This window comes from Janthinobacterium sp. GW822-FHT07H11 (assembly GCF_058798615.1).
Map to the genome: position 1 here is coordinate 4,668,495 of NZ_CM179507.1, position 55,839 is coordinate 4,724,333.

52 protein-coding genes and 1 riboswitch (1 of these 53 cut by a window edge) are annotated in these 55,839 nt (G+C 64.7%); of the genes, 22 read left to right on the forward strand and 30 right to left on the reverse strand.

Features of this window, described 5'->3' with window-relative positions:
* Positions 1–91: 91 nt before the first annotated feature.
* The 3 genes from AC3RCJ_RS20545 to AC3RCJ_RS20555 all read left to right on the forward strand — a co-directional run bounded on the left by AC3RCJ_RS20545 (position 92) and on the right by AC3RCJ_RS20555 (position 3,655).
* Complete coding sequence (locus tag AC3RCJ_RS20545) at positions 92–1,297, forward strand: nucleotide disphospho-sugar-binding domain-containing protein (protein ID WP_492960504.1); 1,206 nt, start codon at positions 92–94, stop codon at positions 1,295–1,297.
* Between the two features lie 186 nt (positions 1,298–1,483).
* Positions 1,484–2,461 (forward strand): EDSAP-1 family PEP-CTERM protein, encoded by a 978-nt coding sequence (locus AC3RCJ_RS20550; RefSeq protein WP_492960506.1) that lies wholly within the window; start codon positions 1,484–1,486, stop codon positions 2,459–2,461.
* A gap of 135 nt (positions 2,462–2,596) precedes the next feature.
* On the forward strand, positions 2,597–3,655 hold the full coding sequence (locus AC3RCJ_RS20555; RefSeq protein WP_492960508.1) for an EDSAP-1 family PEP-CTERM protein: 1,059 nt from the start codon (positions 2,597–2,599) through the stop codon (positions 3,653–3,655).
* Here AC3RCJ_RS20555 and AC3RCJ_RS20560 read toward each other — a convergent pair.
* The 5 genes from AC3RCJ_RS20560 to AC3RCJ_RS20580 all read right to left on the reverse strand — a co-directional run bounded on the left by AC3RCJ_RS20560 (position 3,612) and on the right by AC3RCJ_RS20580 (position 10,566).
* Positions 3,612–4,730 (reverse strand): nitroreductase family protein, encoded by a 1,119-nt coding sequence (locus tag AC3RCJ_RS20560; RefSeq protein WP_492960510.1) that lies wholly within the window; start codon positions 4,728–4,730, stop codon positions 3,612–3,614. The genes AC3RCJ_RS20555 and AC3RCJ_RS20560 overlap by 44 nt on opposite strands.
* Positions 4,731–5,600 carry a ThiF family adenylyltransferase gene (locus tag AC3RCJ_RS20565; protein ID WP_492960512.1) on the reverse strand — a complete coding sequence of 290 codons (870 nt, stop codon included), beginning with the start codon at positions 5,598–5,600 and terminating at the stop codon, positions 4,731–4,733.
* A 115-nt stretch (positions 5,601–5,715) separates the two neighbouring features.
* The gene (locus AC3RCJ_RS20570) at positions 5,716–7,275 is read right to left on the reverse strand and encodes a methyl-accepting chemotaxis protein (protein WP_492960514.1); all 1,560 of its coding nucleotides are present in this window, start codon (positions 7,273–7,275) and stop codon (positions 5,716–5,718) included.
* Positions 7,276–7,418: 143 nt separating this feature from the next.
* Positions 7,419–7,616 (reverse strand): hypothetical protein, encoded by a 198-nt coding sequence (locus AC3RCJ_RS20575; RefSeq protein ID WP_492960516.1) that lies wholly within the window; start codon positions 7,614–7,616, stop codon positions 7,419–7,421.
* Positions 7,617–7,722: 106 nt separating this feature from the next.
* On the reverse strand, positions 7,723–10,566 hold the full coding sequence (locus tag AC3RCJ_RS20580) for a M16 family metallopeptidase (RefSeq protein WP_492960518.1): 2,844 nt from the start codon (positions 10,564–10,566) through the stop codon (positions 7,723–7,725).
* Between the two features lie 182 nt (positions 10,567–10,748).
* Positions 10,749–10,899, forward strand: a riboswitch (FMN riboswitch).
* Between the two features lie 95 nt (positions 10,900–10,994).
* Here AC3RCJ_RS20580 and ribB point away from each other — a divergent pair.
* Entirely contained in the window at positions 10,995–11,642 is a 648-nt protein-coding gene (gene ribB / locus AC3RCJ_RS20585; protein ID WP_492960520.1) for a 3,4-dihydroxy-2-butanone-4-phosphate synthase, read from the forward strand.
* 15 nt (positions 11,643–11,657) lie between these two features.
* Here ribB and AC3RCJ_RS20590 read toward each other — a convergent pair whose 3' ends face one another.
* Complete coding sequence (locus tag AC3RCJ_RS20590) at positions 11,658–13,031, reverse strand: MFS transporter (RefSeq protein ID WP_492960522.1); 1,374 nt, start codon at positions 13,029–13,031, stop codon at positions 11,658–11,660.
* Between the two features lie 119 nt (positions 13,032–13,150).
* Between AC3RCJ_RS20590 and AC3RCJ_RS20595 the strand changes: the two genes are divergently transcribed.
* The 5 genes from AC3RCJ_RS20595 to AC3RCJ_RS20615 all read left to right on the forward strand — a co-directional run bounded on the left by AC3RCJ_RS20595 (position 13,151) and on the right by AC3RCJ_RS20615 (position 18,055).
* Positions 13,151–14,017: a LysR family transcriptional regulator gene (locus AC3RCJ_RS20595; protein WP_492960524.1), complete on the forward strand. Its 867-nt coding sequence runs from the start codon at positions 13,151–13,153 to the stop codon at positions 14,015–14,017.
* A gap of 61 nt (positions 14,018–14,078) precedes the next feature.
* Entirely contained in the window at positions 14,079–14,894 is an 816-nt protein-coding gene (locus AC3RCJ_RS20600) for an MlaE family ABC transporter permease (protein ID WP_492960729.1), read from the forward strand.
* Positions 14,895–14,950: 56 nt separating this feature from the next.
* Entirely contained in the window at positions 14,951–15,967 is a 1,017-nt protein-coding gene (locus tag AC3RCJ_RS20605) for an MlaD family protein (RefSeq protein ID WP_492960526.1), read from the forward strand.
* The gene (locus tag AC3RCJ_RS20610) at positions 15,964–16,635 is read left to right on the forward strand and encodes a hypothetical protein (protein WP_492960528.1); all 672 of its coding nucleotides are present in this window, start codon (positions 15,964–15,966) and stop codon (positions 16,633–16,635) included. The genes AC3RCJ_RS20605 and AC3RCJ_RS20610 overlap by 4 nt, the downstream gene beginning before the upstream one ends.
* A gap of 97 nt (positions 16,636–16,732) precedes the next feature.
* Entirely contained in the window at positions 16,733–18,055 is a 1,323-nt protein-coding gene (locus AC3RCJ_RS20615; RefSeq protein WP_492960731.1) for an ATP-binding protein, read from the forward strand.
* On the opposite strand, the gene nosR is transcribed toward AC3RCJ_RS20615, so the two are convergent.
* From nosR to AC3RCJ_RS20655, 8 genes are all read right to left on the reverse strand, one after another.
* On the reverse strand, positions 18,052–19,377 hold the full coding sequence (gene nosR, locus AC3RCJ_RS20620; RefSeq protein ID WP_492960530.1) for a response regulator c-di-GMP phosphodiesterase, NosR family: 1,326 nt from the start codon (positions 19,375–19,377) through the stop codon (positions 18,052–18,054). The genes AC3RCJ_RS20615 and nosR overlap by 4 nt on opposite strands.
* 20 nt (positions 19,378–19,397) lie before the next feature.
* Positions 19,398–20,861 (reverse strand): ATP-binding protein, encoded by a 1,464-nt coding sequence (locus AC3RCJ_RS20625; protein WP_492960532.1) that lies wholly within the window; start codon positions 20,859–20,861, stop codon positions 19,398–19,400.
* A gap of 14 nt (positions 20,862–20,875) precedes the next feature.
* Entirely contained in the window at positions 20,876–21,715 is an 840-nt protein-coding gene (locus AC3RCJ_RS20630; protein WP_492960534.1) for an HDOD domain-containing protein, read from the reverse strand.
* On the reverse strand, positions 21,712–22,053 hold the full coding sequence (locus AC3RCJ_RS20635) for a hypothetical protein (RefSeq protein ID WP_492960536.1): 342 nt from the start codon (positions 22,051–22,053) through the stop codon (positions 21,712–21,714). Before AC3RCJ_RS20635 ends, AC3RCJ_RS20630 begins: the two co-directional genes overlap by 4 nt.
* A complete protein-coding gene (locus AC3RCJ_RS20640) occupies positions 22,050–22,934 on the reverse strand; it encodes a response regulator (RefSeq protein ID WP_492960538.1) in 885 nt (294 codons plus the stop codon). Before AC3RCJ_RS20640 ends, AC3RCJ_RS20635 begins: the two co-directional genes overlap by 4 nt.
* A gap of 143 nt (positions 22,935–23,077) precedes the next feature.
* A complete protein-coding gene (locus AC3RCJ_RS20645; RefSeq protein ID WP_492960540.1) occupies positions 23,078–23,524 on the reverse strand; it encodes a hypothetical protein in 447 nt (148 codons plus the stop codon).
* Positions 23,525–23,610: 86 nt separating this feature from the next.
* Complete coding sequence (locus tag AC3RCJ_RS20650; RefSeq protein WP_492960542.1) at positions 23,611–24,873, reverse strand: DEAD/DEAH box helicase; 1,263 nt, start codon at positions 24,871–24,873, stop codon at positions 23,611–23,613.
* 81 nt (positions 24,874–24,954) lie between these two features.
* Positions 24,955–26,013 (reverse strand): Lnb N-terminal periplasmic domain-containing protein, encoded by a 1,059-nt coding sequence (locus AC3RCJ_RS20655; RefSeq protein ID WP_492960544.1) that lies wholly within the window; start codon positions 26,011–26,013, stop codon positions 24,955–24,957.
* Between the two features lie 117 nt (positions 26,014–26,130).
* Between AC3RCJ_RS20655 and AC3RCJ_RS20660 the strand changes: the two genes are divergently transcribed.
* Both AC3RCJ_RS20660 and motA read left to right on the forward strand, forming a co-directional pair.
* Positions 26,131–26,487, forward strand: a complete 357-nt coding sequence (locus tag AC3RCJ_RS20660) for a glyoxalase superfamily protein (protein WP_492960546.1) — start codon at positions 26,131–26,133, stop codon at positions 26,485–26,487.
* Positions 26,488–26,641: 154 nt separating this feature from the next.
* The gene (motA, locus tag AC3RCJ_RS20665) at positions 26,642–27,505 is read left to right on the forward strand and encodes a flagellar motor stator protein MotA (protein ID WP_492960548.1); all 864 of its coding nucleotides are present in this window, start codon (positions 26,642–26,644) and stop codon (positions 27,503–27,505) included.
* A 30-nt stretch (positions 27,506–27,535) separates the two neighbouring features.
* Here the strand turns inward: motA and AC3RCJ_RS20670 are convergent, their stop codons facing one another.
* From AC3RCJ_RS20670 to AC3RCJ_RS20685, 4 genes are all read right to left on the reverse strand, one after another.
* Entirely contained in the window at positions 27,536–29,002 is a 1,467-nt protein-coding gene (locus AC3RCJ_RS20670; RefSeq protein ID WP_492960550.1) for an aminotransferase-like domain-containing protein, read from the reverse strand.
* Between the two features lie 9 nt (positions 29,003–29,011).
* Positions 29,012–29,596 (reverse strand): LysE family translocator, encoded by a 585-nt coding sequence (locus tag AC3RCJ_RS20675; RefSeq protein WP_492960552.1) that lies wholly within the window; start codon positions 29,594–29,596, stop codon positions 29,012–29,014.
* 1,369 nt (positions 29,597–30,965) lie between these two features.
* Positions 30,966–32,783, reverse strand: coding sequence for a DUF4153 domain-containing protein (locus AC3RCJ_RS20680; protein ID WP_492960554.1), 1,818 nt, complete (start codon positions 32,781–32,783; stop codon positions 30,966–30,968).
* Between the two features lie 101 nt (positions 32,784–32,884).
* Entirely contained in the window at positions 32,885–33,322 is a 438-nt protein-coding gene (locus AC3RCJ_RS20685) for a hypothetical protein (RefSeq protein ID WP_492960556.1), read from the reverse strand.
* A gap of 82 nt (positions 33,323–33,404) precedes the next feature.
* Here AC3RCJ_RS20685 and AC3RCJ_RS20690 point away from each other — a divergent pair, with 82 nt between their 5' ends.
* The gene (locus AC3RCJ_RS20690; protein WP_492960558.1) at positions 33,405–33,788 is read left to right on the forward strand and encodes a MerR family transcriptional regulator; all 384 of its coding nucleotides are present in this window, start codon (positions 33,405–33,407) and stop codon (positions 33,786–33,788) included.
* Positions 33,775–34,194, forward strand: a complete 420-nt coding sequence (locus AC3RCJ_RS20695) for a DUF4952 domain-containing protein (protein WP_492960560.1) — start codon at positions 33,775–33,777, stop codon at positions 34,192–34,194. The genes AC3RCJ_RS20690 and AC3RCJ_RS20695 overlap by 14 nt, the downstream gene beginning before the upstream one ends.
* A 60-nt stretch (positions 34,195–34,254) precedes the next feature.
* Here AC3RCJ_RS20695 and AC3RCJ_RS20700 read toward each other — a convergent pair whose 3' ends face one another.
* The 4 genes from AC3RCJ_RS20700 to AC3RCJ_RS20715 all read right to left on the reverse strand — a co-directional run bounded on the left by AC3RCJ_RS20700 (position 34,255) and on the right by AC3RCJ_RS20715 (position 38,581).
* The gene (locus AC3RCJ_RS20700; RefSeq protein WP_492960562.1) at positions 34,255–34,899 is read right to left on the reverse strand and encodes a choice-of-anchor C family protein; all 645 of its coding nucleotides are present in this window, start codon (positions 34,897–34,899) and stop codon (positions 34,255–34,257) included.
* Between the two features lie 241 nt (positions 34,900–35,140).
* The gene (gene aceA / locus AC3RCJ_RS20705; RefSeq protein ID WP_492960564.1) at positions 35,141–36,439 is read right to left on the reverse strand and encodes an isocitrate lyase; all 1,299 of its coding nucleotides are present in this window, start codon (positions 36,437–36,439) and stop codon (positions 35,141–35,143) included.
* A gap of 373 nt (positions 36,440–36,812) precedes the next feature.
* On the reverse strand, positions 36,813–37,307 hold the full coding sequence (gene rraA, locus AC3RCJ_RS20710; RefSeq protein ID WP_492960566.1) for a ribonuclease E activity regulator RraA: 495 nt from the start codon (positions 37,305–37,307) through the stop codon (positions 36,813–36,815).
* A 38-nt stretch (positions 37,308–37,345) separates the two neighbouring features.
* Positions 37,346–38,581 (reverse strand): MFS transporter, encoded by a 1,236-nt coding sequence (locus tag AC3RCJ_RS20715; protein ID WP_492960568.1) that lies wholly within the window; start codon positions 38,579–38,581, stop codon positions 37,346–37,348.
* 100 nt (positions 38,582–38,681) lie between these two features.
* On the opposite strand from AC3RCJ_RS20715, the gene AC3RCJ_RS20720 reads away from it, so the two are divergent.
* Positions 38,682–39,482 (forward strand): AraC family transcriptional regulator, encoded by an 801-nt coding sequence (locus tag AC3RCJ_RS20720; RefSeq protein WP_492960570.1) that lies wholly within the window; start codon positions 38,682–38,684, stop codon positions 39,480–39,482.
* A gap of 34 nt (positions 39,483–39,516) precedes the next feature.
* Here the strand turns inward: AC3RCJ_RS20720 and fliD are convergent, their stop codons facing one another.
* From fliD to alr, 4 genes are all read right to left on the reverse strand, one after another.
* Complete coding sequence (gene fliD, locus AC3RCJ_RS20725; protein WP_492960572.1) at positions 39,517–40,896, reverse strand: flagellar filament capping protein FliD; 1,380 nt, start codon at positions 40,894–40,896, stop codon at positions 39,517–39,519.
* A gap of 195 nt (positions 40,897–41,091) precedes the next feature.
* Positions 41,092–41,433, reverse strand: a complete 342-nt coding sequence (locus AC3RCJ_RS20730; protein ID WP_492960574.1) for a PilZ domain-containing protein — start codon at positions 41,431–41,433, stop codon at positions 41,092–41,094.
* A 109-nt stretch (positions 41,434–41,542) separates the two neighbouring features.
* Entirely contained in the window at positions 41,543–42,919 is a 1,377-nt protein-coding gene (radA, locus tag AC3RCJ_RS20735) for a DNA repair protein RadA (RefSeq protein WP_128142536.1), read from the reverse strand.
* A 75-nt stretch (positions 42,920–42,994) separates the two neighbouring features.
* Complete coding sequence (alr, locus tag AC3RCJ_RS20740; protein WP_492960577.1) at positions 42,995–44,101, reverse strand: alanine racemase; 1,107 nt, start codon at positions 44,099–44,101, stop codon at positions 42,995–42,997.
* Between the two features lie 245 nt (positions 44,102–44,346).
* On the opposite strand from alr, the gene lplT reads away from it, so the two are divergent.
* A complete protein-coding gene (gene lplT / locus AC3RCJ_RS20745; protein WP_492960579.1) occupies positions 44,347–45,609 on the forward strand; it encodes a lysophospholipid transporter LplT in 1,263 nt (420 codons plus the stop codon).
* Positions 45,610–45,684: 75 nt separating this feature from the next.
* Here the strand turns inward: lplT and AC3RCJ_RS20750 are convergent, their stop codons facing one another.
* The 4 genes from AC3RCJ_RS20750 to tsaB are packed head-to-tail and all read right to left on the reverse strand — an operon-like array spanning position 45,685 to position 48,716.
* Positions 45,685–46,623 carry a DUF1853 family protein gene (locus AC3RCJ_RS20750; RefSeq protein WP_492960581.1) on the reverse strand — a complete coding sequence of 313 codons (939 nt, stop codon included), beginning with the start codon at positions 46,621–46,623 and terminating at the stop codon, positions 45,685–45,687.
* Positions 46,616–47,506, reverse strand: coding sequence for a uracil-DNA glycosylase (locus AC3RCJ_RS20755; RefSeq protein WP_492960583.1), 891 nt, complete (start codon positions 47,504–47,506; stop codon positions 46,616–46,618). Before AC3RCJ_RS20755 ends, AC3RCJ_RS20750 begins: the two co-directional genes overlap by 8 nt.
* A complete protein-coding gene (gene rimI, locus AC3RCJ_RS20760; RefSeq protein ID WP_492960585.1) occupies positions 47,503–47,994 on the reverse strand; it encodes a ribosomal protein S18-alanine N-acetyltransferase in 492 nt (163 codons plus the stop codon). The genes AC3RCJ_RS20755 and rimI overlap by 4 nt, the downstream gene beginning before the upstream one ends.
* Positions 47,991–48,716: a tRNA (adenosine(37)-N6)-threonylcarbamoyltransferase complex dimerization subunit type 1 TsaB gene (gene tsaB / locus AC3RCJ_RS20765; protein ID WP_492960587.1), complete on the reverse strand. Its 726-nt coding sequence runs from the start codon at positions 48,714–48,716 to the stop codon at positions 47,991–47,993. Before tsaB ends, rimI begins: the two co-directional genes overlap by 4 nt.
* Before the next feature lie 261 nt (positions 48,717–48,977).
* Between tsaB and dapC the strand changes: the two genes are divergently transcribed.
* The 7 genes from dapC to prmB all read left to right on the forward strand — a co-directional run.
* A complete protein-coding gene (dapC, locus tag AC3RCJ_RS20770) occupies positions 48,978–50,207 on the forward strand; it encodes a succinyldiaminopimelate transaminase (protein ID WP_492960589.1) in 1,230 nt (409 codons plus the stop codon).
* Positions 50,208–50,224: 17 nt separating this feature from the next.
* Positions 50,225–51,052, forward strand: coding sequence for a 2,3,4,5-tetrahydropyridine-2,6-dicarboxylate N-succinyltransferase (gene dapD / locus AC3RCJ_RS20775; protein WP_070223998.1), 828 nt, complete (start codon positions 50,225–50,227; stop codon positions 51,050–51,052).
* 121 nt (positions 51,053–51,173) lie between these two features.
* A complete protein-coding gene (locus tag AC3RCJ_RS20780; RefSeq protein ID WP_492960591.1) occupies positions 51,174–52,721 on the forward strand; it encodes an FAD-dependent oxidoreductase in 1,548 nt (515 codons plus the stop codon).
* Between the two features lie 115 nt (positions 52,722–52,836).
* Positions 52,837–53,553 carry a hypothetical protein gene (locus AC3RCJ_RS20785; RefSeq protein WP_492960593.1) on the forward strand — a complete coding sequence of 239 codons (717 nt, stop codon included), beginning with the start codon at positions 52,837–52,839 and terminating at the stop codon, positions 53,551–53,553.
* Positions 53,554–53,815: 262 nt separating this feature from the next.
* Complete coding sequence (locus AC3RCJ_RS20790; protein WP_492960595.1) at positions 53,816–54,172, forward strand: ArsC family reductase; 357 nt, start codon at positions 53,816–53,818, stop codon at positions 54,170–54,172.
* A gap of 69 nt (positions 54,173–54,241) precedes the next feature.
* Positions 54,242–55,378: a succinyl-diaminopimelate desuccinylase gene (gene dapE / locus AC3RCJ_RS20795; protein ID WP_492960597.1), complete on the forward strand. Its 1,137-nt coding sequence runs from the start codon at positions 54,242–54,244 to the stop codon at positions 55,376–55,378.
* 56 nt (positions 55,379–55,434) lie between these two features.
* Positions 55,435–55,839, forward strand: partial view of a 50S ribosomal protein L3 N(5)-glutamine methyltransferase gene (prmB, locus tag AC3RCJ_RS20800; protein ID WP_492960599.1) — the 5' portion only. The gene runs 486 nt beyond the window's last position; only the first 405 of its 891 coding nucleotides appear in the window; it begins with the start codon at positions 55,435–55,437; its stop codon lies off the right edge, out of view.

A 55,839-nucleotide genomic window follows, 5' to 3' on the forward strand; every position in this document is an offset into this window, starting at 1 on the left:
CCTGACTGGCGCATGCGCCACCACCTTCACCACCACCTTGCCACCACCTTTATCTCCAGCTCCCGCAATGGCACGCCAGAAAATCCTTTTTATGGCCGAAGCTGTCACCCTGGCCCATGTCGGTCGGCCGCTGAGCCTGGCACAAGCGCTGCCGGAGGATAAATACGAGGTTCACTTTGCCTGCGCCGACGGCTACGACTTCTGCTTCCAGCAGACGGCGTTCCGGCGCTGGCGCATCGACAGCATCGGATCGCGGCAATTCCTGCAGGCACTGGCGAACGGCAAGCCCGTCTACACGGAGCGCACCCTGCTCAACTATGTGCAAGACGACCTGCAGCTGTTGCAGGCCGTCCAGCCGGACCTCGTGATCGGCGACTTCCGGCTTTCGCTCTCGGTCAGCGCGCGCCTGCAGCGCATTCCCTACATTACCATCAGCAACGCCTACTGGAGCCCCTACGTGCGCCAGCACTACACGGTGCCCAGCCTGCCGCTGACGCGCGCGCTGCCCATCTGGCTGGCCAACCCCCTGTTCCGCCTGATACGCCCGCTGGCCTTCGCCTCGCACGCCGTGCCCCTGAACCGCGTGCGCCGCCGCCATGGCCTGCCGTCCCTGGGCAGCGACCTGCGCCGCACCTACACGGATGCCGACCGCACCCTGTATGCGGATATCCCGCCACTGTTCCCGCCGCACGCCATGCCGGACAGCCACGCCTACCTGGGCGCCGTCATCTGGGCGCCGCCGCTGGAACTGCCGCCCTGGTGGCAACGGCCCGAGCTCAGCAGCGGACGGCCCATCATCTATGTCACCCTGGGCAGTTCCGGCCAGGGCGAGTTGCTGCCGCGCGTGCTGCGCGCGCTGGCGCCGCTGCCCGTCACCGTGCTGGCGGCCACGGCCGGCACCATCCGCGTCGACGCCGTGCCGCCGAACGCCTTTGTCGCCCCCTTCCTGCCCGGCGACGCCGCCGCCCGGCGCGCCAGCCTGGTGATCTGCAACGGCGGCAGCCCCACCAGCCAGCAGGCGCTGACGGCGGGCGTGCCCGTGATCGGCATCGCAGGCAACCTCGACCAGTTCCTCAACATGCACGGCATCGCCGCCAGCGGCGCCGGCGTCCTGCTGCGCGCCGACCGCTTCCAGGAAACGACCGTGCGCCATGCCGCCACGCGCTTGCTGGACGATGGCCAGGCCCGGCTGGCGGCGCGGCAGCTGGCCTCGGCCTTCCACGCCCATGTCCCGGCCGAACGCCTGCTGGCCAGCATGCAGGCACTGCTGGCGCCGCCACGCAACAGCCAGCCCTGAACGGCGTCGGCTTTTCTTACAGCGCCGCTGAAAACACCGGCGACAAGTCAACAAATCCACTGCAAGTCCTTGATTTGCAAGGCAGCGATTGCCTTGGCATGGAAGTCGCTTATGACAGGCCATGAGCACCTGCCGACAGGGCTCAGGCAAGACTTCCATCCAACCACATGACGCGAGGTAAGCAAAATGAAACTGTCTCAACTGAAATTGATTCCGGCTGCGGCGGCACTGGCCATGCTGTGCGCCGCCGGTAGCGCACAGGCGGGCGCCTATGGCTATTCCTACAACAATATCTTTGGCCTGCAGATCGCCGCCACCACCGGTTCCATCACGGCCTTGAACAGCACCACCATCTCGCGCGCCACGGCCACGCTCAATGGCGTGAGCGTCATCAACGGCGGTCCCGGCCTGCTCGATTCGCCGCGCGCCGCCGTCGGTGCCGTGACCAAGGGGGAAAACGACTTTACGCAACAAGGCCCTTCCGGCAACTATTCGCGCGGCGACGCGCAGATCGTCAGCACGCAGTTCCCTTCGTTCCCGCCCGGCTCCACTTCCACGCAAGCGGTCAACGTGGCCGAAGCCCACCTGGACGGCCCCGCCGGCACGGCCGATGCATCCGGCCGCAACGGCTCGACCACGGGCTTCTCGGTGAACTTCGTGGTCGGCTCGCCAACGGCCACCCTGAGCTTCGACTTCCTGTCATCGCCCTTCATGCAGGTCTTCCTGCAAAGCAACGTGGGCCAGTTGTCCACCGCGACGGCCAACCTGGTGGTCACCTTCACCATCACGGACTCGACGGGCGCCACCGTCTTCAACTGGACCCCCGACGGCGTGATCGGCTCCGGCATCTTCGGCGGCACGGAGTCGGCCGATGCGGCCAACCTGAACACCGGCCTGGCGACCAACTTCCTGACGCGCGGCAACCTGTTTACGTATGACCCGACCGGTTGCGGCACGCCCACGGGCACGGGCACGGGTACGGCTTGCGGCGGCAACTTCAGCGCCGTGACGGGTGCGCTGGCAACCGGCAACTACACGCTGACCCTGAACATGGTGGAAAGCGTGGACCTGGTCAAGCAGGCACCGGAACCGGGCACCCTGGCACTGCTGGGCCTGGGCCTGGCCGGCCTGGGCTACGCCAGCCGCCGGAAGGTCGCAGCCTGAACCATGCAACAGGGGGCACTCACAGGCGAGGGAAGTCTCCTCGCCTTTTTTATGCGGCGGCACTGTCGGCTTTCCTTACAGCGCGTGCCGGCATGCGCCGCCCGGCACAGCCGTCACCAGCCCACGAGGATGTCCATGATGATTTTTTTCCGTACCCGCCTTGCGGCCGCCGTGCTGGCCCTGTTCCTGCTGGGCGGCGCCGATAGCGCCCAGGCAGCCGCCTACGGCTATTCCTACATCAATGTCTTTGGCCTCACCATCAGCAATCCCAGCGGCTCCATTAGCCTGGTCAACAATATCGACTTGTCACGCACCACCGCCAGCCTCAATGGCAGCAACGTGATACGGGGCGGCAGCAACGAGATCGATGCGCCACAGGCGACGCGCGGCGACGTGCGCAAGGGCCAGAACGATTTTTCGCGCCAGGGCATGGGCCCCGCCTCGTACGCGCGCGGCGACGCGCAAATCCTCAGCTCGCAGATTCCCCCCTTCCCGCCCGGCTCGACCAGCACGCACACGGTGAATGTGGCGGAAACCTTCCTGGCGGGCGCGGGCAGCGCCGACGCGTCGGGACGCAATGGCTCGACCACCGCCATGGCCATCCATGTCGTGGTTGGCGAGCCTGGCGCCACTCTGGCATTCAATTTCCAGGCCTTTCCCTACATGCAGCTATACCTGGACGCACTGGCCGGCGTCGGCTCGTCGGCCTCCGCCAACATGGCGCTGACCATCAGCCTCATCGATGAACACGGCCAGCTCGTCTTCAACTGGGCGCCCGACGGCAGCCTCGGCTCGGGCATCCTGGGCGGCACCGAACTGGCCGACAGCGCCAACCTCAATACCGGCTACGCGCAAAGCCCGCTCACCAGCGGCAGCCTGTTCACCTACGACCCGGCCGGCTGCGGCGCCCCCGCCGGCACGGGCACGGGCACGGATTGCGGCGGCCAGTTCAGCGCCGTCACCAATAACCTGCTGGAAGGCAACTACACCTTGGTCTTGAACATGGTCAATAGCGCCGAACTGGCCTACGTGCCATCCGACACACCCATGCCGGCACCAGGCACGCTGCCCCTGCTGGCGGCGGGCCTGGCCATGCTGGCCGGGCTGGGGCAGCGGCGGCGCCGGCAGGCATGGCGCAGCGGCGGCGCTCTCACGCCTGCCCGTCCGCAGCCGGCCCCACGATCAGATCCCTGAGCGGCCGGCGCAAGGAGCGCGCCTGCGCGGCCGGCCCGGCGCCGATGCGGCCCAGGAAAACGGCCCGCTCGGCGTCGGGCGAACCGAGCAGCGCATGGTATTGCCCCGCCAGCTCCTGCGCCTGTTCCTGCATGCCATCGGTGCGCGAAAACGCGCGCCGCTCGCGCACATAGCGGGCGAAGATCAGCGGCGTCAGTTCCGGCTGCAATTGCAGGCCCAGTTGCGTGGCCGTCAGCCAGAAGCGCTGCATGGCGCGCCCGGCGGCCACGTAATCGTCGACATGACGGGGCGGCGTCTCGGCCAGCAGCGCGAAATGCGCGCCACAACAGATACCCGGCAGCAAGTCCATCTGCAGCCGCGGCGCCACGGTACCCGCCAGCCAGGTATTGAAGAAATCCACGCGGCGCCAGCTTTGCATGACCCAGCGCATCAGCCTGGCAGTCATGGGGTCCACCCCCAGCGCCTGGTCCGGGATGCGGTCTTCGCTGAAGCGCGCGCCCCATTCGATCACGTCGCGGTGCACCTTGTGCGCCTCGGGCATGGTCAGGCGCAGTCTGGCATTGTCGAACATCAGGCTGGCGCATGCCCAGCGCGCGCGCCAGCCGTCGAACCAGCGCACGCCGTAGCCCGGCGGCAGGCTGGCGGCCAGCGCGGCTTTTTCGCTGGCGCGCAGGCGGCGCGTGCTGAGGCGGCGCCGCTGCACGCTGCGCCGGGGCAGGAAGGCCGCCAGCGGATCGGGCGGCAAGTCTGGCACGTCGACCAGGCGCACGTCGAACGTGGGCAGGGTGTCGGGCATGCCGCCGCGCCGCCGCGCTTCCATGCGCAAGCCATAGCTGCTGGCCGCCAGCGCCATGCTTTCAAGCAAGGCACCGAGCGACAGCTGGCTGGGATGGCCGTCCAGGTCATACACGCAGTGCGCGCGCGTATCGAAGCCATGCACGACGACCTCGCGCGGGCCGGCGATCTCGAAGCGCCACGGCTGCGTATTGTCGCCACTGGGCGCCCAGCGCGCCTGTTCCAGGATCGCTTCCAGCGCGGGCTCGATGCGCGCGCCGGTCTGCTTGCTGTCCGCCATTTAACCTCCCTGCGCCGCGCGGCGCCGCTTGATGATGGCCATTGCCAGCCGTTGCAGCGGATGGCGGTTGCCGCCCGGCCGCCAGGTATGCACGAGCTTGTTACGATAGGCATCGAAATGCATGCCGCGCGGCGCCGCCATGACCTTGCCCCTTTTCAACAAGATCTTCAGCGCCTCCGTGGCCGCCGCCCCCGCGCACAGCTGGCAGCCCATGATGGTCGACGGCCCGCGCCGCTCCTTCAGGTTGATGGCGGACGGGTCGACCAGGTAGGCGCCGTGCAGGCCGGCCGGCGCCAGGCCGACGAGAAAACGCAGCGCCTTCTCTTCCTCGGGCAAGTCGCCCCAGCCAAAATACTCTTCGAACGTCATCTGGCCGGGCAGGAAGCTGAGCACGGCCGTGCCCATGCCCAGCGGCGCGGCCGTGATGGCGGGGATGCCCAGGCGCGCGCACGTGGCGAAGGTGGCCTGGCGCGCGGGAAAGGCGAAGAAATCGAGGCCGTCCACGTACAGGTCGACGCCGGCAAAAAACTCGGCCAGGTTGCTGTCGTGTATGCCGTCAGGAAATTGTTTAATCTCCAGTTCGGGATTGATGTCCGTCGCCATCTGCGCCAATACGGCCACCTTGGGCTGGCCCAGGGTGGACATCATGGCGCCCGCCTGGCGGTTGAAATTGGCGATGTCGAAGGTGTCGAAATCGGCGATGTGAAAGGCGCCGATGCCCAGCCGCGCCAGCGTCAGCAAGTGTACGCCGCCCACGCCGCCCATGCCGGCAATGGCCACGCGCTTGCCGCGCAAGCTCTCCTGCTCCGCCTGCGTGACCCAGCCCAGGTTGCGGGCGAACGCCGCGTGATAGGAAAAACCGTCCGTCATGCTCACCTCGTGTCAACGTCCCCACGGGACCAAGGAAAGTTGGACAGTCAGCCAGGTGAAAAGTTCCTCCAACGATGAAGGAAGCTGTGCTGCATCTATCTATCTGGGCGCCAGGCTAGCCCGGCAGCCGTGTCCGCGCGGCTGCCGTGGTCGTGGCGCCCACCTTGAACACGCTGACGACCTGCGCCAGGCCGGCCGCCTGCTCGTTCATCGCTTGCGCCGCCGCCGATGCCTGCTCGACCAGGGCCGAGTTTTGCTGCGTCATGTTGTCCATCTCGACGATGGCCTGGTTGATCTGCTCGATGCCGGCGCTCTGCTCGGCGCTGGCCGAGGAAATCTCGGCCACGATATCGGTCACGTGCTGCACGCTGGATACGACCTTTTCCATCGTCTCGCCGGCCAGCGCCACGAGTTTTTCGCCTGCGCCCACTTGCTCGGCGGAACTGTCGATCAATTGCTTGATCTCCCTGGCGGCACTGGCCGAGCGCTGCGCCAGGTTGCGCACCTCGCTGGCGACGACGGCGAAGCCCCGGCCCTGCTCGCCCGCGCGCGCCGCTTCCACGGCCGCGTTCAAGGCCAAAATGTTGGTCTGGAAGGCGATGCCGTCGATGACGGCGATGATGTCGCCGATCTTCTTGGACGAGGCATTGATGGCGCCCATGGTCTCGACCACCTGGCCCACCACGCCGCCCGCCTGGGTCGCCACTTGCGAGGCGGAAATGGCCAGCTGCTTGGCCTGGCGCGCATTGTCCGCATTCTGGCGCACGGTGGAGGTCATCTCTTCCATGGTGGAAGCGGTTTCTTCCAGGGAACCGGCCTGCTGTTCCGTACGGGCCGACAGGTCGTGGTTGCCCGAGGCGATCTCGCCCGAGGCCGTGGAAATGGCGTCGGCATCGTTGCGCACCTGGCTCACCAGGTGCGCCAGGTTGTCGCGCATGGCCTTGATCGCCATCAACAGGCTGGACGTGTCGCCGGGGCGCGTGTCGATGTGCGTCGTCAGGTCGCCCTGGGCGATTTGCGCCACGATGGCGGCAGCGTAGTCGGGCTCGCCGCCGAGCTGGCCCAGGATGCGGCGCAGCATCAGCGCGGCCAGGCCGCCCACCACCGCCATCAGCGCGGCGCCGATGGCCAGCAGCACGCCGGCCTGGGCCCAGAACTTGTGATTGATGTCGTCGATATACGTGCCCGTGCCGATCAGCCAGTCCCATGGCGCAAATTTCACCACGGCATACATCTTCGCCACCGGGTCCTTCACGCCGGGACGCGTGCCGTCCGCCTGCACCAGGCCGATGCGGCTGCTGGCCAGGGCAGCACGGTAGCGGTCGCCCGACTGCTTCATGTTCTTTTGCGGCGTGCCGATGCGCGCGGGATTCGGATGCACGTACAGCAAGTCCGTGCTGAAATCGCGCACGAAGTAATACATCTCATCCTTGACGAAGCTGCCGACGGCCAGCCTGGCCTGCTGCTGCGCCTGTTCGCGCGTCAGCTTGCCCGACTGTTCCAGCGCATACGCCTTTTCCACCGAGGCATTGGCCAGTTCCACCAGCACCGTCAATTGCTCGACCCGCTCGGCCATCATGGTCTGGCGCAAGGAATACAGGGAAAACGAAGCGATCAGGACGATGCCGAGCAAGGTGCTGAAACACAGGAGGAGAATGCGCGAACGGAGAGTCATGGGAGCCTGGGTGGAAAATAAAGCGTGGAATTATAAACAATTTCCCTATGGAAATGTTTTCGGAAAAGCAAAGCGGGCGGCGCTACCGGGCTGTGCCCGGCAGGCACCGCCCGCTTTGTGCTTACCCGCTGCTTACTGGACGCTCACGCCAGCGCTTCCTTGGCCGCCTCTTCCGGCGTCAAGCCATCGTAGAACTGGTCGGTAAACCATTCGACCTGTTCTTCGATATGTTCCTGCGCCTGCGCCACCGTGGCGCCGCCAGCGACGAGGAAGCCTTCCACCTCGATACACCAGTGTATCAATTCCAGGGTTTCCGGATCGAGTTCTTCTTTCTTGGCCATCGTGCTTTCCTTGCGCATTTGCGTTATTAAAGTGCTGCCTCACCTACCTGAACGACAGTTTAACAGCTTCGCCGCCCTGCCGAGGCATGCACGTCATTAAGAAATATTACTTTGCAGCCACATTCTTACGTTCCGGATACAACACTACCTGCACATAATTGCCCATGTCGAGGTAGCGCTGCGCCGCCAGCTTCACCGCTTGCGGCGTGATGGCGCGCACGCGCTGCTCGAAACGCAGGATGTGCGCGGGATCGCGGCCCTGGGTTACCGAGCCCATCAGCTGGCTCATCCAGTAATTGTTTTCCCGCAAGGCTTTCTGCTGGCGCGTGATCCAGTTCAGCTTGACCTTTTCCAGGTCCGCCACCGACGGTCCCTCCGCCTTCATCTTGTTGATTTCAACAAACGCGGCCGCGATCACCTTGTCCACGTTTTCCGGTCCGGTCGGCAAGTTCAGCGCCACCGAATAATGGCCATACGGATGCCGGCCCATCGAGGTCTCGAAACCGCCGCCATAGATCATGCTCATCTTTTCGCGCAGCACTTCGATGACCTTCAGGTTCAGTACCTCGCCCAGGGCCTGCAAGGTCAGCTTCTGCTCGTCCGAATACGCGACATCGCCATTGAAGGTGATCGAGATATTGCTCTTCGGCTCACTGCCCATGAAGATTTCCTTCTTCACCACCCCGGTGACGGGGCGCAAGCCCAGGTCGCGGTAGGCATGCGGCACCTCGGCCACGGGCAAGGTGCCCAGGTAGCTGGCGATCAGGGGCTTGATCTGTTCCAGCTTGAAACTGCCGGTGAAGATGAATGTCATGTCGCGCGCGCTGGAAAAGCGCTGGCGGAAGATATCGAGCGCGCGCTCCATGCCCACCTTGCCAAAATCCTCGGCACGGGGCACGCCATCGACGCGCGGGCTGTCGCCGAACATCGTGCGCTGGATGGCGTCGTAGAACACGGCTTCCGGCTGCGCCATGCTGTTTTTCGCCAGGTCCTGCTGCTTGCCGATGAAGGACTGGTACAAGCCCGCATCCTTGCGCACGTCATGGAAATACAGGGTCACCAGCTGCAGCATGGCTTCCACGTCGGCGCTGCTGGACGAGCCGCCAAATCCCTCGCTCAGTTCGCCCAGCGAGGCGCCCACGTTGACGGTCTTGCCCGCCAACACTTTCTGCAGGTCCAGCGGTCCCAGGTCCTTCAAGCCCATGCTGCCGACGATGGCGCTGGCGTAGCGGGCGTTATAGATGTCGGCGTCGCCAAACAGCGACTGGCCGCCGAAGCGCGTCGAGCCCATCAGCACTTGGTCGTTCTTGAAATCCGTCGGTTTCAGCAGCACGCGCACGCCATTGCCCAAGGTCAGCTCCGTCACGCCGATGGCGCTGTTCAGCTTTTCAGCGACGATGCTGCCGCCCGCCGGCGGGCCGTCCATCAGCTTGCTGGCGAGCACTTTTTCCGTGCGCGGCTCGACCTTCTGCTGCTCCGCCTGCGCCACGGCGTCGAGCAATTGCTGCTGCGTCGGCACGGTCGAGGCCGCATCGCCCGGCTTCGGCTCGGCGCCCATGAAGACCACCAGCTTCTTTTGCCGGTCGGGGATCGCCGTGGCCACCGCCTCGTTGATTTCCTGCAAGGTTACCTGCGGCAGGAATTCCTGCGCGTACATCAGCTCGTTGGCGATGCCGGGAATGGCTTCCTGCTCCAGGAAGTTGCGTGAATACTCGGCCACGAAACCGGCCGAATCGGATTTGTCGCGTTCGCTGTAGGCGCGCGCATAATTGCGCAACATGTTCTTGCGCGCGCGGTCCAGTTCATCCTGGCTGAAACCGAAGCGGCGCGCCCGCTCGTCTTCCTGCACCAGCGCATCGATGGCCGGCTGCACGCCGCCCTTGCCCAGCAAGGCATACGCGCTGAACGATTCATAGCCGCGCACCAGCTTGCCGACGCTGCTGCCGCCCTGGATAAAGGGGGGATTGGCCTGCTGCGACAACTCCTGCATGCGCGCGCTGAGCATCTGGCCAGACAGGTTTTCGATCATCTGGCGGCGGTAGCCGGCGATGGTGACGGGTTCCTGCGCGGCGCGGATCGGGTAGCGGATGAAGACGCTGTCGTCGACGGCTTCCTTGTCCGTGATCACCAGCGCTTCCGTCTGCGCGCGCTGCGGCACGTCCGCATACAGGCGCGGGCGCGGCTGGGCGGGATTTTTCAGCTTGCCGAAATGCCGGCGTATCATCGCTTCGGCCTGTTTCGGCTCGACGTCGCCCACCACCATCACGGCCATCAGGTCGGGGCGGTACCAGTCCTTGTAGAAACGCTTGATGGCCTCGGGCTTGAACGTTTTCAGCACGGATTCCTTGCCGATCGGCATGCGCTGCGCGTAGCGCGAACCGTTCAGCAGCTTCGGATACAGCACCTTGTTCATACGGTCGCTGGCGCCCTTGCCCAGGCGCGCCTCTTCCAGCACGATGCCGCGCTCGCTGTCGATGTCGGCCGGATTGAATTTCAAGCCATGCGCCCAGTCTTCCAGCACGAGAAAACCCTTTTCCAGGTTGTCCTTCCTGTTCGTCGGGATCGGCAGCACGTAGACGGTTTCATCAAAGCTCGTGTAGGCATTCAGGTCGGCGCCGAACTTCACGCCGATCGATTGCAAATAGGAAATCAGCTGATTGCGCTTGAAATGCGTGGAGCCGTTGAAGGCCATGTGCTCCGTGAAATGCGCCAGGCCTTGCTGGTCGTCATCTTCCAGGATGGAGCCGGCTTTGACCACCAGGCGCAATTCCACTTTCTGCGCGGGGCGGGCATTTTTCTTGATGTAGTAGGTCAGGCCGTTTGGCAGTTTTCCGACGGTAACTTCTGGTGCCAGCGGCAGGGGATCGCTCAAACGGATTTCCGCCTGGGCCATGCAGGCGCACGCCAGCAAGACGGCGCCCGACATCCGGCGTAATGTACTCAGCTTCATGTATTCTCAACGGTAAGATTCAGTAGGCATACCTTACACTGAAATCTTGTTTCCGCCATTAAAAATAGCTTAGGAAAAACTGTCCTTGCAGGCAACTTTGCCGAATGACAAACTCAGCAGTGCCCTGCCCCTTTTTTTCAATTGTGCTACAGTATTGCCGCCGGTCATGTGGACCGGCACAACGACGTCTTCGGGGCGGGGTGCGATTCCCCACCGGCGGTAAGACCGGCAACGGTCAAGCCCGCGAGCGCTTGTCAGGTTTCGCCTGATGAGGTCAGCAGATCCGGTGTGATTCCGGGGCCGACGGTATAGTCCGGATGAAAGAAGATGTGCAGTAAACGCGATGTCCCATCGACCTGTCGATGCGGCCGGCTGCGTCTATTCGCTTGCCCTGCAGCGTTTTTCGCCTATGCGAGGAGCGTTTCACCATGTTAGTCAACAGCTATACCCTGCTTTCGAACGACCTGGAAGGTCGCATCCAGTCCGCCCTGGCCGCCATGCGCGCCGGCATTCCCGTCATCCTGCTCGACGATTTCGACCGTGAAAACGAAGCCGACCTGATCCTGTCGGCCGAGAAACTCACGCACGAAACCATGGCGTTGCTGATCCGCGAATGCAGCGGCATCGTCTGCCTGTGCCTGCCGACGGATGTCGTCAGCAAGCTGGAATTGCCGCCCATGTCGTCCGACAACGGCAGCCGCTACGGCACGCCGTTTACCGTCTCCATCGAGGCGCGCGACGGCGTCACGACGGGCGTGTCGGCCGCCGACAGGGTCACCACCATCCGCGCCGCCATCGCGCCACATGCCAAGCCGGCCGACCTGGTGCGCCCCGGCCACGTCTTCCCCCTGCGCGCCGCGCCCGGCGGCGTGCTCGAGCGCCGTGGCCACACGGAAGGCTCCGTCGACCTGTCGCGCCTGGCGGGCCTGAACCCGGCCGCCGTACTGTGCGAGCTGATGAACCCGGACGGCAGCATGATGCGCGGCGACGATATCGAGCGCTTCGCCGAGCTGCACGGCATGCCGATCCTCACCATCGAAGAACTGGTCGAATGGCGCAGCAAGCACGGAAAATAAGCGCGCAGTAAGCGCTCACGCGGCGGCCACGGCCTTCGGCAGATGCACGTGCCGGTAGACGAGGCCGGCCGCCAGGCCATACGCGGCGGCGATCGTCGCGTAGGCCAGCGGCAGGCGCAGCGACCAGTCCGGCACCATGTGCAGGAGGCTGCCGATCAGCGCCACGCCCACCAGCGCGCCGATCTGCCGGTTCGCATTCAGGGCCGCCGCCGCGCTGTTCGCATGTTGCTTGCCGGCCACCCGCATCACGGTGGCCGTCATGGCGGGAATGGCGATGCCGATGGCCACGTTCATCACGGCCGTGCCCAGCGCCAGCCAGCCATATGGCGTGCCCGGACGCAAGCCCATCAGCAGCAAGGCCATCACGGCCCCCACCAGCAAGCCCGCCAGCATGGGCCAACGCGTGCCATGACGCGCCGCAATACTTCCCGCCATGAAGTTCCCCACCGTATAGGCCGCCATCATGGGCAGCAATCGCACGCCTGACTGCAGGGCATCGGCGCCGCCCGACTGCTGCAAAAACAGGCTCAACAAGAACAGCTGGCCGAACACGCAGAAATTGATCAAAAAACCCACGCCATTGGCCGCGCCGAAGCTGCTGCTATGGAACAGTTCACGCGGCAACAGCGGATGGCTGCCGCCGCGTTCGCGCCGTAGCAATTGCCCGGCAGACAATACCGTCAATCCCCCCGCCGCCAGCACGCCCGGCGACAGCCAGCCCAGCACGGGGCCTTCGATCAAGGTAAAACTGAGGCCCGCCAGCGCCGCCACGCCGAGCGCATGGCTGCACAGCGACAGATCGCGCGGCTGGCGCGCCGGTGCGGCCAGCAGCAGCTGCGCCATGACGATGGCCAGCAGGCCCAGCGGCACGTTGACCCAGAAGACGCTGCGCCAGCCGAACTGGTGCACGAGGATGCCGCCGATCAGGGGGCCGGACGCACCGGCCACGCCCACCAGCGCCGACCAGGCACCGAGCATGCGCGTGCGTTCGCGCTCGTCGTCGAAGCTGTGCGTGAGCAGGCTGAGCGAACTGGGCATGAACAGGGCCGCGCCCGCGCCCTGCAGCAAACGCGCCGCCGTCAAGAAATGCCCGTCGGGCGCGGCGCCGCACAACACCGAACCGAGGATGAAGACGCCGAGGCCGCCCTGGTACACGGCTTTCGGCCCGTAGCGGTCGGCCAGCGCACCGCCGGCCAGCAGCAGCGCGGCGAACGTCAAGGTGTAGCCATCGACCACCCACACCAGGCCCGTCAGCGGGATACGCAAGTCCAGCGCGATATCGGACAGCGCCACGTTGACGGCCGTGACGTCGAGCATGGCCATGACGAAGCCGAAGGCCAGGGTCAGCAGGATCAAGCCGCTGGCGCGGCGCGGTGGGGAGGCAGTCATGGTACTCCTTGCAGTAACAGGGGGCCGCCATTATGCGAGCGTTGCACGATGCGGTAAACAGGCATAAACTCGGCACCTTGATGCAAAAATGCATCACCATATGCAATAGGAGAAGCAGCTTGGATTGGGATAACGCGCGCATCTTTCTGGCCATCGGCCGGGCCGGCACCCTGCGCGGCGCGGCCGCCCTGCTGTGCATCGACCAGGCCACGTGCGGGCGCCGCCTGGCCGCGCTGGAAGCGTCGCTGGGCGCCACCCTGTTCCTGCGCACGCCATCGGGCTACGTGCCCACGCCGGCCGGCGAGCTGGCCTTGCACGCCGCCGAAGCGATGGAACGGGCGGCCGACAAGCTGCAGCGCGAGATGCAGGGCGTCGACACCCGCCTGTCCGGCCTGGTGCGCGTGGCCACCACGGACACCATGGCCAGCCATTTCGTCATCCGCGCCATGCAGCGGCTGCACGCGGCCCACCCGGACATCCGCATCGTGCTTAACGTGGCGCCCGCGCTGGCCAGCCTGACGCGGCGCGAAGCGGACCTGGCCGTGCGCGGCGTGCGCCCCACCGACCCGGACCTCATTTCGCGCCACCTGGTCAAGCGCAGCCTGGGCCTGTATGCGTCGAAAACCTACCTGGCGGAACGCGGTGAACCGGTGCGCGGCACGGCGCTGGCCGGCCACGACATCGTCATCTACCACCACACCGTGACGCCGCGCCATGCGGAGAAGATCGCCGGCGAGCCCGTTGCCAACGCCCGGGTCGCCATGGAAGTCAATTCGGCGGCCATGCTGCAGGAAGCGGCGCGCGCGGGCCTGGGCGTGGCCGAACTGGCCACCCACCTGGGCGACATCGACCCGCTGCTGGTGCGCATCTGGCCCGAGCGGGCGGAAACGTACGACGTGTGGCTGGTCATGCACGCGGACCTGAACCGCTCGGCCCGCGTGCGCGCGGCGGCCGACGCCATCATTGCCAGCGTGGCCGCGCCATAGGCGTGCCGCGCACGGCTGGACAATCGCTTGCCAGGAACGACGGCAATGTTAAGATGCCATGATGACCCCATCCGTCTCCCTCATCATCAGCCTGCGCCGCCTGCACCGGGCCACCATGGCCTGGCTGGTCAGCTGGTGGCGCCTGCTGCATTTCGCCATCCTGATCTTTTCGCTGGCCCTGTCGCCATCGAGCTATAACCGCGACCACCGCCCCATCCTCGCGCACCGGCTGGTGACGAACACGGCGCCCAACCTCGTGTGGTTCAGCGTGGCCTGCGCGCTGGTCAGCCTGGTGCTGATCCGCATCGTCGTCGTCAGCGCGCAAAGCTACGGCCTGTCGCGCTATGCGCTGGAAATGGTGGTGCGCGTGCTGGTGCTGGAACTGATACCGCTGACGGCCGCCCTGTTCGTCGCGCTGCGCCTGACCCTGCCCGACGGCATTGCGTTTGCGCAAATGCGCTCTTCCGGCGTGCTCGACGCCATGCAGCGCAAGGGCGTCGACCTGCTGCGCGGCGAATACTTTCCGCGCGTCATGTCGGGCATCTTCGCCGTCTGGATGCTCGCCGTGGTCAGCTGCGTGAGCTCGCTGATCCTCGCCTACCTGACCATCTACGGCTTCACGCCCTGGGCGCTGCAAGGCTACACGCGCGTGGTGGGGCAGATCTTCAACCCGGCCGTGGCCCTGATCCTGGTGCTGAAAGTGGTGTTCTTCAGCTTTGCCGTGGCCCTGATCCCGCTCGCCGCCTCGTATTATCCGCAAGACCAGCAAAGCCGCCGCGGGCGCGTCTGGGCCGCGCACGGCCTGTCCGAGATGCTGCGCCTGTTTTCCGTCATCCTGCTGATCGAAGTGGCTTCGCTGATGGGCAATTACTACTGATGCCCCGCCCGCCACCGCCAGCGCACCCCGAACCACCCATACGAGAGCCAGAATCCATGAGCCAGAGCCAGCCCCCGAATCCCGACCAGACCGACGTCACGGCGCCGGACGCCGCCTTGCCCGCCCCGCCGCCCGTGCGCCACGCCGAACTGAAGGCGGCCATCCTGCTCGTCGTCATGTTCGTGCTGGTGGTCGGCTCGGCCGTCTACCTGATGTATGCGCGCGGCGCCTTCGAGGCGACGCAGACGCTGGTGCTGTCGACCGACGATTCCGACGGCGTGGTGGTGGGCGCCGACCTGACCTTTTCCGGCTTCCCCATCGGCCGCGTGCAGCGCATCGAACTGGCGCCGGACGGGCGCGCGCGCGTGATCGTCGACGTGCCGAGAAAAGACGCGCACTGGCTGCGCAGCAGCTCCATCTTCACGCTGGAACGGGGCATCGTCGGCGGCGCCAAGCTGCGCGCCTACAGCGGCATCCTGACCGACCCGCCGCTGCCCGACGACGCCACGCGCGACCTGCTGGTGGGCGACATGGCGGCGGAAATCCCGCGCCTGCTGGCCGCCGCGAAAGACCTGCTGAACAATGTGGCCAGCCTGACGGGCACCGATTCCGCCCTCGACGGCACCTTGCGCAACGTGCAGGCCGTCACAGGCAAGCTGAGCGGCCCGGGCGGCGCCATGGGCCTGCTGACGGGCGACGACAAGCAGTCGCGCCTGCTGGTCGAGCGGGCCAACGCCCTGCTGGTCACGGCCGACCAGCTGGCGCGCCGCACGGATGGCCTGGTGACCAACGCCGATACGCGCGTCTTCGGCGACAAGGGCGTGATGACGGATGCGCAGGCCACCATCGTGCAGCTGAACGCGCTGCTGGCCGACACGCGCGCCAGCCTGAAAAAAGTCGATGCCGTGCTGGTCGAGGCGCAAGCCGTGGGCGCCAACGCCAGGGCCGCGACGGCCGACCTGGGCCCGCTGCGCGCCGACGTGGAAAGCAATCTGCGCAAGGTCGAGCAGCTGGTCAATGACATCAACCGCAAATGGCCGTTCAAGCGCAATCCGGAGATCAAACTGCCATGATAAATATCAAGTTCTTCGTGCCTGCCCTGCTCGTGACGGCGCTCGCCGCCTGCTCCAGCGGCCCGCCCGTGCCCGACTGGAAGATGAATGCGCAAAGCTCCGTCGAGCGCTTCCAGGCCGCCTACCTGGGCGGCAACGCCCTCGTCGAGCAGACGGAATTCCGCCGCGCCCGCAGCCAGGTGGCCGGCACGGGCAAGCTCGAACTGGTGGCGCGCATCGAGCTGCTGCGCTGCGCCACGCGCGTGGCCAGCCTGGCCTTCGAGGATTGCGCCGGCTTCGAGGCCCTGCAAGCGGACGCGAATGACACCGACCGCGCGTATGCGGCCTGGCTGGCCGGCAAGGCGCAGGCGACCGACATCGCCCTGCTGCCCGAGGCGCAGCGGGCGGCAGCCGGTGCCGGCTCCGACACGGCCGCCGCCAGCGCCGTGGCGGCCATCAAGGACCCGCTGTCGCAGCTGGTGGCGGCCGGCGTGCTGCTGCGCGCGGGCCGCGCCACGCCGGAATTGCTCGACACGGCCGTGGCCACCGCCTCGGACCAGGGCTGGCGCCGTCCGCTGCTGGCCTGGCTGGGCGTGCAGCGCCTGCGCGCCGAACAGGCGGGCGACACGCAAGCGGCGCGGCGCATCGCGCGGCGCATGGCCATCGTCGAGCAGCCGCCGGCGCCCTGAGCGCGCCGATGGCGGCCCAAGGTAGGCGGAATCAGGCATAGTCAGGCATAATTCAGCCAGGACGACAGCTATGCCGTGCAGGCAGCGAGGTGTGACGATGCAGTTCGAGGATTTCGACTTTTCCACCCCCGAGCCAGGCAAGCACGGCGAGGGTCCGCCTGGCGAGGGCGCCCCGGCCGCCACGGCCGTGCGCCTGCAATACCTGCTCGACAATACGCCCTCCATCATCTATTGCACCGTGCCCAGCGGCGACTTCAAGATGACCTTTGTCAGCAACAACGCCCTGAACGTGCTGGGCTACCCGCCCGAGGACATGGTGGCCGACCCCAACTTCTGGTTCGACCACATCCACCCCGACGATGCGCCCGGTATCTTTTCCAGCCTGGCGCAAATCTTCGTCGAAGGCGCGCGCGCCTATGAATACCGCTTCCGCGTGCGCGACGGCAGCTACCTGTGGATGCACGACAGCCTGCGCCTGGTGCGCGACGAGCACGGCGTGCCGTTCGAGGTGATCGGTTCGCTGACGGATATTACCGAACGCAAGCGCATGGAAGCGATGCTGCAGGCGCGCGGCGAAGAGCAGCAACTACTGATCAGCAAGTTGCAGGAAGCGCACGACCAGCTGCTGCAATCGGAAAAGATGGCGTCCATCGGCCAGCTGGCGGCCGGCATCGCGCATGAAATCAACAACCCGATCGGCTTCGTCAATTCGAACATGAGTTCGCTGCAAGCCTATGTCGGCACCCTGTTCGGCGTGATCGGGCAATATGAAGCGGCGATGCGCGAGACGCCCGACGGCCCGGCCCTGGCCGCCCGCGTGGCCGAGGTGCGCGCGCAGGCCGACCTGGCCTTCCTGCAGGACGACATGGTGGACCTGGTGCGCGAATCGATGGATGGCTTGAAGCGCGTGCGCGACATCGTGCAGGCGCTGAAGGATTTTTCCCACGTGGGCGAGACGGACTGGCAAGTGGCCAGCCTGCACGCGGGCCTGGACAGCACCTTGAACATCGTCGCCAACGAATTGAAATACAAGGCGCGCATCGAGAAACAGTACGGCGAACTGCCGCCGATACTGTGCCTGGCTTCGCAGCTGAACCAGGTCTTCATGAACCTGCTCGTCAACGCGGGCCAGGCCATCAGCAGCGACGGCGTGATCAGCATCCGCACGGGCCACGCGGGCGACTGGGTGTGGGTGGAAATCGGCGACACGGGCGCCGGCATCGCGCCCGAGCACCTGAACCGCATCTTCGAGCCGTTCTTCACCACCAAGGCCGTGGGCAGCGGCACGGGCCTGGGCCTGTCGCTGTCGTACGGCATCGTCAACAAGCACGGCGGGCGCATCGAGGTGGCCTCGGAAGTGGGCCAGGGCACGCGCTTTACCGTGCACCTGCCGCTGCAGCCGCCGGCAGCAAGCGCCTAGGCGTCCTTCACGGGCGCATACACGCGGATGCTCAGGCGCCCGCCATTCTTGCCTTCGAAGTCGAGCAGCTGGGCGATCACGCGGGCCGTCAGCACGTGTTCGGCCGCCAGCAGCATCAGGCCGTCGCGGCTGATCAGGTCGCGCGACAGCGTCATGCCCGGCTCCAGCTGGCCCGACAGCACGGTCAGGTCGCGCGCCGGCGGCTCGGTCTCCTCCATGATGCTGCGGAAGGCGGCCACCACGGCCGGGTCGTAGCGCTTGCCGACGCTGTCATAGATCAGGGTGCGGGCTTCCTCGGCGCGCAGGCTGCGCTGCACCATGGCGCCGATCTGCAAGCCATCGTAGTCGGATGCCAGCGCCAGGATGCGCGCGCCCATGGGAATGGCCAGGCCCACCATGCCATCGGGAAAGCCGCCGCCGTCGAAGCGCTCGAGCTGCGAGCGCAGGATCACGGAAACGGCGCGCAGTTCGTCGAGCGCCATCAGCAGCTGTTCCGCGCGCAGCGGATGCTTGCGGAAGGCGGCCAGCTGCTCGCCCGTCCAGGCGCTGGCCGGCAGTTCCAGCACGTCGTCGCTCAGGCTGAGCTTGCCAATATCCTTGAGCAGGGCCGCGATGAACACGTCGCGCGCCTCCTGCCCTTCCAGGCCCAGCGCCTGCGCCAGCTTGCGCGCCAGCTCCGCCACCCGCCGCGCATGGCCGGCCAGCTTGCCGCCGCGCATCTCGATCAGGTTGGAAAACACCTTGATCGTCGTCACGAACGTGGCCTTCAGGCGCTCGTTGGCCGCCTGTACCTCGTCGTGCGACTGTTTCAGCTGCTGCGTGCGCGTGGCCACCTTCGCTTCCAGGCTGGCGTTGAGCGCCTGCAGCTCCACGTTCTGGCTGGCCGTCAGCGCTTCCAGGCGCCGTTTTTCCTGCTCCAGCGCGCGCCGCTCCAGCGCATGGCGCACCACCAGCACGATATCGTTCTCGTCCCAGGGCTTGGTCACGTAGCGGTAGATCTCGCCCTGGTTGATGGCGTCGAGGATGGACTGGATGTCCGCATAACCGGTCAGCAGCAGGCGTATGGTGCCGGGCCAGCGCTGGCGCACCTGGGCCAGGAACTGCGCGCCGTCCATGTGCGGCATGCGCATGTCGGAAATGACCAGGTCCACCGTCTCGCTCTCGAGCAGGGCCAGACCGGCCGCGCCGCCATCGGCCGTCAGCACGCGGTAGCCGTGCGGGCGGAACAGCCGCCGCAGCGACGACAGGATATTCGGCTCGTCGTCGACGCACAGGATGGTGGGCGGCGCGGCCGCGGTGCTGGCGCTGGAACTGGTGCTCATGCTCATGCTGTCCTGTTCGGTCATGGTGCGACGGCCTGCGCCTGGCGCACGGGCAAGGTGATGCGGAAGGTGGTGCCGCGGCCGATGACGCTGCGCACGTCGATGCGGCCATGGTGTTTCTGCACCGTGGTGTAGGCCAGCGACAGGCCCAGTCCCGTGCCCTTGCCGACGGCCTTGGTGGTGAAGAACGGGTCGAAGATGCGCGACAGGTGTTCGGGCGCGATGCCGCTGCCCGTATCCTCGACCTCGATCCACACTTCCGTCGCGTTGTCGCTGCCCGTGCGCAGGGTGATGCGTCCGTGCGCCTCGCCCATGGCGTGGGCCGCATTGACGACCAGGTTCATGATTACCTGGTTCAGCTCGGAAGGCTGGCATTCGATATCGGGAATGTCGCCATACTCGCGCACCACGTCGGCCTTGTACTTGACTTCGTTATTCACGATATTGAGCGTGGTATCGATGCCCTGGCGCAGGTCGGCCCAGACCCATTCCTGGTGCGCATCGGTGCGCGAAAAGTCCTTCAGGTCCTGCACGATGCGGCGCACGCGCGAAATGCCTTCCTTCGACTCGCCCATCAGCATGGGAATGTCGCTGCGCAGGAAATCGAGGTCGATCTGTTCGCGCAGCGCGCGCAGGCGCGCCGCCACCACGGGATCGGCGACGGCCGGCTCGGCTTCCTCGTAGGCGTCGAGCATGCTGAACAGGTCGTCCAGATAGCCTTCCAGGGTGCCGACATTGGAAAATACATAACCGATGGGATTGTTGATCTCGTGCGCCACGCCGGCGGCCAGCTGGCCGATCGAGGCCAGTTTTTCCGACTGCAGCAACTTTTGCTGCGCCAGCGACAGCTTGCTGTTCAATTCCGTCAGTGCCAGGTTACGTTCGCGTAGTTCCAGATCGGCGATCTGGCGCTGGCGGATATCGTCGGCCAGGCGCTTGTTCATCTCGGCCAGCTGGGCCGTGCGCTTGGCCACCAGGTGTTCCAGGTTGGCGTGCGCCTTGCGCAGCGCGCTTTCCGCATTGCGCCGTTCGGTCACGTCGCGCAGGGTCTCGATGGCGCCCACCAGGCGGCCCTGGCGGTCACGCAGGGGCGCGGCCGTGAAGTGCAGCCAGTGGCCGTCGGTGCCGATATTGGCAAAGAAATCCTCGGCCTCGTAGGCGCCGGGGATCACGGTGGAGCGCTTCAGCTTGCCCAGGTACAGCTCATTCTCGCCCAGCGCGATATCGTCGGCCACCAGCAGGTCGGCCAGGCAGGCGCGCGGCAAGGGATAGAAGGCCTTCCAGTGGTCGCGCGTGCCCACCATTTCGGCGGCCGTAAAACCCAGCAGCTGCTCGCAGGCGCTGTTCCAGTGCGTCACCACGTGGCTGGTATCGATGGCAAAGGTGGCCACCGGGTGGCCGTCGAAGAAGGCCGACAGCGCGATCGAATCGCTCTGGCGCCGCTCCGGCAAGGCGGGCTGTGCCTGCCGTGTTTCTGGTGTCATGGCATTGTCCTTGTTCATGCCAGCATGATCCGGGACATTTCGTCGAAGGTGCGCTCGGTTTGCCGCAGCAGTGCGAACCAGGCCGCGTCGCTGAGCGCGACACTGCGCCAGCCCGCGGGCGACAGCGGCGGCACCAGCACCTCGTCCTGGCCCGACAGATCGAGCGCATGCGCCACGGCATTGGCCACGTGTATCACCAGCGGCAAGCCGCCGCCATCGAGCCGCCCGATGGCGTGGTGGTCGGCCACCGCCTGCTGTATCGCCGCGGGAAACTTCCAGTAGGCGGCCAGCGCGCTGCCCACCTGCGCGTGATCGATGCCGATGACGGCCAGTTCGGCATCGGCCATCTGGCTGTCGTGCTGCTGGCGATAGGCCCGGATGGCAGCATGCTCGGCGGGAAAGCGCGTCGCCAGCACCAGCGTGCCCAGGTCGTGCAGCAGGCCGGCCGTGAACGCCGTTTCGGGATTGGCATGCAGATGCGGCGCCAGCATGCGCGCGGCCACGGCGGTGCCCAGCGAATGGCGCCAGAATGCCTGGAAATCGAAGCCGTCGCCGTTGGGCGCGAAGCTGCCTGTCAGCGCGCAGGCCGTGACCACCGTGCGGATGCTGTGAAAGCCCAGCACGGACACGGCTTGCGGAATGCTGGTGACCTTCGACTGCATGCCATAGAACGAGGAATTGGCGATGCGCAGGGTCTTCGCCGCCAGCGCCTGGTCCAGTTCGATCTTCTGCGCCAGCACATGCACGTCGGTATCGTCCTGGTCTATGCTGGACAACAACTCCAGCACCACGGCCGGCAAGGACGGCAGCTCCTGGATCTGGCGCAGGATATGTTCAAAGCTGAGCGGCGTCATGGCTCACCATCCTGTCGGTAGCGCTGCAGCAAAGCCAGCAGTTCGGCGCCGGCCGAGTCCGGCGGGGTGGCGCGGAACAGGAGCTGCAGCCGCTCCAGCCTGTGCGCGCGTGCGCGCGCGGCCTGTTCCTGCGCGGCGGGGTCTGGCGGCGCGTCTTCTGCGTCGGCGACGATGCGGCACTGTTCCACGCCGCGCCGCCGCAAGGCGGCCAGGTTGCCCGCCGTCAAGGTGGCGCCCTGCGCCAGCAGTACCGCGCCGCCCGCGTCCGTCAGTGCCTGCGCCAGCACCATGCCTTCCTGCGCCGCGTCGAGCGCGATGTCGCGGCCGGCGGCGCTCATGACAAGGCTCCGCAGCGGCTCAGCGTCACCAGGCTGCCGCGCGATTGCGAGTGCGCGCCCATCGGATAGATGGCCACCGCATACGGCTGGCCGTCGATGGCGGCCAGGTGCTGTGCCCCCGCGCCGCCAGCGGCCTGCTGGTCGGCGAACAGGTGCGGCAGGACCACGGCCGCCTCGTTGCCGAGCAGGGCCGCGCCCCGCTCGAACAGGGTGGCGGCCGCCGCGTTGATGAAGGCGATCATGCCTTCGTCGTCGAGGCCGATCACGGGCAGCGGCAGGAATTGCAGCAGTTCGCGCGCGATACTCAGGCTGACCTCGTCGCGGCTGATCTGGTGCTGCTGCTGGCTCACCAGCACCTGCATCGAGGCGTTGGCGGCCGCCAGCGCCTGGTTGGCTTCGCGCAACTGCTCGTTCAGCCGCACGTTATCATCGTCTATCCCTTTCAGGCGGAACGCTTCGGCGATATGCTCGCGCAACTGCTGGTCATCCCAGGGCTTGGTGAGGAACTTGAAGATGGCGCCTTCGTTGACGGCATCGGTGACGGCCTGCAGCTCGGTATAGCCTGACAGCATGATGCGTATGGTCTGCGGATACAGCAGCTTGGCCTTGCGCAGGAAGTCGGCGCCCAGCATGCCCGGCATGCGCTGGTCCGAGACGATCACGTCGACCGGATGGCTGGCCAGCACCTCCAGCCCCTCCTGGCCGCTGCCGGCCGTGAGGATGCGGTACTGGTCGCGCCGCAGCAGGCGCTTCAGTGCCGAGACGATGTTTTGCTCGTCATCGACCAGCAGCAGGGTGCGCGGCGGCGGCGCGGGCGCCGGCCCGCCGCCCGCCGCCCCTCCGCCAGCGCCTGGCGTCACATGCTCGTCGTGCACATCCATCGGATCATCCTGTCATCGCCACGGCGACATCGGGCCTGCCTGGAAAGAGAAACGCGCTGTGCGGCAATGCATTGCGCAACAGCTTGCTTTTATGAACCACCTTGACGGAAATTATACGGCTAAATGTTCCTTGATGGCACTTGTCATGTGCTGGCGGGGCAAGGCATGTCGCGGTAAAACAAAAAACCGCCCAGGCCGATGGCCCTGGTGCCGGCTGTCACGCCATAGACCAGCGTATGCTTGTCCGCCTCGATGCGCAGCAGATTCTGGTGCTGCACGATTTGCGCGTGCGACAGCTCCAGCGATGGCGTCGGCGCCAGCGCCAGGCGCAATTCGCCCTTGGCGGCGTCATACGCCCAGCGGCCGGGGTTATAGAAGGCGAAACCGCCATCGAAACGCAGGCTGCCATCCTTGAACTGGGTCAGGCAAATGCCGGGGAATTCGCTGGGCGGGTTATACCAGGTGGCGGCCACGGCGCCCTTGCCCGCCACGCCCGGCATGGCTTGCCCCGTGCCGGACAGGCCGGCACAGCCTGCCAACAGCGCCAGCGCCGCCAGCGTTCCCGCCATGATGATAGTCTTGCGCTGCATGTTCATCCCGTTTCATTGCCGTATGGAATGACCATCTTAGTCCGGGATGGCCGGCCGTTCAAGCGGCCAGCGCACATAAGACCGATTTAATTGCCCCCGGCCGCCTTCGCGGCCATGGCAGCCGCCTCGCGCAATTTGTCCTTCTTGCTCTTGCGCGCACCCTTCACGCCGCCGTTGACGGTATCGGTCGCGGCGCTGACCGGCGCCGGCAGTTCCGTCGGCTCGAAACCGGCCACCACTTCGCGCACGATGCGCAAGTCGTTGCGGTTTTCGATCAGACGGAAATGCGCTTCCGTATCGGCCGTGACGAAACTGATGGCCGTGCCGCTTTCGCCGGCGCGGCCCGTGCGGCCGATGCGGTGCGTGTAGTCGACGGCCGAGCGTGGCAAGTCGTAGTTGACGACGGCCGGCAAGCCGGCGATGTCGATGCCGCGCGCGGCCACGTCGGTGGCCACCAGTACCTGCAAGCGCCCCGCCTTGAAGTCGGCCAGCAGCTGGCTGCGCGTGCCCTGGCTGAATTCGCCATGGAAGGCGCCCACGTGCAGGCCCGCGCGCTGCAGCTTGTCGGCCACGTGTTCGGCCGCATACTTGGTGGCGACGAACACCAGCACCCGCTCCCACTGCTGCTGCAGGATCAGGTAGCGCAGCAGCTGCGTGCGGCGCGACACGTCGACCGTGATGGCGCGCTGCACGATGTCGGGCTTGTCCTGCGGCTCGGACGCCACCTCGATGCGCACGGGGTCCTGCAGCAGGCTGCCGGCCAGCGCCTGCACGCTGGCGGGGAAGGTGGCGGAAAAGAACAGGTTTTGCCGTTGCTGGGGCAGCAGCGCCAGGATGGCGTTGATCTCGTCGCTGAAACCCATGTCGAGCAGGCGGTCCGCCTCGTCGAGGACAAACAGCGACACGCCGCCCAGTTTCACGGCATTCTGGCGCACCAGGTCGAGCAAGCGGCCCGGCGTGGCGACGACGATGTCGGCGCCGCCGCGCAAGTCCATCATCTGCGGATTGATCGACACGCCGCCGAACAGCACGGACATCTTCAGTTTAATGGGCAGCGGCTTGGCCAGCGCGTGCACCGTCTGCCCCACTTGCGCGGCCAGCTCGCGCGTGGGCACGAGGATCAGCGCGCGCACCTGGCGCGGGCCGGCAACGGGCGCCATCAGCGCCTGCAGCAGCGGCAGCGCGTAGGCGGCCGTCTTGCCGGAACCCGTCTGCGCGGCGCCCAGCACGTCGCTGCCGCGCAGGATGGCGGGAATGGCGGCCGCCTGGATGGCCGTCGGCGCGGCATAGCCGGCCTTCTCGACGGCGCGGACCAGGGCGGGAATCAGACCCAGGGAAGAAAATGGCATAGCGGGCCTTCTTTATTCATGAAGTGAGACCGGCCGCGAATGGCGGCCGGTCGGGATATGGCGACAGTATAAGGCAGACCGCTATTGGCGTGGCATTTGCAGCTTCGGATGGCCCGTTTCATCGTAGCCCGGCATGCCGCGCCGGATCGCATGCGAAAAGTCCGCATCGTCGTTGGCCGCGCGCGCGCGCGCCGTGACGTGGCCGCCCTCGCGCAGCTGCTGGAAGCTCAGGCCGGGCACCAGGCCCTTGACGTCGAACAGATAGCGGTCCAGGTAGCCGGAGGCCAGCAGGCGATAGTCGAGCGGCAGGCCCGGCACGATGCGGCGCACCATCTCGAAGACGATGGTGGTGCAGTTGGCCGTCACGGTATTGTAGAAGCGCGGCTGGTCCTTCAGCGCCTGCGCCTCGTCCAGGTAGGCGAGGAACAGCGAACGCATGGCCGCTTTCGGCATCATCACGCGGTACAGCTGCATGTCTTCGCCGCGCGCATTCGTGCGCACGCGCAGGATGTCGCGCTCGTCGGCGGCCACCAGGCTCATCTCGAAATGCTTGAAGAAGCCGCCGATGGCGGAAAAGCTCTCGCCCTTTTCCTTGCGGATTTCGATGGAAAACGTCAAGAAACGCCCGTCGGCGAAGCCGAACGAGATCAGCGTATGCGCGATATACGGTCCCGTCCAGTACGACAGGGCCGCGTCGACCGTGCGCAGCTCGTCGAGGTCGTAGCTGCGGCGCTCCCACCTGACCGTGTAGTCGTCATCGCTGCGCCAGTCGAAATTGCGCACATTGTCCAGGGTGGCGACATTGCCCTTCACGCTGCCCGTGACGTTGCGCGCCACGTCGTCGGCCCACACGCGCTGCTGCTTCGGCGCGATCAGGCTCCACCACACGAGCAGCAGGATAAAACCGGCCGCATACGGCAGCAGCACGCGCGCGTCGCCGCGCGCCCACCACAGCGCCACGCTGGCCACGCCCAGCGCGCCCCACAGCAGGGCGCCGATGGCTTGCGCCGCCGTGCCGCCGGACAGCTGGTACCACAGCGCCAGCGCGCCCCACAGGGCAGTCAGCAGGAGAATCAGGGAAACGGCCATTTTGCCGACGGTGGCCAGCACGGAGCGGGCACGCAGTGATAAGAAAGTCATGCCGTGATTATAGGGGCAAGTGAAGATGTGCAAGTATCTCGGACGCGCCAGCCTATCATCGCTGGCGCCAGCCAGAGGCTAGAATGGCGGCATCGCCATCTTGTCGAAAGCGCCACCATGCATGCTGCCATCCCCATCCTGCGCATCTTTTCCGAAGAAAAAGCGCGCGAATTCTACCTCGGCTTCCTCGGTTTTACCCTGGACTGGGAACATCGCTTCGAGTCCACGGCGCCGCTGTACCTGCAGGTAACGCGCGGCCATCTCGTGCTGCACCTGAGCGAGCACTACGGCGACGCCACGCCGGGCGCGGCGCTGCTGATCCCCGTCGACGACGTCGCCGCCCTGCACGCGGAATTGCGCGACAGGGATTATCCGTATGCGCGGCCCGGCATCCGCGACGAGGACTGGGGCCGCATCCTGGAAGTGGCGGACCCGTTCGGCAACCGGCTGCGCTTCTGGCAGCGCGCCCCATAACGCCACGCTGCGCCCGGTGCGCGCCACGCAGACAGCCAAAGTGCGCGCTTTTGTCAACGTCACGCGCGCTCGGTGAGCGCCGGAATCAGCCACGGAGGCCGAATCAGGTTAAACTACAACATTGCGATATGGCAATATTATGGGGGAGTAAGTTTTGCTAGTCATACTCGGATTTATCGTCGTGCTGTTTTCCGTCTTCGGCGGCTTCGCCTTGCAGGGCGGCCACCTGGCGGCCCTGTTCCAGCCGCTGGAGCTGCTGATGATCGGCGGCGCCGCGCTGGGCACCTTTTTTGTCGGCAACGATGCCAAGGCCATCCGCGCCACGTTCGCCGCCATTCCCACCCTGTTCCACGGTTCGCAATACACGAAATCGCGCTACATGGAACTGATGGGCCTGATGTATGAAGTACTCAGCAAGATCCGCAAGGAAGGCCTGATGTCGATCGAGGACGATATTGACGACCCTTACCGCAGCGCCATCTTCATCAAGTATCCCTACACGCTGGGCGACGAGCATATCCTGGAATTCATCACCGATTACCTGCGCCTGATGGTGTCGGGCAATATGGATGCCTACCAGATCGAAAACCTGATGGATAACGAGATCGAGACGCACCATGAGGATGCGGAAATGCCGATCCAGACGATTTCGCAGCTGGCCGACGCCATGCCCGCCTTCGGCATCGTGGCCGCCGTGATGGGCGTGGTGCACACGATGGCATCCGTCGGCCTGCCGCCGGCCGAGCTCGGCGTGCTGATCGCGCAGGCGCTGGTGGGCACCTTCATCGGCATCCTGCTGGCCTACGGTTTCATCGCGCCGCTGGCCAGCTTGCTGCGCCGCAAGCACCATGAAACGTCGAAGATGTACCAGTGCGTGAAAGTGACCTTATTGGCCAGCCTGAACGGCTACGCCCCGGCGCTGGCCGTGGAATTCGGCCGCAAGGTCATTTCCGCCACGGAACGCCCCTCGTTCAGCGAACTGGAAAACCACGTGCGCCAGGTGCGCACGAAGAACTAGGCACGATAGCCGAGCCGCCTCGGCCGGGACTCAGGACTTGCCCCCGATGCCGGCGGCGGCGCTGGCGCGCGCCAGGCTTGAGCGCGCGCCGGCCACCGCGCGCAGCCGTTCTTCCAGGTAGGCGCTCACGCGCGGATGCTGGCTGAAGGCGACGTTGAAGCGGATGTGCCGGTCGGGCGTGTCGTTGGCCGAGAACGCGGCGCCGCGCATCAGCAGGATCTTGTTGCGGTAGGCGTCCTGCACCAGCAAGTCCACGTCCAGCCCTGCGGGCATGCTGCCCCACAGGAAAATGCCCGCGTCGCCGGGCTGCTCGAACAGCACGCCGGCCGCGCTCAGCTGCCGCGTGCTGGCATTGCGCGCCACCATGATCTTGCGTTGCAGCCGCTCCAGGTGCTTGCGCAGGTTGCCGGCCTTGAGCACTTCCAGCAGCACGTATTCGTTCAGCGCCGGCAAGGTCATGATGGAATGGATCTTGGTGCGCATCAAGAGCTTGAGCAGGGAAGGCGCCGCGGCCAGGTAGCCCATGCGCAGGGCCGGGCTCAGCGCCTTGCACAGGCTCGAGTAGTAGATCACGCCGTCCAGCCCGGACAGCGACGCGAGCCGCGTGCTGTGGCCCGGCTGGAAATGGCCGTGCACGTCGTCTTCGGCGATCAGGAAGCCGTACTGCTGCGCCATGATCAGCACCTTGTGCAGGTTGGCGGCGCTGCTGCTCCACCCGGTGGGATTGTGCAAGGCCGTCTGCACGAACAGCAGGCGCGGACGGTGCGCGCGGCAGGCCGCTTCCAGTTCGTCCAGGTCGAGGCCGTCGGGGCGGCGCGTGATGGGCACCAGGCGCACGCCATCCTGGCGCAGCCGGCCGAACATCAGGAAGTATCCGGGGTCTTCCACCAGCACCGTGTCGCCGGGCTGCAGGAAGGTGCGGCAGATCAGGTCGATGGCATGGGTGCCGCCGAACGTGGTGAGGATGTGGCCGGCGTCCGCGGCGATGCCGATGCCGCGCAGCAGCAGCGCGATCTGCTCGCGCAGTTCGGCCAGCCCTTGCGGCGGGCAGCGCGAGGCCATGCCGGCCGCGCTGCGCGCCAGGCCGCGTTGCACGGCCGCCGCCGGCAGCGCATCCTGCAGCCAGGTGGGCGGCAAGGCGCCGCTGCTGGCCAGCAGCACACCCGGCCGCTGGTCGTTCACTTGCTGGCTCAGCCAGACCGGCTCCTGCTCCTGTCCCGCTTCCAGCGCCACCTCGTCGGGAATGGCGCGGCCGGCGTCAGCCGGTGCGCGGACGAAGAAGCCTGCCGTGCCGTGCGTATCGATGACGCCTGCAGCCACCAGCCGGTCATACGCGACCACCACGGTGTTGGTGCTCACCGCAAGCTGCGTGGCGAGCTGGCGGATCGACGGCAGCCTGGTCCCGCCAGGCAGCACGCGTTGCGCGATCTGCTGGCGCAAGGCGGCCTCGATCTGCTTGAACAGGGCAATGGGGGAGGAGCGGTCGATGGCGAACATGGGGGAAGTCTAACGTAAAAACGTCACGGCCAGGACCAGCAGGATGGCGCCCATCGCCAGATTGAAGATGCGCTGGTTGCGCGGCGCCGTCAGCACGCTGCGGATCGACACGCCGAACAGCGCCCACATGGCGTTGCACGGCGTGCCCACCACGGTGCCGGTCACGGACACCAGCAGCGCGCTGGCGAGCATATTGCCGTGCGCAGGCATGAAGACCGACGCCATGGTGATCGCCTTGAGCCAGCTCTTCGGGTTCAGCGCCTGAAACAGCGCCGCCTGCGCCAACGACACGGCCTTCGGCGCGCCGCTTCCCGCCACCGAGGCACCGGCCAGCTTCCAGGCCAAAAACATCAGGTACAGCGCGCCCGCGATGCGCAGTACCTGCTGCGCCATCGGGTACGCGACGAACACGCTGCCCAGCCCCACGCACATGAGCATGGTCTGCACAAAGAGGCCGGCCTGGATGCCGAGGATGACCGGCAGCGCCCCGCGATAGCCGAAATTGGCGCCGGTGGTGGCCAGCATGACGTTGTTCGGCCCGGGCGTGGCGGACATCACAAAGCAATAGCTCATCAGGGGCAGGAGTTCGGTCATGGCGGGCAGTCGCAGTGTGGAGAAGGCCCCAGTCTAGGAGCGCGGCGCGGCAGCGACAAGGCACAAGGCGGCGCGCACCAGCACATGCTGTATCAGTCGAACCACTGCTACAGGGCGATACGGGCCGCCCCGCCCAGGCCCCTGCCACGACCCATCGGGTTCTCATATGCCAGGAAGCATGGAGCAAAACTGGGCTAGCGGCGGCGCTTTACCCCAATGGCACCGTCCGCTTTCGGCCCAGGCTGTGTGAAAACTCCAAATCTCAAAATATTCGTGGGTAGGATTACCATTCCCAACACCGAGAAAACGGCGTAGCGCGCGTTTTGAGAGGCCGATTTTTGAAGGACCAGAATTTTTCTGCGTTTTCACACAGCCTGGCCCCTAAGCGGACGGTCGAACAGTGGCCAATCGTGGTTGCGCATTGATGAATAGAACCAGATCACGAACCGTATTTACCCTCCCGTAGAAAGGGTTGTTTTCGGTCTCATCGAGCGAGTATCCCGACCGCGCGGCAATGTCCGCCAACAAGTCCTCGATGTCGTCAGAATCTATGTGCAAGTCGTCCAGGAGCATGTCTGACGCGCGCACTGGGAAGGCCGGGCTGTATGACTTCATCAGTCGCTGGATCTCCTGATGTGCTGCACGAATGACCCAAGTATCCACATGTCTAGTAGAGAAACTCCGTGCAAACGTACATATGGATTCCTCGTCACGGATGCTGCACACCGCTTCAAATCTGCGCTTTTCCTGTTTGTTGATGACGGTCAGATAAGCACAAAGCGCAAGGAGCAGAAACGCGGTGATACACCGCGCGACGTTCGACAAGGAATAGACAAAATACCCAAATCCCATCAACAAAGCTCCCAGCAGACATACCCACGAGAAGTCTTTCTCGCTTCGATGTGGAACAAGTCTTGACGGAGAACGCATAATATTCACCTTGTCGATAGGTTAAAGCAAAGGTCCGCTTATGGCCGGTTGCCGCCGTTGCCAGGTTCCGCTTGAGGAAATTCACCCCGCTGCAAGCACTATAAATCCTAGAGGCCCATAACAGCCTCGAAGAGATGACGAACCCAATCCCTAAACGCGAGGCGTTTGGACTCTCGTTGCCTCAGCCGATGCATCAACAACCACGTTGCATACAAGGCGATCATAACGGCGCACGCTACACTGATGATGGCTGTGAAGATCTGTATAACTGGAAGCATAACCATCTGTCCTCATTCTCACTACTTCCGCTTCTGGCCGGTTGCCGTCATTGGCAGGTTCCGCCAGATACCGGACGGTCTGAATGATTCAGTGCACGAAGTTGCTGCCTTCGAAACCAGCAAGAGGTTGGGTCCGGTGCACGAAGTCCTCTGACTGCCATTTACGGCGTCGTCGCCGTCTCCTCCGGGCAGCTGAGCTCGTCCTCCTGCGTATACAAGGTCATCGGCACGCGCTGGCCGTCGACTTCCAGCTCGCGCACCTTCGGCGGCACCAGCTGGAATTCGCCCGCCTGCAGCTTTTCGCGCAGGGGCTTGCAGCGCAGGGCGTCCGTGGGGATTTGCCCGCGCGCGGTCCAGCTGCCATCGTCCTTTTCCGCCAGCAAGACCGACGAGGCACGCGGGTCATTGCTGATGAGCAGCACTTCCGGCTTGCCGTCACCGTCGAAATCGAGCAGGTAGGCGTCGCATTGCTGCCCTGCCCGCTTCAAACAGGCGGGCAGGCGCCAAGCCGGGCCCACTTGCGTCCAGTCCTGGCGCAGGAAGCTGTCCGGCAATTTCGCCGTGGCCGGGCGCAGGGTCAGGTTGATCGACACGTCACTGAGTGCGCCCGTCTCGTCGAGGCGGTTCTGGCGCTTGAGCATGGCGTCGGCGCGGGCCCGCACGATGGCCGCATCCGGCCCCGTCGTGCGTTTGCTCAACTCCTGCAGGGCCGCCTGGCCATAGCGGGCGCCCTCGAAGCGCAGGTATTCGAAATCGAACTTGTCCACGCCCACCTTGCCGCTGTCCAGGCGCGCCATCTGGCTGGCCACGGAAATGCGCGCCGGGTCCGCCAGCGGCGAGAACAGGGCGAACAGCACCAGCAGGGTGACGAAGGCGGTGGCCACGTTGACGTTGGCGATCAGGTGCAGCCAGTCGCCATACTTGCTGGCCGCCCAGGCATAGCCGACGGCGTAGCAGGTGGCGATCAAGAGGCAGGCGCAAGCGATCAGGCGGTCGGCCGTCCAGCCATGCGACATCACGCGCAGGGTCAGCGCATAGATGGCGATGCCCACCACCCACGGCAGCAGCAGGCACGCCAGGCGCGTGCCGAGGCGGATGCCGCGCGCCACGCCATGGCCCACTTCGCCATTCTGGAAGGCGGCATTGATCAGCACCACCAGCACGCCGGCCATGCCCAGCAGCACGGACGCCGCATGGCGCGTGGCCCACAGGCGCTCGAAGCCGATGAATGGCAGGGTCAGCAGAAAGCCGGAGACCAGCACGGCGGCGATCGGCACCAGCCACGACAGCAGCACCAGCAGCAAGGTGCGGATGCCGCGCACGATGGACGGGCGCACGTCCGTGATGTGGATGGCAAACGAAAACGCGAAGCAGATGACGGGAATCACGAACCAGGCCTGGCCCAGCAGCTTTTTCAGGAAACTGAGCTTGATCAGCAGGAACAATTGCCCGCCCAGCCACAGCACCAGCCACAGGACCAGCACGAACAGCAGGGAAAACAGCAATTGAATGCCCAGCTTCCAGGCGATTTCAAAATAGGTCGGGTAACGGGCGATGCGCCGGCCATCCTGGGCGCTGGCCAGCACCAGCGCGTGGGCGATATAAAATCCCACCACGCAAAAACCGAACAGCTGGGCGGAAATCACGCGCAGCGGCGCACCGGGCTTGTAATTGCCCCAGATCACGTGTTCGGCGCCGCGCGCCACGTCGTGCCAGGCCAGCACGGCCAGCACGGCGGCCGCGCCCGCCATCCACAGGGCGATGCGCTTGAGTGACATGTGGCCCAGGCTGGACACCAGCAGGATGGGCAGCAGCAAGCTGATCAGCATCAAGGGGCCCAGCAGGTAGGCTTCCGTGGCGGGCCACACCTTGTCTTGCGCCGTGCTGTACAGCCAGTACAGCAGCAAGCCTTGCAGCAGGCCCGTCACCAGGCGCGTCACCGCGATGCGCGGCGCCACCACCGGATCGAGCAACGCCATGTTTTTTCCTGCGGCATCTTGCTGCATAATCATTCCCTTAGAGTCGTTCATTGCAGTCATTGTTGCACTGCGAGCACGGCCATTATTGCATTTCGTTATCGTCATCTCAACAGCGATTCGCGCGCGCGCCCTTCCCGCCCGGCCCCGGCGCGGTGCAATGGCAAGCTTTGCGCCAGGCCCCAGGCCAGTTCCGGCACCAGGAACAGCCACAGCAGGGGCTGGCCCGTGACCAGCAAGGCCCACGCCATCCACGTGGAAAACAGGTAGCGGGCCGCCGCGTCGTAGCGGCCGAAGCGCGGCTGCGGGTCGAGCACGCGCAGCACCGACCAGACCATCACCACGCTGCCAAACAAGCTGCTGATCAGCAGATGCAAGGGCTCGAAGAGCGGCAGCGGCACGCCGCCCAGCGACGCATTGACGGCGCTCAAGTGCTCGCGCAGCAGCAAAAATGTCCACGGCGTGGTAAACGGGGCAATCATGAGCACATCATAAATGGCGCTGGCGCGCACTACGCGGCGGAAGGCGGAAACGGACAACATGGCAACTCCTGTCGTTGGAAAGCGCCCATGATCAAGCCTGGAGTACACTCCATGGTCAAGCATTTTATGAAAGAAAAGAACCATGCAGATCGGCGAGATGGCGCAGGCGACGGGCTTGAGCCGCGATACCCTGCGCTTTTATGAAAAGCGCGGCTTGCTGCGCGCGCGGCGCGGCGCGAATGGCTACCGCGACTACCCGCCCGAGGCGGCCGACTGGCTGCGCTACCTGCGCACGGCGCAGCAGCTAGGCTTTACCCTGGCCGAAATCGAGGCCGACATGCCGCTGCTGGCCGCCGCCGGCGATCCGGCCACGGCGGAGCTGCTGCGCGCGGCGCTGGCGCGCAAGCTGGGCGACATCGACGCGCGCATCGCGGGGCTGACGCAGTTGCGCGGTGAACTGGTGCGGCGCATGGAACCGCAGATGGCGGCCTGTCCATTGCGGGGAGGCGCCGATGGAAGCCGCTAAATTACTGCCGTGGCTGCTGTTGCTGGGCGCGGGCGGCGCGCAGGGCACCCCCCTGTCCTGCGGCGACTTCCTGTCCCGGCTGGGGCAAAAACCCGCCTACCTTGTCTACCAGGGTTGCCAGCAAAACAGGGAACGCCAGGGCCAGCCGTTCGAGGCGCGCTACCAGGTGGATGGCAAGCATGCGCGGCAGGCGGAAGCCTACCTGCGGCGCGCGTATGGCTTGCCCAGGCTGAAGCGCTATTGCTGCGTCTGGGACAGCACGCCCCATTCCTGGCGCGACCGCCGCACGGGCTACGGCTATATATTAGGCATGGCCACGGAAGAAACGCCGGTCCGGACGCGCAAGGCCTGGCCGCAGGTCGAGCGCTTTTTCGTGCAGGTCGACGGCTACGCGCAAGACCCCTGACATAAAAAAAACCGCCTGTGCGACGCAGCAGGCGGTCTTGATCCTGGAACCAGGCCGGACTTACTTGGCGGCCTTGCGGCGGCGCAGGAAACCCATCAGGCCCAGGCCGGCCAGCAGCATGGCATAGGTTTCCGGCTCCGGCACGGCGGACGTCACGGAAACGTTGTCGATGACGGCGCCCGAGAAATTGTCGAACGGCGTGCCGGCCTTGGCGGCGCTGGCAAACGACAGGGTGGCCAGGCCGGTGGAAACGGCCGTGAAGCTCAGGGTATTGCTGTACAAGGTATTCGAAGCGGCAGCCGTCGAGTAGAAAGCCTGCGTCACGCCGCCGAAATTGACGGCCACGCCCTGGCCTGCCGGACCGCCGGAATTGCGCGCCATGTCAAAGGCCAGGTTGTAGGTCTGGCCGGCCACGACATTGAAGCTCTGCGACAGGAAGCCCGGACCTGGCGTGCCCAGCATGTCGATGCTGTAGCCGTTGATGGCGTTGTAGGCATTGCGGATCAGGTCGACCGACGAGGCGCCCACCGTCCAGCCGCCGATGGCCGAGGAACCGCCATTGACCACATGGAAGCCGCTGGAAAACGTGTAGCCGGGCGCGACCGACTCAAAATCGCCATTCGCGATCAGGTTGACGGGGCTGGCGCTGGCGCTGGCAGCAGCAAACAGGGCAATGACGGCGGCGGCGATGGTAGCGATTCTCATGATCAATTTTCCTTGCTTTATATACATTAAAGTTACCTTAAGTGAAATAATATCGCAGCTTGAAGGCAAAGCAAAGAACTTTCCAAAAATATAGCGAATATGGCCAATTTGTAATCGACTGCCTGTGGATGCCAGGCCACAAGCGACAAAAAAACCACAGGGACGGTTGTCCGCTGTGGTTTTTCCATGGGCGGGGATGTGCCTCCCCTGCCCGTCTCCCCTGCCTGCATGCAAGCGATGTTCAGGCGACTTTCTGCGCGTCGAAGAATTGCTCGTCTTCCGTCGAACCGTGCAAGGCCGTCGTCGAGCTCCGGCCCTGCTGGATGGCCTGGGTCACGGCATCGAAATAGCCGGTGCCCACCTCGCGCTGGTGCTTGACGGCCGTAAAGCCTTTTGCCGCAGCGGCGAATTCCGCTTCCTGCAATTCCACGAAGGCCGACATCTGCTTGCGCGCATAGCCGTGCGCCAGGTTGAACATGCCGTAGTTCAGCGCATGGAAGCCGGCCAGGGTGATGAACTGGAATTTGTAGCCCATGGCGCCCAGCTCCTTCTGGAACTTGGCGATGGTGGCATCGTCGAGGTTTTTCTTCCAGTTGAACGAAGGCGAGCAGTTATACGCGAGCATCTTGCCGGGGAACTGAGCATGCACGGCTTCGGCGAATTTCTTCGCAAACAACAGGTCCGGCTTGCCCGTTTCACACCACACGAGGTCGGCGTACGGCGCATACGCGAGCGCGCGCGCGACCGCCTGCTCGAGGCCGGCGCGCGTCTTGTAGTAGCCTTCCACCGTGCGCTCGCCCGTGCAGAAGGGCTGGTCGTTGACATCCACGTCGGATGTCAGCAGGTCGCCCGCTTCCGCATCGGTGCGGGCGATCACCAGGGTCGAGACGCCCATGACGTCGGCCGCCAGGCGCGCGGCCGTCAGCTTTTCCACCGCTTCGCGCGACGGCACCAGCACCTTGCCGCCCATGTGGCCGCATTTCTTGACGGACGCCAGCTGGTCTTCGAAATGCACGCCGGCCGCGCCCGCCTCTATCATGGACTTCATCAGTTCATAGGCGTTCAGCACGCCGCCGAAGCCCGCTTCCGCATCGGCCACGATGGGGGCGAAAAAATCGATGTCTTGCTTGCCTTCCGACCACTGGATCTGGTCGGCGCGGGTGAAGGTGTTATTGATGCGCCTGACGACGGTGGGCACGGAATTGGCCGGGTACAGCGACTGGTCCGGATACATTTCGCCGGCATTGTTGGCGTCGCCAGCCACTTGCCAGCCTGACAGGTAGATTGCCTTCAGGCCCGCCTTGACCTGCTGCATCGCCTGGTTGCCCGTCAGCGCGCCCAGCGCATGGACGAACGGTTCATTGCCCAGCAAATGCCAGAGTTTTTCCGCGCCGCGCCGCGCCAGCGTGTGTTCGATCCGCAGGGAGCCGCGCAGGCGCACCACGTCGGCGGCCGTGTAGTTGCGTACGACACCTTTCCAGCGTGGATTGGTATCCCAGTCTGCCTGCAGGGCTGCTATCTGCTGTTCACGAGTGGCCATGGCGCTCTCCTATTCAATGCAACGTTAAAAACGAAATCCGTGAAAACAATAATAGGGCGGTTTGTGCGAAGCAGCAATAGTCTTATATAAGACACATGACTAAAATTTTATGCATGAAAATCATCGGCTTAACTATTATTTTTCATGATGCGGGACGAAATTTCTCTGCATGGAAGTATCTGGACGGCAGGCGTCGCCACATCATTTCGCAATGCGGAACGTGATACGCCGTGATGAAAAATGTGGCGGGCGGCAGCGATACCAGCATACAGCCCGGCTCGCCTGCGGCCTTGTCTGGCGACAAACTGCGGTCAGGAACGCGCAAGGCGCGCCGGGGAGGCGCGCCGTGGCAAGGAAGGGGCGCGGCCGGCCCTCAGTCGAGTTCTTCGCGCGCCACCAGGATGCCATCGGCATCGGCATAGATCCAGTCGCCCGGATGCACGGCCACGCCGCTGATTGCCACGCGCACGTCGCGCTGTCCGGCGCCCGTCTTGTTGCTCTTGCGCGGATGCGTGGCCAGCGCGCGCACGCCGATCTGGCACACGTTGATCTCCTCGCTGTCGCGGATGCAGCCATCGACGACGATGCCGGCCCAGCCATTGCTTTCCGCCAGCACGCCCAGCTGCCCGCCCACCAGCGCGCGGCGCAGGCTGCCGCCGCCATCGATCACCAGCACATGACCCTGGCCCGGCGTTTCCAGGGTGCTGCGCACCAGGGCGTTATCCTCGAACACCTGCAAGGTGGTGGCGGGGCCGCGAAACCGGATGCGCTGGCCAAAGGCGCGGTACACGGGCGGCAGCACAGCCAGGGTGCCCGCCTCCAGCATGGCCGCATGGTCATCGCACAGGTCGGTGGTGGCAAAAGTCATGCGAACTCCTCGTGAAATAGTATCGAATAACAATGATTCTATGCCTTTTGCAGCGCCGCGGCACGCGTTTTGCCGCCCACGCCGACGGCCGTGGCAATGGCCAGCGCCTGGAATACGCCGATGAAGACAAACAGCAGGGCCGGGTGATCGCCATCCATCAGCGCGCCGAACAGCAGCGGGCCGACGGCCAGGCCGCTGTCCAGGCCCGAATACACGACCCCATACACGCGCCCGGTGGCATTCTTCGGCGCCGCCGCGCGTATCATCAAATCGCGCGACGGTCCCGCCACGCCCGACATCAGGCCGATGGCGCCCATCAGCACGACGGCGCCCCAGGCCGGCACGACGGCCATGCCCAGCAGCACGGCCAGCAACGCGGCGGCGGAAAAGGCGATCGCCACGTTGCGGTCCGGCTGCTGGCTGCGCGCGCCCACCACGCCGCCGGCCAGCATGCCCACGGCCGAGGCCAGCATATAGGCCGTGTAGGCGCTGGTGGCCAGCGCCAGGCTCATGCCGTACAGCTTGACCAGGGCCACGCTGGCAAAGCTCTGGATGCCGCCCAGGGCGATGGCGGTGATGAAGAAGAAGGCAAAGCACATCCACACGGCGGGCAGGCGCAAAAAGTCCAGGCTGCCTTCGCCGCCCGCAGCCTGGCCCGGCGCGGCCTTTTTCGCCGGTTCGGGCCGGATGGCATGGCGGTTCAGGAACAGCACCAGCAGCACGCCGAACGGCAGCACGGCCGCGCATTGCAGCGCGATTCGCCAGTCGTAATGGGTGGCGACATAGGTCATGAACAGCGGGGCCAGGGCCCAGCCGATGTTGCCGCTGATGCCGTGCACGGAAAAGCCGTAGGCCACGCGGGCCGCCGAGACGCGCTGGTTGAGGATGGTGTAGTCGGCCGGGTGAAACACGCTGTTGCCCATGCCGGCCAGCATGGCGCCCAGCATCAGCGCCGCATAGCTGTGGGCCGTGGACAGGGCCAGCGCCGACACGCCCAGCAGGAAAATACCGGAAAACAGCACGGCGCGCGCGCCGAAGCGGTCGACGACAAAGCCGGCCAGCGCCTGCCCCACGCCGGAGATGATGAAAAACACCGTCATCAGCAGGCCCAGTTCCGCATACGACAGGCTGAAGGCCGGTTTCAGCCAGACGAACAGGGCCGCCAGGATCAGGTGATAGAAGTGCGAGACGCCATGCGCCAGGCCGACCAGGCCGATGACGCGCGCGTCGCTGCGCAAGCTAGGCAAGTTCGTCGGCGAGTTAGTTGTTATCATGTCATACCCTGTCTTATACTGATGAAGCTCAAGTGTATGCAAAATACTATCGTCTGTTTTCCGATAGAACGACATAATTTATCGAATTAAGGCCAAGCTGATGGGCGTACCTATCCTCCACCATACGCGCATGTGTCCGCCCAGGGAAGCGCCCAGCGCGACCATTCCCGTGACCATGATCGCGCGCGACCTGCAGCCCGACGAATTCCTGCAGCCGCACAGCCATCCATGGGGCCAGGTGACCTGCGCGCTCGAAGGCGTGCTGCGCATTACCGCCCACAACAGCAGCTGGGTGCTGCCGCCGATGCGCGCCATCTGGGTGCCGCCCCATGTCGAACATGCCGTCACGATACTGGAAAAAACCCGTTTGCGCCCGCTGTGCATCCATGCGGCGCGCGCGCCCTTTGCCGGCAGCGACTGCAAGGTGCTGGAAGTGTCGAGCCTGCTGCGGCAGCTCATCATGGCCCTGGAACAGCTGGACCCGGGGCAGGAACCGGCGCGCGAAGCGCTGCTGGCCGAATTGATCCTCGATGAGCTGGGGCGGTCCGGCACGCGTCCCATCCGCGTGCCCCTGCCGACCGACAAGCGCCTGAAGACCCTGTGCGACAGCCTGATCGACAAACCGGGCGCCAACCAGACGCTCGAGCACTGGGCGCAGGTGGCCGGTGCCTCGGAACGCACGCTGGCGCGGCTGTTCGAACGGGAATTGGGCATGAGTTTCGGCCAGTGGCGCCAGCAGGTGCGCCTGGCCCACGCGGCGCCGATGATCGCGCGCGGCGTGCCGCTGTCGCAGGTGGCCGAGGAACTGGGCTATGCCAGCCAGTCGGCCTTTTCCGCCATGTTCAAGAAAACCTTCGGCAGCTCGCCCTCGGCGTTTTTTGCCCAGGGCGGCAGGGAATAGGCGGCAGCGCAGCGATGGGCGCTAGTCCCGCGCGTCACGCCATGAAGTCGAACAGGGAGTTCTTGCCCGTATAACCCGGCAAAGCCGAGTTGCCGCCCATCTGCTCCTGCGCGGAATACAGTTTCACCAGCGCCTCGGCCTGCGCCGTCAGGGCCTTGGCCATGGCCGCCTTCTTGGTATTGAGCGTCGTGATTTCCTTGCCCACCGTTTGCACTTCCTTGCGGATGATGCTCGTTTCGCCCGTCAGCTCGCCCACCTTGGCGGTGAACTGGTCGGCCACGCCCTTGCCATTATTGGTAAACAACTTGCTGACGGCATCCGGGTCGGCGGCGATGGCGGCCTTCAATGCCTTGTCATCGAGCTTCAGCTCGCCATTCTTGCCCAGGCTGATCCCGGCGCTGCCCAGCACGGAAACGGGCACGCCATTGCTGGCCGTGCGCAACACTTGCGCCATTTGCGTGCTGACCTGCTTGAGCGCCGTATCGTATTTCAAATCGCCCTGCTGCAGCGTTTGCAGCTTGGTGTTGAGTTCATTGTAGGCGGCCACGAAACTGGCCACGTTGGTGGCGATCTGGCCGCTGTCCTTCGCAATGACCAGGTCGCTTGTTCCCTTGCCCGTCAAGGTGACGGTGGTGCCTGCAATGGCCGTCGTCAGCGTATTGCTGGCGCTCTTGATTTCCTTGCCGTCAATGCTTAGCAGCGCATCTTGCGCGGCGGCCGTCTGCTGCATGCCCTTGCTGGCGCTGGGCGAGTACGACAGCAGGTTGCCGATGGCCGCGTCGCCCGTGACGCTGATGCGCATGCTGCTGTCGGCGCCCGTCTTGCCGTTCAGGGCCAGGGTATAGCCATCGTCGTTCTTGACCACGCTGGCATCGACGCCCGCCTTCTTCAGCGCCGCGGCGATGCCATCGAGCGTGTTATTGCTGCTGTCGATGGTCAGCGAAATGGCCTTGCCGCTGCCGGCCGAAAACTGCTTGCCGTCGACCGTGCCCAATTCAATCTTGATCTGTGCCGGCGCTCCGGTGCCGATGGCGGTGCTCGACGATTTTTGCCCTGCGCTTTGCAAGGTCTGGCCCTGCGCCAGCTGCCTGACGTCCACCGCGTGCGTGCCGCTGGCGGCCTTGTCGGTGGTGGTGGCGCTGAGCACGCCCTTGGTGGTGGCGGTGGCGGCCGTGGCCAGGCCGCTGCCGGCCATGTTCTTCGCCACGTTCTGGAATTTGGCCAGCGCCGACTGCAATTGGCCCAGGCCGGACAGCTTGGTCTGATCCTTGGCCAGGTTATCGTTCAGCTTGAGGACGCCCTTGTTCTGCGACTGCATCTGGCGCTCGACCTTGGCGTACACGTCGGCCGAAATACTGCTGCTGGTTTTTGTCGCGTTGGCGTAGGCGTTGCTGTTGATCGTAGAATTAAACATGGTAGGCGTTCCTGTCCGGTGTAGTGTGACGACACACGGCTCAGGTCATGACCGCGCGCTCTGCAAGAGAGGCGGCGGCGGGCGCGCAAGGCGGCGGCCTCCCCCTCTTCCGATTGATAATTATGCAGTATTACTGAAATATCAAAACATCGAACAGAACGGTTTTTTCAGCACTGCAAATACATATGCACCATCTTAGCGCATAAACTTCGATATTGCGCTGCTCACGGCCATGTCCAGGTGCTGGAACGTCAGGCCCACCTTGAAGCCGGCACTGCTGAAAATACAGTGCGAGACGGAAGTGCGCGCCTCGATGATATGCGCCTTGCCATCGTAAAACAGCTCGAACAACACCTTGCCCTGCCTGCCCGCCTGCACCGGTTCGGCGATCACGGCGGACATGCCGCCCGGCCCCACGTCCAGCGTGCGCGCCGCCACGGGGCCGGCCCCGTCCATTACCAACATTGCCTTGGCACGCAATATCTTGCGTGCGCCTTGCCTTTGCTCAACTGACACTATATTCCGCTTCTCTATCATTCATGGTCGACGCGAATGCGCCACGCGCATCCATCGGACAAATATTATAGTTCCAAACGGAAATTTTGTTTGACTTGTCTCAAGCTTGGCATTTAAACCAGACCAACTCTTACTCCAGGTCGCGCAACTTGTTAAACGCTTCGTCGATGCGTTCCACGCCGATGACCTTGAGCCCCTCGATCACCTGCTTGGGCAGGTTGGACTTGGGCACCACGGCCAGGGTAAAGCCCAGCTTGGCCGCTTCGCGCAAGCGTTCCTGCCCGCGCGGCGCGGGACGGATCTCGCCGGCCAGTCCCACTTCGCCAAACACCACAAGCCCCCTTGGCAAGGGCTTGTTGCGCATCGACGAGTTAATCGCCAGCAATACAGCCAGGTCGGCCGCCGGTTCCGTGATCTTGACGCCGCCGACGGCGTTGATGAAGACATCCTGGTCGAAGGCGGCGATGCCCGCGTGGCGGTGCGCCACGGCCAGCAGCATGGCCAGGCGGTTCTGTTCGAGGCCGACGGACAGGCGGCGCGCATTCGGCAAATGGCTGGTGTCGACGAGGGCCTGGATTTCCACCAGCAGGGGGCGCGTGCCTTCCTGCGTCACCATCACGCACGAGCCGGGCACCTGGTTGTCGTGCTGCGACAGGAACAGCGCGGACGGGTTCGACACCCCTTTCAAGCCCTTTTCCGTCATGGCGAACACGCCCAGTTCATTGACGGCGCCGAAACGGTTCTTGATGGCGCGCACCAGGCGGAAGCTGGAATGGGCGTCACCCTCGAAATACAGCACCGTGTCGACGATGTGCTCGAGCACGCGGGGACCGGCCAGCGCGCCCTCTTTCGTCACGTGGCCCACCAGGATGATGGTCACGCCCGTCTGCTTGGCCGCCCGCGTCAGCTGCGCCGCGCACTCGCGCACCTGCGCCACGGAACCGGGCGCCGAGCTGAGCGCGTCCGAATACACGGTCTGGATGGAGTCGATGACCACCACTTCCGGCTTCAGGTCGTGCAAGGTGGAGAGGATCTTTTCCAGCTGGATCTCGGCCTGCAATTTGAGTTCCTTGGCGTCGATGACGAGGCGCTTGGCGCGCAGGGCGATCTGCGCGCCCGATTCCTCGCCGCTGACATACAGCACGCGCTTGTGGTGCGACATGTTGGCCAGCGCCTGCAGCAGCAGGGTCGACTTGCCGATGCCGGGGTCGCCGCCGATCAGCACCACGCCGCCCGCCACCATGCCGCCGCCCAGCACGCGGTCGAATTCCTCGATGCCGGTGCCGAAACGGGGCACGTCGATGGCGTCGATATCGTCGAGCGACAGCACGGGCGCCGTCTGCGCCAGCGACATGTGCTGCGGGTTCGAATAGCGGTTGTTGCCGCCCGTCTCGGGCAGGGTTTCCACCATGGTGTTCCACTGGTTGCACGAGGTGCATTGCCCCATCCATTTGTTGCTGATGGCGCCGCAATCGCTGCAGGTGTAGATGGTCTTGACTTTTGCCATGGTGTACTTTGCCCGGGTAAGGTAAAAATGCTGTTTATATATACAGTATATACAAACGGCGGGCCGGCGTCACTGTTATGCTTCGACCACGGGCACGCGCGGCGCCAGTGCGCACATCAGCTCGTAGCCGATGGTGCCGGCGGCCAGGGCCACCTCGTCGATCGGCATGCCCTGGCCCCACAAGGTGACGCCGCTGCCGACCTTGGCGCCCGGCACGTGGGTCAAGTCCACCATCAACATGTCCATCGAGACCCGGCCGATGAGCCCCGTGCGCACGCCGTCGACCAGCACCGGCGTGCCTTCGGGCGCGTGGCGCGGATAACCGTCCGCATAGCCGCAGGCCACCACGCCCACCTTGACGTTGCCGGCCGCGGCATAGCGGCTGCCGTAGCCGACGAACTCGCCGGCGGCGATGTCCTGCATGCCGATGATCTGGCTGCGCAAGGTCATCGTGGGCAGCAAGCCGAACGCCTGCGCCGACGTGCCGCCCGGAGCGCCGCTGGGCGTGCCGCCGTACAGCATGATGCCGGGACGCACCCAGTCGCTGTCCAGGTGGTGCAGCAACAGGCCGGCAGAATTGCACAGGCTGCGCGGCAAGGCTGTGCCTTCGCCGGCCGCGCCTATGCTGGCCGCGCCGGCTTCAAAACGCAGCATCTGCTGTTCCAACGGCAGGCGCGTGGGCGCCGCCTCGTCCGCATTGGCGAAATGCGTCATCAAAGTGATCGTGCCGATATGCGGCATGGCGCGCAGGCGCGCATACGCGGCGGCCACGGCGTCCGGCGTAAAACCGAGGCGGTTCATGCCCGTATTCATCTTCAGGTGCACATCGATGGCGGCCGGCAGGCGCGCCGCTGCCAGCATGGCGATCTGTTCCTCGCAATGCACGCTGCCATTCAATCCATATTGCACCATGACGGGCAGATCGCTGGCGTCAAAAAAACCTTCGAGCAGCAAGATGGGCTTGGTCCAGCCCAGTTCGCGCAGACGCACCGCGTAATCGACCTCGACCAGCGCCAGGCCATCGGCCTCGGCAAATCCCCGCATGGCCCGCTCCAGGCCATGGCCATAGGCATTGGCCTTGACCACGGCCCAGACCCTGGCGCCGTGCGCGCAGGCGCGCGCGCGCGCCAGATTGTGTTGCATGGCATCAAGATGGATACTGGCGATCAGGGGCCTGGGCATATGCGTGAGGGAGGGCAGTGGGAAAGCCGTATTTTACCGGACAGGCGGGCAGCGTGAAGCGGACAAGGCAAACTCGTGCGCAGTGATGACCATTTATAAAATGTTCATATGTATAAGCATTTTTCTACGGCATAAGAATTAAGCTTCGCTTAGGCAAGCATATGCAAAGCAGCCCCTTCCAAACTTGGGGTTTGCCGTTTTTTCGTGGTATAAAGCAAGCCAGATATGATTTCAGGCATTCCAGAATGAATCGTGGTTTTTATACCATCATGGCGGCGCAGTTCTTTTCCTCGCTGGCCGATAACGCCCTCTTTTTTGTCGCCGTCGATTTATTGGTGTCCATGAAATCCCCGGCGTGGATCACGCCGCTGCTCAAACTGTCATTCGTGCTGTTTTACGTGCTGTTGGCCGCTTTTGTCGGCGCCTTCGCGGATGCTCTGCCGAAAGGCAAGGTCATGTTCATTGCCAACATGGTCAAGATCTTCGGCTGCGCCCTCGTCTTCTTCCACGTCCATCCGCTGCTGGCCTATGCCGTCGTCGGCTTTGGCGCGGCCGTGTATTCGCCCGCCAAGTACGGCATCCTGACGGAACTGCTGCCGCCGGAAAAGCTCGTGGCGGCCAACGGCTGGATCGAAGGCTTGACCGTCACCTCCATCATCCTCGGCACCGTCATGGGCGGCGCGCTCGTCAGCGGCCACGTGTCCGACATGCTGCTGTCGATCGACCTCCCGCTGATCGACACGGGCATCACCAGCAAGACGGAAGCGGCCCTGTGCGTGGTGGTCGGCATTTACGTGCTGGCGACGCTGGCCAACCTGAAGATCCCCGATACGGGCTGCGTGTATGCGCACCAGGAACGCAATCCTATCAAACTGATCACCGATTTTGCCAATTGCTATTCCATCCTGTGGAAAGACAAACTGGGCCAGATCACCCTGGCCGTGACGACCCTGTTCTGGGGCGCCGGCGCCACCTTGCAGCTGATCGTGCTGGAATGGGCCAAGCAATCGTTGAACATGCCGTTCGACAAGGCGACCAGCCTGGTGGGCGTGGTGGCCATCGGCGTGGCGGCCGGCGCCGTGCTGTCGGCCCGCTTCATTCCGCTGCGCAAGTCGCTGACCGTCATCCCGCTCGGCATCGCCATGGGCGTGATCGTCATGATGATGACGCAAGTGCATTCCGTGTGGATCGCCTACCCGCTGCTGGTGCTGATCGGCGCCCTGTCCGGCTTCTTCGTCGTGCCGATGAACGCCCTGCTGCAACACCGTGGCCACGTGCTGATGAGTGCAGGCCACTCGATTGCCGTGCAGAACTTCAATGAAAACCTGTCGATTCTGACCATGCTGGCCGTGTATTCCATCATGATCCGTTTGCACCTGCCGCTGAACATCATCATCATCCTGTTCGGCCTGTTCGTCGCCGGCACCATGTACGCCATCATGCGCAAGCACAAGCTGAACCAGGCCGAGCATGACAACTTGTCGCTGATTGGCGAGCAGAAGCATTAAGCAATGTGGCGTCGGATTACGCGCCACGCGCTAATCCGACCTACATGACTCCAGCGTTACGGCTGTGGTTCATGGTTACGCAGGTAGCGCACCTGCTATCCGTCGCGCGGCGGCCTGCTGCGTCCAGTCAAGCGGCACGACAAAGCCGCGTTCACGCTCCACTTCCCACCCTTCGACAGTATCGACCGTGGCCACCATCAGCGGTTGCGCCAGATCAGACAATTGCGCGCGCAAGGCGTCCACATCGAGGACGGCCACGTCGCGCCCCTTGAACGGCGCCAGCCACTGCAAACGCGGCAGCACGACATAACGTTGCTGCGGCAATTGCGCCGGCGTGCACCAGAAGCCGTGCCCATGTTCCTGGGAAATGCCGTCCATGCCGGGCGCCGTGCCGAGCGCATAGAACAGCCAGCCCTTGACCAGCGCCTGCGCCGCGCGCACGGGCCGGGCCAGCAGGGTTTGCGCGGCCGGGTGGCGCGACAAGGCCAGTTGCTTGTCGAGAATCTTGCGCATCTTCAAGCCCAAGGTGTCGGCCAGGTTGGGGCCGATCAAGTGATTGAAGACGCCGGGATCGGGCGCGCCTTCGAGCAGGTAGAACTTGGTGGCAAATTCCCAATGCAGCAAGTCCTTACCGTCGTGCAACAGGAAATCGAACTCGCCCACCGTGTCGTTGCGGTTCACCTGCACCTGCAAGCCGTGCGCTTGCAATACCCCACGCTGCTCAAAATAAAAGGCCAGCAGCTTTTCAGCGTACAGGCCCAGGCGGGAATAAAATTTCGGCCCCAGCGCCGCGTCGAGCGGCGACGGATCATCCTGCAGCGCCCCCAGCCACGCCGCCACGGCGGGCGTGACGGGAGGCAAGCTGGCGATGCGCCCGCCCCAGTGGGGGCTGGACGGGTCGAGCAAGTCGGGCGAGTCGAGCAGCCAGGCCAGCGCCCGCACGCGGGGTTGCGTCAGATGGCCCCAGCGCTGCTCGAAGCGGACCTGGAAGGCGCCGATGGCCGCATCAACCACCGTGCGTGCTTTTCGCCAGGCACAGGTCGGCCCAGGCGCGCGCCTTGGCCTTGCCCGTCTCGTCCTGCAGCAGCATTTCCGGGTGGAAGGTGGCGATCAGCGAGGCATTGCCCAGCTGGCGCACCTTGCCCCGTGCAGGCTTTTCTCCGGGATGGATGCCGGCGGCGGCCATCGAACCGAGGGTGACGATGGTGCGCGGCTGCAGCAGGGCCAGTTCGCGCTCGAAATACGGGCGGCAGGCGGCCGACTCGGCCTCTGTCGGCAAGCGTTCCTGCCCCGCCTCGTCGAGCGGACGGCATTTCAGCAAGTGGGTAATATACACATCGCGCCCCGCATCGACGGCGATGGCTTTGAGCATATTGTCGAGCAATTTGCCCTGCTCGCCCGGCAAGGCGCGCCCTTCGCGCTCTTCCAGGCGCGAAGGGCTGCTGGCCAGCATCAGCCAATCACCCTGGCGGTCGCCACGGCCCATGACGACGCCCTTGCGCGTCTTGCACAAGTCGCAGCGCGCGCATTTGGCGACGGCCGCCGTCAAGCCATCCCAGTCGAGGGCGGCGATGTCGGCGTCGCTCAGTTGCTTCACTGGCGCAGGCGCGGGCGCATCGTCGAACCAGGCCGTGTCGTCAGGCGCGGCGGCGGGAGCTGGCGTAGCGGCAACGGCGACAGGTGTCTCGGCCCGCACCTCGGCGACCACTGCAGTGACCACCTCGGTGAGCACTGCGGTCACGGCTTCCACGGCTTCGGCCACGGGCGCCGCCACGGCGACGTCCATCTCCACGGCAGCTTCGGCGGCAACGTCCATGGCTTCGGGCGCGGCGCCCTGGCGCAGGTGCCACAAGGGGCCGACACCCATTTCATCGAGGAAAACGGCGCTGCGGCTCATAAGGTATAACGCATGACGATGGCGTCCTCACGTTGCGAGTTGCTGGCCGGATAGTACCCCTTGCGCCGGCCGATCTGTTCAAATCCATAGCGCTGGTAAATGTCGAGCGCGCGCGTATTCGACGGGCGCACTTCCAGCAGCATCGATTCCATGCCCAGCTGGCGCGCGCAGGCGCAGGACTGGTTCAGCAGGAAGCGGCCCAGTCCCTGGCCCTGGATGGCGCCCTCGACGGCCACGTTGAGCAAATGCGCTTCGTCGACGACCAGCATCAGCAAGAAATAGCCAAGCAAGGTGCCGTCCACGTCGCGCAGCACCCAGGCCGGGTAGCCGCTCTTGAGCGAATCGACAAAGTTGCCATGCGTCCAGGGATACGGATACACGCGCTGCTCCAGCGCCAGCACCTCAATCAGGTCGGCTTCGACCATCGGCTGGTAGTCGAGGCGCAGCAAGTCCCAGCCGGCAGCATTGTCCTGGCCCGCCACGCTCATTGCGCGGACTCCGCAGCGGCCTTGGCCTGTTGCATCTCTTGCCGTTCCGCACTGGTATAAGCGATCTTGTTGCGCAAATACAAAGGCTGCGCCTCGGCCGCCGTCACGCACCGACCGGCCGCAAACGCGATGCGCGCCAGCTGCGCCACCTGCACGGCGTGCGGCATGATGGCGGCGTCGGCCGTGGCGGCGCACGGCAGCGCGGCCAGCGCTTCGGCATAGGCAGCAAAACCGTTGCCGCAGCCCACGACGTCGCCTTGCGGCGCCACACCGGCCGGCGCGCTCAGGGCCGGCGGCAGCACGGCTTGCAAGCCGTCTTGATAATCATACTGCGCCCAGTACACTTCGCCCATGCGGGCGTCGAGCACGGTCACGATGTGTTGCGCGCCATGCTGCTGATGGCAGGCGAGCGCCATGGCGTCGAGGGTGACGACGGGCACGACGGGCAGGCTGGCGCCATAGGCCAGGCCTTGCGCGATGCCGCAGGCCGTGCGCACGCCCGTAAACGAGCCGGGGCCGGAGCCGTAGGCGATGGCATCGACGTCGGCCAGGGTCACGCCCGCTTCGGCCAGCAATTCCTGCACCATGGGCAGAATCGACTGGGAATGGGTGCGCACGCCCGACGAGGCGCGGGACAAGACGACATCGCCGCGCAACAGGGCGCAGGACGCGAGTTCGGACGAAGTTTCAATAGCAAGCAGGGTGGGTAGTAAGATAGGCATGCCGTATTTTACCTTGCCACGCCATGGCACGGCACTCCCCGCTGCGGCATGGCGTGGCAAGCCGGGCAGCGATCAGGCCGGCGCGGCTTGAGGCGGCTTGCACAGCGGGCCCGCCAGGACGGCTATAATGAAAGACGCAGCTAATGATTTGACCGGCATCAAGTGCGCCGCGCCAAGCAATCGTTCAGCCATTACCAAGCAACATTACCAAGCTACATCGCTCAGCAACATCGTCTTTCCACTCTTGCCCTGGTCCGTTCCGTGAATCCACTTCTTGCTAAACTGCAACCATATCCATTCGAAAAGCTGCGCCAGCTGTTTGCCGGCGTGACGGTCAATCCCGAGTACGCGCCCATCAGCCTGGGCATGGGCGAACCCAAGCATCCGACGCCGGCCTTCATCGAACAGGCGCTGGTCGACCATATCCACGGCCTGGCCAGCTATCCGACCACCATCGGCTCGGAAGCCTTGCGCAGCGCGATTGCCGGTTGGCTGGAACGCCGCTATGGCATCCCCAAGCTCAATCCTGCCACGCAAATCCTGCCCGTGAATGGTTCGCGCGAAGCGCTGTTTGCGCTGGCGCAAACGGTGATCGATCCGTCGGCCGGTTCGCTCGTGATCAGCCCGAATCCGTTTTACCAGATCTATGAAGGCGCGGCCTACCTGGCCGGCGCCGAACCGTATTTCGTCAATTCCGATCCCACGCGCAATTTCGGCTGCGATTACGACAGCGTGCCCGCCTCTGTCTGGGAAAAAGTGAAACTGCTGTTCCTGTGCTCGCCCGGCAACCCGACGGGCGCCGTCTTGAGCCTGACGGATTGGGAACACCTGTTCGCCCTGTCCGAGCGCTACGATTTCGTCATCGCCGCCGACGAGTGCTATTCCGAGATCTACCACGGCGACACGCCGCCGCTGGGCGCGCTGCAGGCGGCGCACATGCTGGGCCTGTCCACGGTCGAGCGCCCGTATGCGCGCCTGGTGGTGTTTTCCAGCCTGTCGAAGCGCTCGAACGTGCCGGGCATGCGCTCGGGCTTCGTGGCCGGCGACGCGGAAGTACTGAAAAAATTCCTGCTCTACCGAACCTACCACGGCGGCGCCATGAGCCCCGCCGTGCAGGCGGCCTCCGTCGCGGCCTGGAACGACGAAACCCATGTCGAGGAAAATCGCGCCAAGTACCGCGCCAAGTTCGACGCCATCACGCCGCTGCTGCAAGCGGTGATGGACGTGCAATTGCCGGACGCCGGCTTCTACCTGTGGGCCGACGTCAGCCGCACTGGCCTGTCCGACACCGAATTCGCGCAACGCCTGTACGCCGAATATAATGTCACGGTATTGCCTGGCAGCTACCTGGCGCGCGACGCGCACGGCGTCAATCCGGGCAGCAACCGCATCCGCATGGCCCTGGTGGCCGAAACGGCCGAAGGGCTGGAAGCGGCCTTGCGCATAGTAAAATTCTGCCAGCAGCTTTCCGCATCCGCATCAACCAACTAAATGAACAAGACATCATCATGAGCCAACAACTGCAAACCATCATCGACCAGGCCTGGGAAAACCGCGCCGAGATCAATCCGCGCAACGGCACGGCCGAACTGCGCGACGCCGTCTCCCACGTCATCAATGGCCTGGACAACGGCAGCATCCGCGTGGCGGAAAAAACCTCGGGCGACTGGGTCGTCAACCAGTGGGTCAAGAAAGCCGTGCTGCTGTCGTTCCGCCTGGAAGACAACGTCGTCCTGCCGTCCGATGGCACGATGCAGTTCTACGACAAGGTGCCGACCAAGTTCGCCAACTACACGGCCGAAGACTTCGCCAAGGGCGGCTTCCGCGTGGTGCCGCCAGCCGTCGCCCGCCGCGGCAGCTTCATCGCCAAGAACGTCGTGCTGATGCCGTCCTACGTCAACATCGGCGCCTACGTCGATGAAGGCGCCATGGTCGACACCTGGGCCACCGTTGGCTCCTGCGCGCAGATCGGCAAGAACGTCCACCTGTCCGGCGGCGTCGGCATCGGCGGCGTGCTGGAACCGATGCAAGCGAACCCGACCATCATCGAAGACAACTGCTTCATCGGCGCCCGCTCGGAAATCGTCGAAGGCGTGATCGTCGAAGAAAACTCCGTCATCTCGATGGGCGTGTACATCGGCCAGTCGACCAAGATCTACGACCGCGCCACGGGCGAAGTGACGTATGGCCGCGTGCCGGCCGGCTCCGTCGTGGTCTCGGGCAACCTGCCTTCGGAAGACGGCAAGTACTCGCTGTACTGCGCCGTGATCGTCAAGCGCGTCGATGCAAAGACCCGCGCCAAGACGGGCATCAACGAACTCTTGCGTGGCATTTGATCGTTACGCTGTGAAGTATAAGTAATACCTGCATGTCCCGCCCCGGCGGGACATTTTCATTTCCGACTAGCAACTTCAATCGTCGCGTTGCCCTGTTCCATCCTGTCCTATACTGGATGGCATGAATACTCCTCCCGTCCTGATCGTCGGCGCCGGTCCTACCGGCCTCATGCTTGCCTTGCGCCTGGCGCGCCATGGCGTCGATTGCCGCATCATCGATAAAAACAGTGGCCCCGGCCAGGCGTCGCGGGCCATGGCCGTGCATGCGCGCACCCTGGAGTTTTACCAGCAGCTGGGCTTTGCCGACGAACTGGTCAGCCTGGGCATCAAGATCAATGCCATGCACATCCACGAAGGCGGCGAGGAACTCGTGAAACTGGCGCTGGGCGAGATCGGCGAGGGGCTGAGTCCCTATCCTTTCGTGCTCAGCCTGCCCCAGGACGAGCATGAGCGTTTCCTGATCAGCAAGCTGGCGGCGGCCGGCGTGCACGTGGAATGGAACGTCACGCTGGACCTGTGGACGCAGGACGATAGCGAAGTGCAAGCCATCCTGCTCCACAACGGCGAACGTCAATATTGCACGTTTGACTACATCTGCGGCTGCGACGGCGCCCGCAGCAAGGTGCGCGAGATCGCCGCCTTCGACTTTTCCGGCGGCACCTACGACCACCTGTACTACGTGGCCGATGCGCAAGTGGCTGGCAACAACACGGATCTGCACGCCCACCTGGGCGCGAATGCGTTTGCGCTGATGTTGCCCGTGCGTACCAGCGGCATGCAGCGCCTGATCGGCATCCTGCCCGACCGCCCCGATGGCGCGCCCGCGCCCGTCTTCGACGATGTGCGCGGCGATGTGGAAACCCTGCTGGGCATCCGGGTCGAGCATGTGAACTGGTTTTCCACGTATAAAGTGCATCACCGCGTGGCGGCGCAATTTCGCGCGCGGCGCTGCTTCATCCTCGGCGACGCGGCCCATCTGCACAGCCCCGTGGGCGGCCAGGGCATGAACACGGGCCTGGGCGACGCCGTCAACCTGGCCTGGAAACTGGCGCAAAAGCTGCACGGCCAAAGCAACGACGCCCTGCTCGACACCTATGAAAGCGAGCGCATCGTGTTTGCCCGCAAGCTCGTCGCCACCACCGACCGCGCCTTCCAGGCCATCGTCGCGCAGGGCATGGCCGGGCAATTCCTGCGGCGTTGGCTGGTGCCGCACGCGCTGCCCTTCCTCTCGGGCTTTGCGCGGGCGCGCCGCTTGCTGTTCAAGACCGTGTCGCAAATCGAGATCCGCTATGAAGACAGCGCCCTGTCCGCCGGCCATGCGCAATACCTGCGCGGTGGCGACCGCCTGCCGTGGTTCTCCGATGGCACGCAAGACAATTTTATCGCCCTGCGCAGCATGGATTGGCAATTGCACATCTATGGCGAGCCGGCGCCCGAACTCGTCGATGAAGCGCGCGTGCTGAAACTGCCCGTGCATTGCTATACCTATAACGTGGCCGCCAAGCTGGCCGGCCTGGGCCGCGACGCCGCCTACCTCGTGCGCCCCGACGGCCACATCGCGCTGGCCCTGCACCTGCAGGAAAGCGGCGCCCTGCGCGCCCTGGCCTTGCGGCTGGGTCTGCATTTCGGTCCTGCGGAACCGGGCAAGGCGGCGCCACGGCCCGTGTAAGAAACAACGCCGCAGGTTTGTGCTGCATCAATGCAGATAGATTTAATTTCCTTGCTTTGTTTGCTTTGTTTGACTTCCTACCCTATGCTGTAACATGCAATGCAAGGAGTTGGCCATGTCGAACACATCAAACACACGTCGCCCTGCCGGCAATGGCGACACCGGCACAATTGATGAGGCAGCCACCGAAGCCGTGCATGCACCAGCCGCGCCCTCGCTGGCCAGGCAGCTGGCCGACACGCTGGCTGCCAGCGCCACTGGCTTGCGCTTCAACATTGCGCAAGACACCTTCCAGGAAGCCTATGCATCGCTGCTCGATGCCGTGCCGCGCGACGACCGGCCCGCGCTGCTGGCGCAAATGCGGCGCGACCTCGATATCGTGGCCGAGCGCGAGCTGAGCCTGGCAAGCGGCAGCGACACGCAGGCGGGCCACGTCAGCACCCGGCAATTCATGCGCGGACTGGAACAGCAGGAAAGCCAGCAGCGCGAAAAAGACCTGGCCTCGCACAGCTTGCTGTCTGGCCCCGAACTGCGCGTCCGGCTGGCAGTCACGCCGCAGGCGCTCAGTGCGGCACTCAAAGCCAGGCGCCTGTTCGCCTTGCGCGGCGCCTCCGGCGAATATGTTTACCCGGCGTTTTTCGCCGATCCCCGCCACGACCGCCACACCCTGGAAAAAGTCAGCAAGATTCTTGGCGACTTGCCCGGCGCCGCCAAATGGGACTTTTTTACCGTCCCGCGCCTGTCGCTGGGCGGCCAGTCGCCGCTGCAAGCCTTGGCCAAAGGAAAACTCGATGCCGTGATGGCGGCCGCCCGCGCCTACGCCGACGAATAGCGGCGCGACCGTGGCAACCTTGCGCCTGCCCAAGCTGGCGATGGCATCCGCCACGCCGCTATCCACGCACCGCGACTTCGGCCAGGTGGCGACGCAACTGGGCATCCGCAGCGCCTGGCCCTGAACCTGCCCGTAACATGCAACCGTGTTGCACTGCCGCATCGACTGCGCATCGACTGTATAATGTCGGCTACCATCGCATTTTGTCCTGGCGCAAGCGCCGCGATCAAGCGAACCGCATTCATTCCCCTTGGCCCTACCCATGACGACCATTACACTCTACGGTATCCCCAACTGCGATACCGTCAAAAAGGCCCGCACCTGGCTGGCCGCGCAGCAACTCGATTTCACCTTCCACGACTTCAAGAAGCAGGGCCTGGAACGCGCCGCCGTCGAGGCATGGCTGCGGCAATTGCCGTGGGATGTGCTGGTCAACAAGAAAGGCACGACCTGGCGCGCCCTGTCCGACGAGCGCAAGGCGTCCATTACCGACGCGGCCAGCGCTTTGGAACTGATGCTGGAAAACCCGTCCATCATCAAGCGCCCCGTGCTGGACAAGGATGGAAACTATAGCGTGGCGTTTTCCGATGCGCAGTATTCAGCCATTTTTTCCGTTTAAACCCGACACCTGCAAGGCTGGGGCCGTACGGGGACGCCGAGTCCCAAGGGTACGACCCCGCTCCACACCATGACCACCTCCAAAACCCTCGCCCTGACCGAAAAACTGATCGCCCTGTCCTCGGTCACGCCCGACGACAAGGGCTGCCAGCAGCACCTGATCGACCTCCTCACGCCGCTGGGCTTTGTCTGCGAGACGATCCAGTCGAACGACGTCACCAACCTGTGGGCACGCCGCGGCACCACCTCGCCCGTATTCGTCTTTGCAGGCCATACGGACGTGGTGCCCACCGGCCCCGTCGAGCAATGGCGATCGGAACCGTTCATTCCCACGCACCGTGACGGCAAGCTGTACGGCCGTGGCGCGGCCGACATGAAGACCTCGATCGCCGCCATGGTGGTTGCTTGCGAGGAATTTATTGCCGCCACGCCCGAACACACGGGTTCCATCGCTTTTTTGATCACCAGCGACGAGGAAGGCCCGGCCACGGACGGCACCGTCATCGTCTGCGACAAGTTGAAAGAACGCGGCGAGCAGATCGACTATTGCCTGGTCGGCGAGCCGACCTCGAGCGCGCAGCTGGGCGACATGATCAAGAACGGCCGCCGCGGCTCCCTGTCGGGCCGATTGACGATCAAGGGCGTGCAAGGCCATATCGCCTATCCGCACCTGGCGAAGAACCCGATCCACGAGGCGGCGCAGGCGCTGGCCGACCTGGTCGAAGAGAAATGGGACGCCGGCAACGAGTATTACCTGCCGACCTCGTGGCAAATGTCCAACATCAACGCGGGCACGGGCGCCAACAACGTGATCCCGGGCGACATGGTGATCGATTTTAACTTCCGCTTTTCCACGGCCAGCACGGCGGAGGGCTTGCAGGAACGGGTGCACGCCATCCTCGACCAGCATGACTTGCAGTACGATTTGCAGTGGACCCTGAGCGGCCTGCCCTTCCTCACGCCGCGCGGCACGCTCTCCGATGCGCTGTCGTCCGCCATCCTCGAAGAAACGGGCCTCGCGACGGCGCTGTCGACCACGGGCGGCACCTCGGATGGCCGGTTTATCGCGCAAATCTGCCCCCAAGTGATAGAATTCGGGCCGCCCAATGCCAGTATTCACAAGATCGACGAGCACATCGAACTGCGCCACATCGATCCCCTGAAGAATATTTACCGGCGCACGCTGGAGCATTTGCTGCCCGTCTGAACCAGAATACCGAGGCCCGTCACGGCGGGCCAGAACACCGTCTTTTCGAGAATGCCATGACCCCGAACCCGTTTTCCACGCCACGCGACCTGCTGCGCTACGCCGTTACCCGTTTTAATACCGCCAAGCTGTTTTTCGGCCACGGCAGCGCCGAAGCGTTCGACGAAGCGGCCTATCTGATCCTGCACACGTTGAAGTTGCCGCTCGACAAGCTCGAACCGTTTCTCGACGCCAAATTGCTGCCGTCGGAAATCGCCAGCGTCATGACGGTCATCGACCGCCGCAGCATCGACCGCGTGCCGGCCGCCTACATCACCAAGGAAGGCTGGCTGGGCACGTATAACTTCTACGTGGACGAGCGCGTGATCGTGCCCCGCTCCTTCATCGCCGAGCTGATCCCTGAATATTTCTCGCCATGGGTGGCGGAACCGGAAGCCGTGGAAAACATCCTGGAACTGTGC

What these genes read in the sequence shown, in the direction of transcription:
- AC3RCJ_RS20625 (WP_492960532.1), bottom strand. Translation starts at nt 20,861, where the DNA reads ATGACACCAGAAACACGGCAGGCACAGCCCGCCTTGCCGGAGCGGCGC.
- AC3RCJ_RS20555 (WP_492960508.1), top strand. Translation starts at nt 2,597, where the DNA reads ATGATGATTTTTTTCCGTACCCGCCTTGCGGCCGCCGTGCTGGCCCTG.
- dapE (WP_492960597.1), top strand. Translation starts at nt 54,242, where the DNA reads ATGACCACCTCCAAAACCCTCGCCCTGACCGAAAAACTGATCGCCCTG.
- aceA (WP_492960564.1), bottom strand. Translation starts at nt 36,439, where the DNA reads ATGGCCACTCGTGAACAGCAGATAGCAGCCCTGCAGGCAGACTGGGAT.
- dapD (WP_070223998.1), top strand. Translation starts at nt 50,225, where the DNA reads ATGAGCCAACAACTGCAAACCATCATCGACCAGGCCTGGGAAAACCGC.
- AC3RCJ_RS20575 (WP_492960516.1), bottom strand. Translation starts at nt 7,616, where the DNA reads ATGGCCAAGAAAGAAGAACTCGATCCGGAAACCCTGGAATTGATACAC.
- AC3RCJ_RS20785 (WP_492960593.1), top strand. Translation starts at nt 52,837, where the DNA reads ATGTCGAACACATCAAACACACGTCGCCCTGCCGGCAATGGCGACACC.
- AC3RCJ_RS20685 (WP_492960556.1), bottom strand. Translation starts at nt 33,322, where the DNA reads ATGTTGTCCGTTTCCGCCTTCCGCCGCGTAGTGCGCGCCAGCGCCATT.
- alr (WP_492960577.1), bottom strand. Translation starts at nt 44,101, where the DNA reads ATGCCCAGGCCCCTGATCGCCAGTATCCATCTTGATGCCATGCAACAC.
- AC3RCJ_RS20680 (WP_492960554.1), bottom strand. Translation starts at nt 32,783, where the DNA reads ATGGCGTTGCTCGATCCGGTGGTGGCGCCGCGCATCGCGGTGACGCGC.
- AC3RCJ_RS20635 (WP_492960536.1), bottom strand. Translation starts at nt 22,053, where the DNA reads ATGAGCGCCGCCGGCCGCGACATCGCGCTCGACGCGGCGCAGGAAGGC.
- radA (WP_128142536.1), bottom strand. Translation starts at nt 42,919, where the DNA reads ATGGCAAAAGTCAAGACCATCTACACCTGCAGCGATTGCGGCGCCATC.
- AC3RCJ_RS20675 (WP_492960552.1), bottom strand. Translation starts at nt 29,596, where the DNA reads ATGACCGAACTCCTGCCCCTGATGAGCTATTGCTTTGTGATGTCCGCC.
- AC3RCJ_RS20545 (WP_492960504.1), top strand. Translation starts at nt 92, where the DNA reads ATGGCCGAAGCTGTCACCCTGGCCCATGTCGGTCGGCCGCTGAGCCTG.
- AC3RCJ_RS20780 (WP_492960591.1), top strand. Translation starts at nt 51,174, where the DNA reads ATGAATACTCCTCCCGTCCTGATCGTCGGCGCCGGTCCTACCGGCCTC.
- AC3RCJ_RS20630 (WP_492960534.1), bottom strand. Translation starts at nt 21,715, where the DNA reads ATGACGCCGCTCAGCTTTGAACATATCCTGCGCCAGATCCAGGAGCTG.
- AC3RCJ_RS20605 (WP_492960526.1), top strand. Translation starts at nt 14,951, where the DNA reads ATGAGCCAGAGCCAGCCCCCGAATCCCGACCAGACCGACGTCACGGCG.
- AC3RCJ_RS20695 (WP_492960560.1), top strand. Translation starts at nt 33,775, where the DNA reads ATGGAAGCCGCTAAATTACTGCCGTGGCTGCTGTTGCTGGGCGCGGGC.
- rimI (WP_492960585.1), bottom strand. Translation starts at nt 47,994, where the DNA reads ATGAGCGTGGCGGGCCAGGACAATGCTGCCGGCTGGGACTTGCTGCGC.
- AC3RCJ_RS20590 (WP_492960522.1), bottom strand. Translation starts at nt 13,031, where the DNA reads ATGACTGCCTCCCCACCGCGCCGCGCCAGCGGCTTGATCCTGCTGACC.
- lplT (WP_492960579.1), top strand. Translation starts at nt 44,347, where the DNA reads ATGAATCGTGGTTTTTATACCATCATGGCGGCGCAGTTCTTTTCCTCG.
- AC3RCJ_RS20650 (WP_492960542.1), bottom strand. Translation starts at nt 24,873, where the DNA reads ATGCCATTTTCTTCCCTGGGTCTGATTCCCGCCCTGGTCCGCGCCGTC.
- AC3RCJ_RS20610 (WP_492960528.1), top strand. Translation starts at nt 15,964, where the DNA reads ATGATAAATATCAAGTTCTTCGTGCCTGCCCTGCTCGTGACGGCGCTC.
- AC3RCJ_RS20615 (WP_492960731.1), top strand. Translation starts at nt 16,733, where the DNA reads ATGCAGTTCGAGGATTTCGACTTTTCCACCCCCGAGCCAGGCAAGCAC.
- ribB (WP_492960520.1), top strand. Translation starts at nt 10,995, where the DNA reads ATGTTAGTCAACAGCTATACCCTGCTTTCGAACGACCTGGAAGGTCGC.
- nosR (WP_492960530.1), bottom strand. Translation starts at nt 19,377, where the DNA reads ATGAGCACCAGTTCCAGCGCCAGCACCGCGGCCGCGCCGCCCACCATC.
- AC3RCJ_RS20645 (WP_492960540.1), bottom strand. Translation starts at nt 23,524, where the DNA reads ATGCAGCGCAAGACTATCATCATGGCGGGAACGCTGGCGGCGCTGGCG.
- rraA (WP_492960566.1), bottom strand. Translation starts at nt 37,307, where the DNA reads ATGACTTTTGCCACCACCGACCTGTGCGATGACCATGCGGCCATGCTG.
- AC3RCJ_RS20790 (WP_492960595.1), top strand. Translation starts at nt 53,816, where the DNA reads ATGACGACCATTACACTCTACGGTATCCCCAACTGCGATACCGTCAAA.
- AC3RCJ_RS20580 (WP_492960518.1), bottom strand. Translation starts at nt 10,566, where the DNA reads ATGAAGCTGAGTACATTACGCCGGATGTCGGGCGCCGTCTTGCTGGCG.
- AC3RCJ_RS20700 (WP_492960562.1), bottom strand. Translation starts at nt 34,899, where the DNA reads ATGAGAATCGCTACCATCGCCGCCGCCGTCATTGCCCTGTTTGCTGCT.
- AC3RCJ_RS20560 (WP_492960510.1), bottom strand. Translation starts at nt 4,730, where the DNA reads ATGGCGGACAGCAAGCAGACCGGCGCGCGCATCGAGCCCGCGCTGGAA.
- AC3RCJ_RS20715 (WP_492960568.1), bottom strand. Translation starts at nt 38,581, where the DNA reads ATGATAACAACTAACTCGCCGACGAACTTGCCTAGCTTGCGCAGCGAC.
- AC3RCJ_RS20660 (WP_492960546.1), top strand. Translation starts at nt 26,131, where the DNA reads ATGCATGCTGCCATCCCCATCCTGCGCATCTTTTCCGAAGAAAAAGCG.
- AC3RCJ_RS20755 (WP_492960583.1), bottom strand. Translation starts at nt 47,506, where the DNA reads ATGAGCCGCAGCGCCGTTTTCCTCGATGAAATGGGTGTCGGCCCCTTG.
- AC3RCJ_RS20730 (WP_492960574.1), bottom strand. Translation starts at nt 41,433, where the DNA reads ATGATAGAGAAGCGGAATATAGTGTCAGTTGAGCAAAGGCAAGGCGCA.
- AC3RCJ_RS20690 (WP_492960558.1), top strand. Translation starts at nt 33,405, where the DNA reads ATGCAGATCGGCGAGATGGCGCAGGCGACGGGCTTGAGCCGCGATACC.
- fliD (WP_492960572.1), bottom strand. Translation starts at nt 40,896, where the DNA reads ATGTTTAATTCTACGATCAACAGCAACGCCTACGCCAACGCGACAAAA.
- AC3RCJ_RS20640 (WP_492960538.1), bottom strand. Translation starts at nt 22,934, where the DNA reads ATGGATGTGCACGACGAGCATGTGACGCCAGGCGCTGGCGGAGGGGCG.
- AC3RCJ_RS20570 (WP_492960514.1), bottom strand. Translation starts at nt 7,275, where the DNA reads ATGACTCTCCGTTCGCGCATTCTCCTCCTGTGTTTCAGCACCTTGCTC.
- AC3RCJ_RS20550 (WP_492960506.1), top strand. Translation starts at nt 1,484, where the DNA reads ATGAAACTGTCTCAACTGAAATTGATTCCGGCTGCGGCGGCACTGGCC.
- AC3RCJ_RS20565 (WP_492960512.1), bottom strand. Translation starts at nt 5,600, where the DNA reads ATGACGGACGGTTTTTCCTATCACGCGGCGTTCGCCCGCAACCTGGGC.
- AC3RCJ_RS20720 (WP_492960570.1), top strand. Translation starts at nt 38,682, where the DNA reads ATGGGCGTACCTATCCTCCACCATACGCGCATGTGTCCGCCCAGGGAA.
- tsaB (WP_492960587.1), bottom strand. Translation starts at nt 48,716, where the DNA reads ATGCCTATCTTACTACCCACCCTGCTTGCTATTGAAACTTCGTCCGAA.
- AC3RCJ_RS20655 (WP_492960544.1), bottom strand. Translation starts at nt 26,013, where the DNA reads ATGACTTTCTTATCACTGCGTGCCCGCTCCGTGCTGGCCACCGTCGGC.
- AC3RCJ_RS20600 (WP_492960729.1), top strand. Translation starts at nt 14,079, where the DNA reads ATGACCCCATCCGTCTCCCTCATCATCAGCCTGCGCCGCCTGCACCGG.
- AC3RCJ_RS20670 (WP_492960550.1), bottom strand. Translation starts at nt 29,002, where the DNA reads ATGTTCGCCATCGACCGCTCCTCCCCCATTGCCCTGTTCAAGCAGATC.